The sequence below is a fragment of the Paenibacillus sp. MAH-35 genome (genome assembly GCF_058135425.1).
In genome coordinates this window covers 271,148-328,818 of record NZ_JBYUPU010000005.1, presented here as the reverse complement: position 1 = coordinate 328,818, position 57,671 = coordinate 271,148, and the positions used below count along the sequence as shown (strand labels likewise).

General features: G+C 52.2%; 53 protein-coding genes and 1 other annotated feature (1 of these 54 cut by a window edge). Of the genes, 36 read left to right on the top strand and 17 right to left on the bottom strand.

The window, feature by feature from the left end; genetic code table 11:
* From AC3Y2E_RS07965 to AC3Y2E_RS07950, 4 genes are all read left to right on the top strand, one after another.
* Positions 1-748, top strand: the 3' portion of a protein-coding gene (locus tag AC3Y2E_RS07965) for a formyltransferase family protein (protein ID WP_379208899.1). Its footprint begins 35 nt before the window's first position; the window shows 748 of its 783 coding nt (coding positions 36-783); its start codon lies beyond the left edge, outside the window; its stop codon occupies positions 746-748.
* 1 nt (position 749) lies between these two features.
* The gene (locus AC3Y2E_RS07960; RefSeq protein ID WP_379208897.1) at positions 750-1,466 is read left to right on the top strand and encodes a phosphocholine cytidylyltransferase family protein; all 717 of its coding nucleotides are present in this window, start codon (positions 750-752) and stop codon (positions 1,464-1,466) included.
* Between the two features lie 48 nt (positions 1,467-1,514).
* Positions 1,515-2,828 carry an O-antigen ligase family protein gene (locus AC3Y2E_RS07955; RefSeq protein WP_379208895.1) on the top strand — a complete coding sequence of 438 codons (1,314 nt, stop codon included), beginning with the start codon at positions 1,515-1,517 and terminating at the stop codon, positions 2,826-2,828.
* Positions 2,829-3,044: 216 nt separating this feature from the next.
* Positions 3,045-4,085, top strand: a complete 1,041-nt coding sequence (locus AC3Y2E_RS07950) for a glycosyltransferase family 2 protein (protein ID WP_379208892.1) — start codon at positions 3,045-3,047, stop codon at positions 4,083-4,085.
* A 111-nt stretch (positions 4,086-4,196) separates the two neighbouring features.
* Here AC3Y2E_RS07950 and mtnA read toward each other — a convergent pair whose 3' ends face one another.
* Positions 4,197-5,258, bottom strand: coding sequence for an S-methyl-5-thioribose-1-phosphate isomerase (gene mtnA / locus AC3Y2E_RS07945; protein WP_190931803.1), 1,062 nt, complete (start codon positions 5,256-5,258; stop codon positions 4,197-4,199).
* Positions 5,259-5,314: 56 nt separating this feature from the next.
* Complete coding sequence (gene mtnK / locus AC3Y2E_RS07940; protein ID WP_379208890.1) at positions 5,315-6,523, bottom strand: S-methyl-5-thioribose kinase; 1,209 nt, start codon at positions 6,521-6,523, stop codon at positions 5,315-5,317.
* 238 nt (positions 6,524-6,761) lie between these two features.
* Between mtnK and AC3Y2E_RS07935 the strand changes: the two genes are divergently transcribed.
* A complete protein-coding gene (locus AC3Y2E_RS07935; RefSeq protein ID WP_190931805.1) occupies positions 6,762-7,220 on the top strand; it encodes a Dps family protein in 459 nt (152 codons plus the stop codon).
* 169 nt (positions 7,221-7,389) lie between these two features.
* Here AC3Y2E_RS07935 and AC3Y2E_RS07930 read toward each other — a convergent pair whose 3' ends face one another.
* The gene (locus AC3Y2E_RS07930) at positions 7,390-7,548 is read right to left on the bottom strand and encodes an asparagine synthase (protein WP_190931806.1); all 159 of its coding nucleotides are present in this window, start codon (positions 7,546-7,548) and stop codon (positions 7,390-7,392) included.
* A gap of 151 nt (positions 7,549-7,699) precedes the next feature.
* Here AC3Y2E_RS07930 and AC3Y2E_RS07925 point away from each other — a divergent pair, with 151 nt between their 5' ends.
* From AC3Y2E_RS07925 to sufB, 5 genes are all read left to right on the top strand, one after another.
* The gene (locus AC3Y2E_RS07925) at positions 7,700-8,275 is read left to right on the top strand and encodes a DUF1802 family protein (protein WP_379208887.1); all 576 of its coding nucleotides are present in this window, start codon (positions 7,700-7,702) and stop codon (positions 8,273-8,275) included.
* A 297-nt stretch (positions 8,276-8,572) separates the two neighbouring features.
* Positions 8,573-9,358 (top strand): Fe-S cluster assembly ATPase SufC, encoded by a 786-nt coding sequence (gene sufC, locus AC3Y2E_RS07920; RefSeq protein ID WP_190931808.1) that lies wholly within the window; start codon positions 8,573-8,575, stop codon positions 9,356-9,358.
* A 20-nt stretch (positions 9,359-9,378) separates the two neighbouring features.
* A complete protein-coding gene (sufD, locus tag AC3Y2E_RS07915) occupies positions 9,379-10,683 on the top strand; it encodes a Fe-S cluster assembly protein SufD (protein ID WP_190931809.1) in 1,305 nt (434 codons plus the stop codon).
* Positions 10,680-11,909, top strand: coding sequence for a cysteine desulfurase (locus AC3Y2E_RS07910; protein ID WP_379208884.1), 1,230 nt, complete (start codon positions 10,680-10,682; stop codon positions 11,907-11,909). Before sufD ends, AC3Y2E_RS07910 begins: the two co-directional genes overlap by 4 nt.
* A 35-nt stretch (positions 11,910-11,944) precedes the next feature.
* Entirely contained in the window at positions 11,945-13,342 is a 1,398-nt protein-coding gene (gene sufB, locus AC3Y2E_RS07905; RefSeq protein ID WP_332071814.1) for a Fe-S cluster assembly protein SufB, read from the top strand.
* A 124-nt stretch (positions 13,343-13,466) separates the two neighbouring features.
* Here sufB and AC3Y2E_RS07900 read toward each other — a convergent pair whose 3' ends face one another.
* Together AC3Y2E_RS07900 and AC3Y2E_RS07895 are read right to left on the bottom strand one after the other, a co-directional pair.
* The gene (locus AC3Y2E_RS07900; protein ID WP_379208881.1) at positions 13,467-14,441 is read right to left on the bottom strand and encodes a transposase; all 975 of its coding nucleotides are present in this window, start codon (positions 14,439-14,441) and stop codon (positions 13,467-13,469) included.
* Between the two features lie 92 nt (positions 14,442-14,533).
* Positions 14,534-14,974 (bottom strand): hypothetical protein, encoded by a 441-nt coding sequence (locus tag AC3Y2E_RS07895; protein WP_379208879.1) that lies wholly within the window; start codon positions 14,972-14,974, stop codon positions 14,534-14,536.
* Between the two features lie 365 nt (positions 14,975-15,339).
* Here AC3Y2E_RS07895 and AC3Y2E_RS07890 point away from each other — a divergent pair, with 365 nt between their 5' ends.
* From AC3Y2E_RS07890 to AC3Y2E_RS07880, 3 genes are all read left to right on the top strand, one after another.
* Positions 15,340-16,977: a glycosyl hydrolase family 28-related protein gene (locus AC3Y2E_RS07890; protein ID WP_379208877.1), complete on the top strand. Its 1,638-nt coding sequence runs from the start codon at positions 15,340-15,342 to the stop codon at positions 16,975-16,977.
* 70 nt (positions 16,978-17,047) lie between these two features.
* Complete coding sequence (locus AC3Y2E_RS07885; RefSeq protein ID WP_379208874.1) at positions 17,048-17,617, top strand: acyltransferase; 570 nt, start codon at positions 17,048-17,050, stop codon at positions 17,615-17,617.
* Between the two features lie 217 nt (positions 17,618-17,834).
* Positions 17,835-18,950, top strand: a complete 1,116-nt coding sequence (locus AC3Y2E_RS07880) for a C40 family peptidase (protein WP_379208872.1) — start codon at positions 17,835-17,837, stop codon at positions 18,948-18,950.
* A 254-nt stretch (positions 18,951-19,204) separates the two neighbouring features.
* On the opposite strand, the gene AC3Y2E_RS07875 is transcribed toward AC3Y2E_RS07880, so the two are convergent.
* The gene (locus AC3Y2E_RS07875) at positions 19,205-19,936 is read right to left on the bottom strand and encodes a molybdenum cofactor biosynthesis protein (protein WP_379208870.1); all 732 of its coding nucleotides are present in this window, start codon (positions 19,934-19,936) and stop codon (positions 19,205-19,207) included.
* 179 nt (positions 19,937-20,115) lie between these two features.
* On the opposite strand from AC3Y2E_RS07875, the gene AC3Y2E_RS07870 reads away from it, so the two are divergent.
* The 8 genes from AC3Y2E_RS07870 to AC3Y2E_RS07835 all read left to right on the top strand — a co-directional run bounded on the left by AC3Y2E_RS07870 (position 20,116) and on the right by AC3Y2E_RS07835 (position 29,509).
* A complete protein-coding gene (locus AC3Y2E_RS07870; RefSeq protein ID WP_379208868.1) occupies positions 20,116-21,552 on the top strand; it encodes a bifunctional metallophosphatase/5'-nucleotidase in 1,437 nt (478 codons plus the stop codon).
* 17 nt (positions 21,553-21,569) lie between these two features.
* On the top strand, positions 21,570-22,403 hold the full coding sequence (locus AC3Y2E_RS07865; protein ID WP_379208866.1) for an undecaprenyl-diphosphate phosphatase: 834 nt from the start codon (positions 21,570-21,572) through the stop codon (positions 22,401-22,403).
* Positions 22,404-22,548: 145 nt separating this feature from the next.
* Positions 22,549-23,676 (top strand): HD-GYP domain-containing protein, encoded by a 1,128-nt coding sequence (locus tag AC3Y2E_RS07860; protein WP_379208864.1) that lies wholly within the window; start codon positions 22,549-22,551, stop codon positions 23,674-23,676.
* A gap of 112 nt (positions 23,677-23,788) precedes the next feature.
* Positions 23,789-24,916 carry a radical SAM/CxCxxxxC motif protein YfkAB gene (gene yfkAB / locus AC3Y2E_RS07855; RefSeq protein WP_379208862.1) on the top strand — a complete coding sequence of 376 codons (1,128 nt, stop codon included), beginning with the start codon at positions 23,789-23,791 and terminating at the stop codon, positions 24,914-24,916.
* A gap of 128 nt (positions 24,917-25,044) precedes the next feature.
* Positions 25,045-26,388, top strand: coding sequence for a hemolysin family protein (locus AC3Y2E_RS07850; RefSeq protein WP_379208860.1), 1,344 nt, complete (start codon positions 25,045-25,047; stop codon positions 26,386-26,388).
* Positions 26,389-26,403: 15 nt separating this feature from the next.
* Positions 26,404-27,450 carry a sporulation integral membrane protein YtvI gene (ytvI, locus tag AC3Y2E_RS07845; RefSeq protein ID WP_379208858.1) on the top strand — a complete coding sequence of 349 codons (1,047 nt, stop codon included), beginning with the start codon at positions 26,404-26,406 and terminating at the stop codon, positions 27,448-27,450.
* An 84-nt stretch (positions 27,451-27,534) separates the two neighbouring features.
* On the top strand, positions 27,535-28,365 hold the full coding sequence (locus tag AC3Y2E_RS07840) for an undecaprenyl-diphosphate phosphatase (protein ID WP_379208941.1): 831 nt from the start codon (positions 27,535-27,537) through the stop codon (positions 28,363-28,365).
* A gap of 220 nt (positions 28,366-28,585) precedes the next feature.
* Positions 28,586-29,509, top strand: a complete 924-nt coding sequence (locus AC3Y2E_RS07835; RefSeq protein WP_379208856.1) for an acetamidase/formamidase family protein — start codon at positions 28,586-28,588, stop codon at positions 29,507-29,509.
* Positions 29,510-29,630: 121 nt separating this feature from the next.
* Here the strand turns inward: AC3Y2E_RS07835 and AC3Y2E_RS07830 are convergent, their stop codons facing one another.
* Positions 29,631-31,256, bottom strand: a complete 1,626-nt coding sequence (locus tag AC3Y2E_RS07830; RefSeq protein WP_379208854.1) for a response regulator — start codon at positions 31,254-31,256, stop codon at positions 29,631-29,633.
* On the bottom strand, positions 31,234-33,063 hold the full coding sequence (locus tag AC3Y2E_RS07825) for a cache domain-containing sensor histidine kinase (RefSeq protein ID WP_379208852.1): 1,830 nt from the start codon (positions 33,061-33,063) through the stop codon (positions 31,234-31,236). Before AC3Y2E_RS07825 ends, AC3Y2E_RS07830 begins: the two co-directional genes overlap by 23 nt.
* Before the next feature lie 149 nt (positions 33,064-33,212).
* On the opposite strand from AC3Y2E_RS07825, the gene AC3Y2E_RS07820 reads away from it, so the two are divergent.
* From AC3Y2E_RS07820 to AC3Y2E_RS07795, 6 genes are all read left to right on the top strand, one after another.
* Positions 33,213-34,097: a carbohydrate ABC transporter permease gene (locus AC3Y2E_RS07820; RefSeq protein ID WP_379208850.1), complete on the top strand. Its 885-nt coding sequence runs from the start codon at positions 33,213-33,215 to the stop codon at positions 34,095-34,097.
* On the top strand, positions 34,097-34,930 hold the full coding sequence (locus AC3Y2E_RS07815; protein WP_379208847.1) for a carbohydrate ABC transporter permease: 834 nt from the start codon (positions 34,097-34,099) through the stop codon (positions 34,928-34,930). Before AC3Y2E_RS07820 ends, AC3Y2E_RS07815 begins: the two co-directional genes overlap by 1 nt.
* A gap of 148 nt (positions 34,931-35,078) precedes the next feature.
* Entirely contained in the window at positions 35,079-36,377 is a 1,299-nt protein-coding gene (locus AC3Y2E_RS07810; protein ID WP_379208845.1) for an ABC transporter substrate-binding protein, read from the top strand.
* A gap of 800 nt (positions 36,378-37,177) precedes the next feature.
* The gene (locus AC3Y2E_RS07805) at positions 37,178-37,414 is read left to right on the top strand and encodes a spore coat associated protein CotJA (protein WP_379208939.1); all 237 of its coding nucleotides are present in this window, start codon (positions 37,178-37,180) and stop codon (positions 37,412-37,414) included.
* 3 nt (positions 37,415-37,417) lie between these two features.
* Complete coding sequence (locus AC3Y2E_RS07800) at positions 37,418-37,681, top strand: spore coat protein CotJB (RefSeq protein WP_190931826.1); 264 nt, start codon at positions 37,418-37,420, stop codon at positions 37,679-37,681.
* 159 nt (positions 37,682-37,840) lie between these two features.
* Positions 37,841-38,410 carry a manganese catalase family protein gene (locus AC3Y2E_RS07795; RefSeq protein WP_190931827.1) on the top strand — a complete coding sequence of 190 codons (570 nt, stop codon included), beginning with the start codon at positions 37,841-37,843 and terminating at the stop codon, positions 38,408-38,410.
* A gap of 248 nt (positions 38,411-38,658) precedes the next feature.
* Here the strand turns inward: AC3Y2E_RS07795 and AC3Y2E_RS07790 are convergent, their stop codons facing one another.
* Entirely contained in the window at positions 38,659-39,483 is an 825-nt protein-coding gene (locus AC3Y2E_RS07790; RefSeq protein WP_379208842.1) for a phytanoyl-CoA dioxygenase family protein, read from the bottom strand.
* Between the two features lie 84 nt (positions 39,484-39,567).
* On the opposite strand from AC3Y2E_RS07790, the gene AC3Y2E_RS07785 reads away from it, so the two are divergent.
* Positions 39,568-40,413 (top strand): helix-turn-helix domain-containing protein, encoded by an 846-nt coding sequence (locus AC3Y2E_RS07785; RefSeq protein WP_379208840.1) that lies wholly within the window; start codon positions 39,568-39,570, stop codon positions 40,411-40,413.
* Between the two features lie 110 nt (positions 40,414-40,523).
* On the opposite strand, the gene AC3Y2E_RS07780 is transcribed toward AC3Y2E_RS07785, so the two are convergent.
* The 5 genes from AC3Y2E_RS07780 to AC3Y2E_RS07760 all read right to left on the bottom strand — a co-directional run bounded on the left by AC3Y2E_RS07780 (position 40,524) and on the right by AC3Y2E_RS07760 (position 46,573).
* Complete coding sequence (locus AC3Y2E_RS07780; protein ID WP_190931830.1) at positions 40,524-41,291, bottom strand: sugar phosphate isomerase/epimerase family protein; 768 nt, start codon at positions 41,289-41,291, stop codon at positions 40,524-40,526.
* Between the two features lie 150 nt (positions 41,292-41,441).
* Positions 41,442-42,752, bottom strand: coding sequence for an aspartate--tRNA(Asn) ligase (aspS, locus tag AC3Y2E_RS07775; RefSeq protein ID WP_379208837.1), 1,311 nt, complete (start codon positions 42,750-42,752; stop codon positions 41,442-41,444).
* A gap of 444 nt (positions 42,753-43,196) precedes the next feature.
* Positions 43,197-43,429, bottom strand: a binding site (T-box leader).
* A 272-nt stretch (positions 43,430-43,701) separates the two neighbouring features.
* Positions 43,702-44,607, bottom strand: coding sequence for a helix-turn-helix domain-containing protein (locus tag AC3Y2E_RS07770; protein WP_379208835.1), 906 nt, complete (start codon positions 44,605-44,607; stop codon positions 43,702-43,704).
* Between the two features lie 43 nt (positions 44,608-44,650).
* Complete coding sequence (locus AC3Y2E_RS07765; RefSeq protein WP_379208833.1) at positions 44,651-45,493, bottom strand: Gfo/Idh/MocA family oxidoreductase; 843 nt, start codon at positions 45,491-45,493, stop codon at positions 44,651-44,653.
* 18 nt (positions 45,494-45,511) lie between these two features.
* On the bottom strand, positions 45,512-46,573 hold the full coding sequence (locus AC3Y2E_RS07760) for a Gfo/Idh/MocA family protein (protein WP_190931834.1): 1,062 nt from the start codon (positions 46,571-46,573) through the stop codon (positions 45,512-45,514).
* 273 nt (positions 46,574-46,846) lie between these two features.
* On the opposite strand from AC3Y2E_RS07760, the gene AC3Y2E_RS07755 reads away from it, so the two are divergent.
* From AC3Y2E_RS07755 to AC3Y2E_RS07725, 7 genes are all read left to right on the top strand, one after another.
* Positions 46,847-47,035 carry a hypothetical protein gene (locus AC3Y2E_RS07755; RefSeq protein ID WP_223837126.1) on the top strand — a complete coding sequence of 63 codons (189 nt, stop codon included), beginning with the start codon at positions 46,847-46,849 and terminating at the stop codon, positions 47,033-47,035.
* 240 nt (positions 47,036-47,275) lie between these two features.
* Entirely contained in the window at positions 47,276-48,199 is a 924-nt protein-coding gene (locus tag AC3Y2E_RS07750; protein ID WP_379208830.1) for a helix-turn-helix transcriptional regulator, read from the top strand.
* Positions 48,200-48,221: 22 nt separating this feature from the next.
* Positions 48,222-49,223 carry a cysteine peptidase family C39 domain-containing protein gene (locus AC3Y2E_RS07745; RefSeq protein ID WP_379208828.1) on the top strand — a complete coding sequence of 334 codons (1,002 nt, stop codon included), beginning with the start codon at positions 48,222-48,224 and terminating at the stop codon, positions 49,221-49,223.
* A 39-nt stretch (positions 49,224-49,262) separates the two neighbouring features.
* A complete protein-coding gene (locus AC3Y2E_RS07740; protein WP_379208826.1) occupies positions 49,263-50,243 on the top strand; it encodes a hypothetical protein in 981 nt (326 codons plus the stop codon).
* Positions 50,244-50,261: 18 nt separating this feature from the next.
* Positions 50,262-50,600: a hypothetical protein gene (locus AC3Y2E_RS07735; RefSeq protein WP_379208823.1), complete on the top strand. Its 339-nt coding sequence runs from the start codon at positions 50,262-50,264 to the stop codon at positions 50,598-50,600.
* 218 nt (positions 50,601-50,818) lie between these two features.
* Positions 50,819-52,477, top strand: coding sequence for a DUF4091 domain-containing protein (locus AC3Y2E_RS07730; RefSeq protein ID WP_379208820.1), 1,659 nt, complete (start codon positions 50,819-50,821; stop codon positions 52,475-52,477).
* 104 nt (positions 52,478-52,581) lie between these two features.
* A complete protein-coding gene (locus AC3Y2E_RS07725) occupies positions 52,582-53,349 on the top strand; it encodes a sugar phosphate isomerase/epimerase family protein (protein ID WP_379208818.1) in 768 nt (255 codons plus the stop codon).
* A 473-nt stretch (positions 53,350-53,822) separates the two neighbouring features.
* Here AC3Y2E_RS07725 and AC3Y2E_RS07720 read toward each other — a convergent pair whose 3' ends face one another.
* Positions 53,823-54,716 (bottom strand): helix-turn-helix domain-containing protein, encoded by an 894-nt coding sequence (locus tag AC3Y2E_RS07720; RefSeq protein ID WP_379208816.1) that lies wholly within the window; start codon positions 54,714-54,716, stop codon positions 53,823-53,825.
* A gap of 543 nt (positions 54,717-55,259) precedes the next feature.
* Here AC3Y2E_RS07720 and AC3Y2E_RS07715 point away from each other — a divergent pair.
* Positions 55,260-56,024, top strand: a complete 765-nt coding sequence (locus AC3Y2E_RS07715) for a sulfite exporter TauE/SafE family protein (protein WP_379208937.1) — start codon at positions 55,260-55,262, stop codon at positions 56,022-56,024.
* Between the two features lie 153 nt (positions 56,025-56,177).
* Here the strand turns inward: AC3Y2E_RS07715 and AC3Y2E_RS07710 are convergent, their stop codons facing one another.
* Together AC3Y2E_RS07710 and AC3Y2E_RS07705 are read right to left on the bottom strand one after the other, a co-directional pair.
* Positions 56,178-56,729, bottom strand: coding sequence for a 50S ribosomal protein L25 (locus tag AC3Y2E_RS07710; RefSeq protein WP_332070508.1), 552 nt, complete (start codon positions 56,727-56,729; stop codon positions 56,178-56,180).
* A gap of 36 nt (positions 56,730-56,765) precedes the next feature.
* Entirely contained in the window at positions 56,766-56,975 is a 210-nt protein-coding gene (locus AC3Y2E_RS07705) for a sporulation protein Cse60 (RefSeq protein ID WP_190931842.1), read from the bottom strand.
* Positions 56,976-57,671 lie beyond the last annotated feature (696 nt).

Below are 57,671 nucleotides of genomic sequence, written 5' to 3'. Positions count from 1 at the left end.
TAGGTTAGTTGATGTCATGAGACTATTGATGGAGAAGACAAACTTGGTATATGTGATTTTCAAAGATGAGAATGTGGAAGGAGATCTTGTTTCCTTTTGTTTGAATCATAAGATTAATTATTTTAGTCATGCAAGTTTTGTTGATATGTTAAGCAGAAATAAACTGGAGAGTCTGGACATCATACTCTCTTACTACTATCAAAAAAAACTTGAGCAAAGTATATTGGATTATCCCAAAAATAAATGTATTAATTTTCACCCTGCACCATTGCCTAAATACAGAGGTGTGGGAAACTATAGCAAGTGTATCATGGACGAAACAAATTATTGGGGCGTTTCTGCCCATTTCATGGATGAGACTTATGATAATGGAGAATTAATTAAGGTGTTAACATTCGAAGTGTTTTCCAGAAATGAGACCTATATTAGTTTGGAACAAAAAACACAAAAGTATATGTTTGAGCTATTGCGACACGTTTTAAATGAAATTGTAGAAAACTCGATTTTTTCACAAAAGCAGGAATATTATTCCATTGGGGTGGAGTACTTATCTAAGAAAATGATCGAAGAAATGAAAGTGATAAGTGAAGAGGATAATTCAGAGAGTATTGACAAAAAAATTCGTGCTTTTTGGTGTCCTCCTTTTCATGGGGCTGGAATTACTCTTCATGGTAAGCGGTACACGCTAATTAATGATAGTATTCTGAACGAGCTAAAAGAACTATACGAACTAAAGGGGAGGTCTTGAAATGAAAGCGGTTCTATTAGCAGCGGGACGAGGAACTAGGATTAGTAGATACATCGGTGAGAAACCTAAATGTACACTCGACATTGGAGGTGTTTCTCTGATCAGACATACAGTTGAGCTGTTGCATAAAAACAATATAGAGGTAGTTGTTGTCACAGGATACAATAAGGAAATGATTATTAATTCATTAGAAGGTCTGAACGTTAAATACTACTATAATCCTTTTTATGATGCGACCAATAGTATAGCCTCGTTATGGTTTGCGAAAAAAGAACTAAATGGGGACGATATTTTGATTGCAAATGCGGATGTTTTCTGGGAGCAGGAAATACTTGATGAAACAATCCGAAACGAAGAAGAGCAAGTTCTTCTAATGGACAGTAGTAGAAACTCGGACTACCTATTTTATTGCGATGGAAACAGACTATTGGATCACGGAAAGGAATTAACCGAAGTTACAGGTGAATATATAGGAATCGCCAATTTGAAAAAATCATTCTTAAACCGATTTGTAGGAAGACTGGAGGCGTTAATAGAAAAACAACAACATGGACTATGGTGGGAGAATGTCCTGTATTCATTCATTAACGAGTTGAACGTTAATGTAAGAGATGTAAGTGGGATATTTTGGTCGGAAATTGACTTTATTGAAGATTACAACAAAATTGTTCAGTACAGAAAAGAAAAAGAGACGATGCTAGTGCAGGTCTCCAAGTGAAAATTACGTAAGATGATTATATTTGTTTGTTTTGGTAAGAGGTGAACTATGGAGTCTCCAATTAAAAGCAAAACAACCTTGATCGTTGGCTTGCTTTGCTTTTTTGTATTTATATACCCCTTCCTTATTAATCCACTTGGAGAAGTTTATTATTATGCTAATGTGAAAGCCTACTATTTGATCGGATATGCTGTCCTGTTGGGAGGAATATCAGCTTTTAACATACAAGTAGGCCGTAATCTTAATGAGACTGGTAGGGCCAATTGGTTCTTATTACTTTACATCTTGTTAATAGGTTTGTCGACTATTGTATCGCTTCAAGTTTCAGTGGTGGGGTATTTAACAGAACATTACGGAATATTGGTTATCCTTTCTTATGCTGTATTATTCTTGATTACTTCGTACTTCATACATCCTGACTTTCAAAAACGAATCATTTTTTTTATGGTGCTTAGTGCATCTCTTTGCGCCATTTACGGTATTGCACAGCATTATGGAGCACAATTGCTGCCCCAAGACTTTATTTTAAGCTATAAATTTTCGAACAGAAGTTTTTCTTTTTTCGATAATCCGGATTACTTTGGGGCTTTTTTAGTTTTAGCAGTAATTATGGTGTTTACTTTGTATTTGACGGCAGATAAACGAGTAAAAGAACTGTTATACCTGTTCATTTTATGTCTACTTGGTGTTGCCTTATTGGGATCGGAAACACGTAGCGCATGGTTGGGAAGTTTGATCGGCCTAATTATGTTATCAGTGCTAGTAGCATGGAAGAGAAAAGATTTGTGGAAAAAGTGGATTGCCGTTTTCGTCATTATTGTTTTGACTTTTGTAGTTATGAATTTTTTTTCTCAACAAGACTACTTAACACGATTGAAAAGTATATTTGAGGATGTTCAAAAAATAGCAACTAATGTCGATAGCAACACAGCAGGGGCGACTCGTTGGTACATATGGAAGATTACAATTCCTCTAATAAAAGAGTATTTCTGGTTTGGTTCTGGGCCGAATACGTTTCAATTGGTTTTTCATTCAGGCATTGATCCTGATTTCTGGAAGTACTTAAGGAGTGGGCCTATATATGATGTAAACAACGATTATTTACATATGGCTCTTACACTAGGTGTGCCAACTCTAATTGTTTATTTATCCTTTTTAACAGTGATCCTTTATTACGGATTTAAGAGTTCAAGAGTCTTGAACGGAGAACGTCAAATAATAGCTTATGGTTGTTTAGCTGCAATCACTGGATACTTGGTTCAGGCATTTTTTAACATAAGTGTTGTTTCTGTGGCTCCGTATTTTTGGATTCTTTTAGGTTTTTCTTATAGCTATACAGTAGTTAAGAATAAATTTAATTAGGAAGGTGAATGTTCTGCTTAAAGAATTTACTGAAGAATTACAAAAGTTTATTTCTAAGCATGAACAGAGTGATGACATAGATAAACATGACCTGTCAATAAGGTCTTGCATTGAAGAATTAAAGATGTTAGTACAAAACTTTTTACCTCTCAAATAACGCTCCAGAATGGTTCTTATAATTGGTTTCATACTAAACTTAGCTAAAGTGGTGTTGTGATGAACCAGTCGAAAATTACTGTTTCCGTAGTTATGCCGATCCGAAATGAAGAGAAATACATTGTGAATTGCATTGAGTCTTTAATGAAACAAGATTACCCGAAAAATGATTTAGAAATTATTCTTGTTGATGGCTGCTCGACAGATAAAACCAAAGAAATTTTAATCGGATATCAAATTAAGCATCCAAAGCTCATCAAAGTTATCGACAATCCGAATAAAACGGTTCAGTATGCATTGAATATCGGTATTCATGCAGCAAAAGGCACATATATTGTAAGATTGGACGCTCACTCCGAATATGCAAATGATTATATTTCAAAATGCGTGCATTATTTGAAAACAACCGACGCAACAAATGTTGGCGGGCCGACGATAGTAAAAGGAAAGACTACTCTACAAAAAGTTATTGCTGCCAGTTACCATTCTTCGTATGGCATGGGTGGGGGAAATCATCATAATGAGCAATACGAGGGCTACTCCGAAACGGTATTCCTTGGCTCTTACCGAAAGGAAAGTATTGTTCGTCTTGGACTATATGATGAGAATTTTCCGAGAAATGAGGATGACGAACTTAACTTTCGAATCATAAAGAATGGTGGCAAAGTATTTGTTACTCCACAAATCAAGTCGGTTTATTTCCCAAGAAATTCTTTAAAAGCACTTTTTAAGCAGCATTTTGAATACGGATACTGGAAGGTTGCGGTTATAAAAAAACATAACAAGCCGGCTAGAATTACACATCTGGTGCCTGGAGCATTTGTAGTGTTTAATATGATTGGTTTACCGCTATCCTTTTTATTTAAACCAATAGCGGCACTTTATTGTGCGGTTATGATTCTTTATTTTACGTTGAATGCATATTTTTCGGTTACGAATAAGTATACTAGTGGGTTTTACAATAAAATTACGTTATTCCTCATCCATATTATTTTGCATGTATCATACGGTACAGGTTTCATATACGGATTATTGAATATGAGGCGGTTTAAATTCAACTACGGTGTAATCAAAGATCATTCCGTATCTGTAAAGCAGTGAATGGTTTTAGACGGGCTAAATGACTAAATGCAGTAAACTTTATGAATGTTAAAAAGAACGGAGCTGCCTCCAGCTTTTAGCAGCATCCGTTCTTCTGCCGAACGCTCAACCTCACCCAAACAACTTCCTCAAATTCTCCCCATAAGGCGCCTGAACGACACCTTTCTCCGTAATAATAGCGGTCACGTATTCGTTAGGCGTTACGTCGAAGGCCGGGTTAAATACTTTGACGCCGCGCGGAGCCGTGCGTTTGCCGAAGCCTTCGGTGACTTCCTCTTCATTGCGTTCTTCGATCGGAATTTCCGCGCCGGTAGGCGTGTTCAGGTCGATCGTCGACATCGGGCACGCCACATAAAACGGGATGCCGTGGGCTTTGGCCAGAACGGCGACTCCATAAGTGCCGATTTTGTTGGCTACGTCGCCGTTGGCGGCGACCCGGTCGGTGCCGACGATGACGGCTTGCACCCAGCCTTTGGACATGACCATGGCGGCCATGTTGTCGCAGATGAGGGTGACATCGATGCCGGCCTGCTGCAGCTCAAATGCGGTCAAGCGCGAGCCCTGCAGGACCGGACGGGTTTCGTCGGCGAATACTTTGACGTTCCAGCCGCGTTCCTGGGCGAGATACAAAGGCGCCAGCGCCGTTCCGTACTTCGCCGTTGCCAGTCCGCCCGCGTTGCAGTGCGTGAGCACCCCGATACCGTCGTGCAGCAGGGTGAGCGCGTGTTCGCCGATCAGACGGCACGTTTCCTCGTCCTCGGCCTGGATCTGGATCGCTTCGGACAGCATCGCTTCCTTCAGTACTTCTCCGTCGCGCAACCCTTCGCCCGTCAGCAAAGCATCCGCTTTGGCTTTCATCCGGTCCAGCGCCCAGAACAAGTTGACGGCGGTCGGCCGCGAGGTGGCCAAGTAATCCGCCTGCCGGTTGATTTCCGCCTGGACCTGCTCGGCGTCGCCGGAAACCTCTCTGACTCCCAAGTATACGCCGAAAGCCGCAGCGATTCCGATCGCCGGAGCTCCGCGCACTTTCAGATGACGAATGGCTTCCCAGACGTCTTCGGCTGTCGTTAAAGCCAAATAGACGATTTCTTCAGGCAGCAGCCGCTGGTCGAGGAGATCCAGATGATCTCCCGCCCATACGACAGACTGCAGCGGTTGTTGTGCAGTTTCCATTCCTAATCTCCTTATCGCTTACCTCGGGCGTGATCGCCTTCGGAAACTCTTCCTTATTATTGAGCGGCTGCTTTGACAGCGATGTCGAGCACTTCGTCGATAGAAGCGCTGCTCCGGTGGTGTTTGATCAGCGTCTTCCCGATGGCAAGTGCCAGACGTTGAGCGCGTTCTTTGGCGGCTGCGTCTTCGATTTTATCGATATCTGCGACATGGGCCAGTCCGACGATTCTGCGCACCATTTTACAGCCGGCATATCCGATTGTATCACGAAGCAGTTGTTCGACATAGATGTCTTGGAAACCCGGTGTGTTCGAAATCCGATCCACACTGCGGTCGTTCCACAGACTGCGAAACTCCCGCTCGAACGTCGTCCAGGTGTCCTTGACGGTAGTCAGCAGGTACTCCCGGTACTCCGCACGGCTGGCCGCATCCGGACTCCAGCCCTCCTGGCCGGCGAAATTCAGAAGCAGATTGGCGATAACCGCTCCGATATCGAAGCCCATCGGGCCGTAATAGGCAAATTCAGGATCAATTACCTTCGTCGATTGTTCGGTAATGAAAATACTTCCGGTATGAAGATCGCCATGGAGCAGCGCTTGGGCATTTGTCAGAAAGCCGTGACGCAGACGGGCAACTTCGAGCTTCAGCTCGGTATCGTTCCAGAGCGCCTCCGCTTCATCGCGGATCGCTTCGTCGAAGCTGTTCGTCTCGGCGTCACGGTAAGGGTCGTCGAAGATCAAGTCCTCGGTTATTTTGCACAGATCGGGATTGATAAATTGCTTGACGCGTTCTTTTTTGTCCTGCTGATTCATGCCGAGATCCGACGAATAGAACAAAGTATGCGCCAGAAAGCGGCCAATATCGCCGGCAAATTTGGGGTACTTGTTGCGCTCGATCAAGCCTCTTCTCATGATGACGTGATCGCTCAAATCTTCCATAACGGTGAGCGCCAGCTCCCGAACGTATTGGTACACACGCGGAACGAGGTCCGGGCAAAGCGCTCCCTCATACTGTAGAGCTTCGCTCTCGATCCTGGCGCGGTCGAGGGTAAGCGGCCATGATTCGCCTACTACTTTAGCGTAAGGCAGCGCCTGCTTCAAAATAATGCTTTTTCCCGTTGCCGGTTCGGTAATGTGGAATACCAGGTTCAAGTTCCCGTCGCCGATTTCACGGGATGCCAATTGGGCGTCCGCTGCGAACAAATCCGGGATGGATTTGGCAAATTGTATGGCTTCCCCTTCCGAAAGCGGGTGATACTGCGTCATAGCGCACCTCCGATAAATGGTCAAACTCTTATCTTAGTATAAGCGAAATTGAAACACGGGGAAATACCAAGTTTACCACCGAGAATAGTATATAATTGAATCTTACATAATAAACGTCTCCGGCAGCCACAATAGGGAAGATTGTGCAAGGCAAAGCGCACTCCGATGCCTGTTTCAAAACCGGCAAACCCGTTTACATTATGAGTACAGCTTTCAATAAGAGGAGGCACTGGTAACTATGGCTACAGCAACCGAGGCAACCATTAAAACCGTCGTGGAGACGCTCAACAAGCAAATTGCGAACTGGGGCGTCCTGTATGTGAAAATTCACAATTACCACTGGTTTGTAAAAGGAAAGAACTTTTTCACGTTGCATGAAAAGTTTCAGGAATTGTATGAGGAAGCGTCTGTCCATTTGGACGAGCTGGCGGAGCGGGTGTTGTCGATCAAGGGCAAACCGATCGCTACGATGAAAGAGATGCTTTCGGAAGCGACAGTGAAGGAAGCGGCCGGCAACGAAAGCGCCGATCAGATGATCAAGGAAATCGTCAAAGATTTTCAGACGATGATCGCCGAAATGCGCAAAGGTATCGATCAGGCCGATGAAGCCGGAGATCATACAACCGCTGACATGCTCACAGGGATTCAGAATTCGCTGGAAAAGCATGTTTGGATGCTGGAGGCTACACTCGGGTAACAGAGGACCGGCAACCAACGTTCATAAGGCGGCGTATTTTCGGATATTCAGCACCGTCGATAAATACTTCATTTCCTCTCGGACCGTCGCAGCATCGTATCCGCCAACTTTGCTTATTATAGAAAAAACGTCAGGGAGCTTGGAGGGCTCTACCTGACGTTTTTTGCTGTTACCTCCGATGCTCCACCAGATCGATAGCTCCTAATACGATGTGAGCGAGTCCGAAGCCGAGAATGCCCCAGCCCGCTGCCGGGAATTTACTGCGTAGCGCAGCGCCGGAAGCCGCCACCGCCGTTCCGAGAACAGCAGGTACCAATCCTTCTCTCATGCGGTCACCTTCTTTCGTGTTCGGATAGGGGATATGGGGTGCAGCGAATGCTTTTATAAGGTTCGGTTAAATGGAGGTTATTATGCGGCGCAAGGGGTTGCTTTGTTTTGCCTGCAAGGTATAATGGGGTTCATTGGAGGTGTGAGGTTTCATGGAAAGGATGCAACCGGTCGCCCTTAAGGAATGGGCGGTAGCGATACGCGCGCTTGTGGAAGGAAAGCAGATCGTTCTGATGCGCAAAGGCGGTATTGCGGAGGAAACCCGGGATTTTCATTTGAAAAGCCCGTCTTTTTGGCTGTACCCGACTTACGAGCACCAAAAACGGGAATTACTGAAGGAAGAAGCCGGCGCCGGATTGGACGAAACGCTGGCAGGCTGGAGCCCGCAGCAAACCTATGCGGACATCGAATGTTTCGCAACCGTTGAAGCGGATATCGAGGTGACAAGCCAGGAACAGCTGGACCGGATCCGCAGCACTCACATATGGACAGACCGCTTCGCGGAGGAACGGCTGAAATGGAAGCGGCAAAAGCCTTTGCACGTATTGGTGCTTCGGGTACATAGGCTGGACCTTCCGGTCCGCATTCCGATACTGGATGCGTATTCCGGCTGCACGTCCTGGATCAGACTGGAGGGAGATTTCACTCCGGGAGCGATGAAGCCGGTACTGGACAATGAGGCTTTTAAAGCGAAGGCGGAACAAATAAAGAAGCTTCTTAGCGTTTAAAGAACGGCAGCCAGGTGAAAGCTGCTAAAATGCTGAGATAAGGCGGTTTTGACTCGTTAAATGCGGCCTCTTTGCTTGTTTGCATGGTTTGGTTCCCGCACATAAGAAGGTTTTGTTACTTTTTAAACAAAACAGTCTGGAAATATATCGAAATGCCCTTTATTGATTTGGTGGGGTAGGTTATAATAAAATTATTGCTGAGAATCAATGAGAATCATTTCATATGAATTTCAATCACATATTGAAACTCATCTTGTAACGATTCCAATATAAGATCGCAGTCGGAGGGAAGCACATATGTCAAACGCACCAAAATTTGTCATAGACGGTCTGAAAGCATCGATCGAAGACAAGGAAATTTTGAAAGGCATTCAGCTGGAAATCAACGGCGGGGAAGTACATGCCATCATGGGACCTAACGGTACAGGCAAAAGTACGCTCGCATCCGCTCTTATGGGGCATCCCAAATACGAAGTGACCGAAGGTACCGCTACGCTTGACGGTGAAGACGTGCTGGAAATGGACGTCGACGAGCGTGCACGCGCAGGCCTGTTCCTCGCTATGCAGTATCCTAGCGAAATTCCCGGCGTAACGAACGCAGACTTTCTGCGAAGCGCGATCAATGCCCGCCGCGACGAAGGTAACGAAATCTCGCTTATCAAGTTCATCCGCCAAATGGAAGGCAAGATGAAAGAGCTCGAGATGAATCCGGAATTCGCTCACCGTTATTTGAACGAAGGTTTTTCCGGCGGGGAGAAAAAACGGAACGAGATTTTGCAGATGATGCTGCTTGATCCGAAAATCGTCATTCTCGACGAAATCGATTCGGGTCTCGATATCGACGCCCTCAAAATCGTCGCCGCAGGCGTCAACGCCATGCGCAGCCCGGAAAGAGGCTTCCTGATCATTACTCACTATCAGCGCCTGCTGAACTACGTCAAGCCGGATTTCGTACACGTTATGATGCAAGGCCGCATCGTGAAATCGGGCGGACCGGAACTCGCTGAGAAACTCGAAGCGGAAGGCTACGATTGGATCAAGGAAGAGCTTGGGATCGTAGACGAGACGGTCGGACAAAACTAATATTAATTGGAGGAATCGATATGAGCTCTCAAACCGTTCTTCCAATCGACCGGAATTCCGTAGCGGACTTGTCCGCAAGCCGCAGCGAGCCTTCATGGATGACCGAACTTCGCTTGAAAGCTTTGGAATTGGCCGGTTCGTTGGAACTGCCGAAACTGGAAAAAACGAGAATCGACCGTTGGAACCTCACTTCCTACGGAACCTATAAAGCGCCTGCGAGACTTCAAGGTGCGGGAGCGCTGCCGGAGGCGGCCAAACTGCTGCTCGGAGATTCCGGGGAAACGACAAATTTGCTCGTACAGCGTAACTCCGGTATCGTCTGGAGCGAGCTGTCGGGCGAGTTGGCCGAGCAAGGCGTTATTTTCACCGACCTGGAAACGGCTCTTAAAGAGCACGGCGACTTGGTGCAAAAGCATTTCATGACGGTCGTCAAAGCGGACGAGAACCGGCTGACGGCGCTTCACGCTGCTCTTTGGAACGGAGGGGTTTTCCTCTATGTTCCCAAAAACGTAGAAGTGAAAGTTCCGCTCCAAGCGATCTTCATCGCTGACGACGCGGAAGCGACTTTCGCTCCTCACGTGCTGATCATAGCCGAGTCGAACAGCTCTGTCGTATACGTAGATAATTATATCTCCGAAGACGGCAAAGAATTCGTTCATAACGGGATCGTCGAAGTAGTCGCCAAAGCTGGCGCCAACGTACAGTTCGCTTCCGTACACGATTTGGGCAAAGGCTCCACAGGTATTACGTACCGTCGTGCCGTCACGGATAACGATGCCCGCATCGAGTGGATTATCGGCGAGCTGAACAGCGGCAACGCCATGGCCGACACGAGCACGCTGCTAAAAGGCAACGGCTCGAGCTCCGACGCTAAAGTGATTTCCGTCGGTAAATCCGACCAGAAGCTCAACTTGACGACCCGCGCCGTTCATTTCGGCAAGAGCACGCCGAGCGATATGATTACGAGAGCGGTTATGCAGGATGAGGCGACTGCGATCATCAACGGTATTACGAAGATCGAGAAGGGTGCGACAGGAGCGAACGGCGAGCAGACGGAACGCGTGCTTATGCTGAGCCCTAGAGCCCGCGGCGATGCGAACCCGATGCTGCTGATCGACGAGGATGACGTAAAAGCGGGCCATGCGGCCAGCGTAGGCCAAGTGAACCCGGAGCATATGCACTATCTGATGTCCCGCGGTATTACCCGGACCGAAGCGCATAAGCTGGTCGTATACGGATTCCTTGCCCCCGTCATCAGCGAAATTCCGCTTGAGAACGTTCAGAAGCAGCTTCAGGCGCTCGTTGAGAGGAAGCTCGGACAATGAGCAGCCTCGGAGCCGAAATTCGCGAACAGTTTCCGATCCTCCACCAGGAAGTAAACGGTCATCCGCTCGTTTACCTGGATAACGGGGCAAGCTCGCAAAGACCGCGTTCCGTTATCGAAGCTATAAAACGCTACTATGAGCTGGATCATTCGAACGTTCACCGCGGCGTTCATACGCTAGGTTCCCGCGCCACCGACGCATACGAAGGCGCACGCGATAAAGTCGCCGCGTTTTTGAATGCGAAGTTTCGCGAGGAAATCATCTTCACGCGGGGAACGACGACGGCGCTTAATCTGGTCGCCTTCAGCTACGCCCGCTCCGTATGCCGGGAAGGGGACGAGATCGTCCTGACTCCGATGGAGCACCATAGCAATCTCATTCCGTGGCAGCAGGTCGCCAAAGCGACCGGCGCCACGCTCAAATATATTCCGCTTCAGCCCGACGGCTCGATTACGCTGGAAGATGCAGAGAAGACGATTACGGAACGGACCAAAATCGTATCTGTCGTGTATGTGTCCAACGTCCTTGGCGTCACGAACCCGGTTAAGGAGCTTGCGGCCATCGCTCATCGCAACGGTGCGGTTATGGTTGTGGACGGCGCGCAAAGTACGCCTCACCTGAAAGTAGACGTGCAGGACTTGGATTGCGACTTTTATGCCTTCTCCGGGCATAAGATGTGCGGACCGACCGGAATCGGGGCTCTGTATGGGAAAAAAACGCTGCTGGACAACATGGAGCCGATCGAGTTTGGCGGCGAAATGATCGACCGCGTCGACCTGTACGAATCTACGTTTAAGGAGCTGCCTTACAAGTTCGAGGGCGGCACGCCCATTATCGCCGGTGCGGTAGGTCTCGGAGCCGCGATCGATTTTTTGACGGAAGTCGGGATGGACCGGATTCATGCGCACGATACGCATTTGGCCAAGATTGCTTATGAGCAGCTGTTGCAAATTGAAGGGTTGACCATCTACGGACCGCGGGATAATCGAACCGGCCTCGTTACGTTCAACCTGAAGGAAATCCATGCGCACGATGTAGCCACGGTCATCGATCAGGAGGGCATCGCCATCCGCGCCGGACATCATTGCTGCCAGCCGCTGATGAGATGGCTGAATGTGAATGCCACAGCAAGAGCAAGCTTTTATTTGTACAATACCGAGCAGGAAGTGGAACTGCTGGTTCGCGCTTTGCGGAATACGGAGCAGTTTTTTGAGAGCATCGGCTAAGCAGTTCGACGAAAACAACAAGGAGGGATTCGAAGATGGCTAAGCAAATGCCGGAAATGGAAGATTATAAATATGGCTTTCGCGACGAGCATCAGAACGTTTTTCGTTCGGAAAAAGGGCTGACGAAAGAAATCGTCACCGAGATTTCGAAGATGAAAAACGAACCGCAATGGATGCTCGATTTTCGTCTGAAATCGCTGGAGCAGTTCAACAAGATGGCGATGCCGCGTTGGGGCGGCGATCTGGACGATCTCGATTTCAATGACATCACCTACTATGTCAAGCCTTCGGAAAAACAAGGCAAGACGTGGGAGGAAGTGCCGCAGGAAATTAAAAATACGTTCGACAAGCTGGGCATTCCCGAAGCGGAGCAGAAGTTCCTTGCCGGGGTATCGGCTCAGTACGAGTCCGAGGTCGTTTACCACAGCATGCAGGAAGATCTCGAGAAGCAGGGTGTCTTGTTTACCGACATGGATACTGCCCTTCGCGAGCATCCGGAGATTGTCAAGGAGTACTTCTCGACGATCGTTCCGATTACAGATAACAAATTCGCTGCATTGAACAGCGCCGTCTGGTCGGGCGGAAGCTTCATCTACGTTCCGAAGGGCGTCAAATGTGAAATTCCGCTGCAGGCGTATTTCCGGATCAACTCCGAAAATATGGGCCAATTCGAACGGACATTGATTATCGCTGACGAGGACAGCTTCGTCCATTACGTTGAAGGCTGTACGGCGCCGATCTACAGCACGAATTCGCTGCACAGCGCTGTCGTTGAAATCATTTGTAAGAAAAATTCCCGCGTCCGTTACACCACTATTCAGAACTGGGCGCCGAATATTTACAACCTTGTTACGAAACGTGCGGTGGCCGAAGAAAACGCGACAATGGAATGGGTCGACGGCAACATCGGCTCCAAGCTGACGATGAAATACCCGGCGGTTATTCTGAAAGGCCGCGGTGCCAAAGGTATGGTACTCTCGATCGCTGTAGCCGGCAAAGGACAGCACCAGGATGCGGGGGCCAAGATGATTCACCTCGCACCGGAAACGACGTCCACGATCGTATCCAAATCGATCAGCAAACACGGCGGAAAAGTAACGTACCGCGGTTTGGCTTCGTTCGGACGCAATTCCGAAGGGTCCAAAGCGAACATCCAATGCGATACGCTCATTCTCGACAACGAGTCCACGTCGGATACGATCCCGTACAACGAGATCATGAACGATAACATTACGCTAGAGCATGAAGCGACGGTATCCAAAGTGTCTGAGGATCAGCTCTTCTACTTGATGAGCCGCGGTCTGAGCCAGGCGGAAGCGACCCAGATGATCGTTATGGGCTTTATCGAACCGTTCACGAAAGAACTGCCGATGGAGTATGCGGTGGAGATGAACCGGTTGATTAAGTTCGAGATGGAAGGTAGTATTGGGTGAATAAAATTCCCGGAGCTTAATTCGTAGATACATGTCTGCAGTGACTTTCTCTATAAGTCGCTCAGACATGTATTTTTTTTGTAGAATTGGCAAAATAAAAACTAAACAAGTGAAATAACATGACCTATGCACTTGGAGGTAATCCCTGGTAAATTTCTGGTTTAGGCGTAACCCAAAGAAGCACCAAATAATGCTCCGGCCAAAAAAGTTCAATGAGTCTTGCAAATTGCTGCACTTGTGTGTCACAATCAATAGAGATTCGCTGAATGCCCTTGCGGTTGTTCACGCGGACCTGACAACGAGTGTGGAAGAGGCCACGAACCATTTCGCCGTGGGTGTAGCCTTCATCACTCGTTTTTTCTTTGTTCAGTTCAAAGAGTGCGACCGCTAATAAGGTTTCTGCCACAAACAATAGCTCGAAATGAGCATGGTGATGCGCCTCGGATTCGGAGTGGCATTTTTCGAAAGCCAATTCCTGTTTGGCGGCGCGAAAGAGCACTTCGATGCGCCAGCGCTTGGTATAGGTTTGCACCACGTCTTTCGGTACATCGTGGCGATTGCTGATCAACAAGTATGCGCCTTTGTAAGTGGCCGGATCTTCTCCTTGTTCCGCTTGAATCGAGTCCAATTCCTTAATGAGCTCATCTTCCTTCAATCGCATGGCAACAACAGCAGCCACCGGAACAAAGCGTTGCTTGGTCACTTGCTTTCCTTTCCGATTCACCGTGATGTATGAACGCTTCATGTAGATGCCCGGAATCGAAATTGAACTGAGGCCGGATGTTGCTTGGCGTGTTAATTCCTTAAAGACTTCACGGATCAGCATGACTGGAGTCAGCGGCACGTAACGTTCCCGACGGGTGCCAGGTTCGATGATCTTACGAAACAAAGCGGTGTTGCGCTTGGCCTTGGTGACCCAATCAAAGTGATTCTCTTCAAGGAACGTAAAGAAATGCTTGCACAGGTACCAGCGATCCATGGCTATCCACAACCGGCACGTAACCGATTCACGCAGCATGAGCAACATTTGCTTGGCTAGATCGATTTTAGTTAGACCTTCTCCTTTCGTTTCAGGTTTGTGCCAGATCCGGTAAAACAACGGATACTCCAATCCGCTTTTCAGAACGGCCTGCAGGACCACCAGATTCGTTGCCCAAACATAGGTTTTGGTGGAATGGTCGTAGAGCCAGCTCAGAAACGGAAGCCGCTTGGCAAAAGGTGTGCACTGTGGGTGTCATCGAGATTCACGACATCCCCATCGGCAAGCGCAGTCAGAGGATCTTGCTGCAAGCGCTCGACACGTTTTTGGGCAAACGTCGTCCATGCAAAGCCCTTCGTAAAAAAGCGGCTTAAGGTGTACTGCGCAAGTTTCCAAGGCTGGAACATCGCCTTCAGCAAAGCGTCTTTGTCGGCCAACTGCGCCATCTGAACGACGGAGGAGCAATTGGAAACGAGACCGACAACATAGAGGAAGCAAATTAACCATGAAGGAGTGCCATTGCGCTTCATAATGCCGGATTGAGTAAGCAGCAGAGAGAAGTCGAATCGATCCCACAGGCTCTTCAAAATGGGAGCTCCGGCACATTCGCTGTGATTCAGTTCTTTGAACCTCGGTTTTTGTAGCGCTGACATTGGAAAACCACCTATAATCTTGAAGATATACCCTATGAAAAAGTATCCTTCGCGATTATGGCGGCGATTTTGAAAAGTCAAGAGGTTTTTGCAATATTTATCGAAATGTTTTCGTGAATTTTGGCACATGACCATGATTACCAGTTACTGACTTGAACTGCATAGGTCATGTGAAATAATTAAAATGGTTTTCAATATATGTAACCTCTTAGATGATTGGCGCATATATAACAATACAGTAAAGTCAATTTTGAACCAATACTAATTATAATATTCAATTGGAATCGTTATACCGACTAAAGTATTCGTGTGCAATCTCCATGTACTCAACAATGACTTTAATGTCAAAGGAGGACTGTGGCAGAATGACCGATATGATTGCAAGGGCTGCAGCAGAATCAGCGCAAGCGGGACGTGTAAATGTGAAAGATTTTGGAGCGAAAGGTGATGGCGTGTCTGATGACACACTAGCATTACAACGTGCAATTGATTCTTTAGCTGCTTTTGAAGGTGGGGACATTATTGTGCCACCTGGAACTTATAATACGACAAATACGATTACCGTTAAACCCAAAACACATCTTATGCTAAGTAAAGGAAGTATTATACGGCCCAAACTGGACTTTCATGTTATTCGATTAAATAGAAATGGGAAGATTAGTGGCGGAATGATAAACACATACAATGTCGAACCAACATTTACAAATAGTTGCATTTATTTGGATGGAGTAGATAAGTTCAGCACATCATCACATAATACCTCAATATCATCTCTAATACTGTACGGACGCGAGTCACGTATTACTGGTACTGGTATACTTATGTATTCCACAGGTGCTGGTAGTAACATTTGCTGGGTTCATGTATTTGATGTTAATATAAGTTTCTTCGATAAGGGTATTCACCTGCACTCTGAATACGCAGGAAAAAATACAGAGCAATGGGTGAATGGGAATCAATTTAACCAAATCGGATTTTCGTGGAATCGGTATGATATCTACCTACAAGGGGGAAAGGGCCCTCCTTACGAAACATCGGGAAATATTTTTAGTGATATTCAAAGTCAGCCCATGAAGGACACAACGCATTTTTATTTATGTGGAGTAAGGAACTATATATCCGGAATCTTTTGGGACAGACATTTAATTGATTCTAAAATTGCTGGTGTGTTTACAGATCAATCGCTACTCAATACAGTTGTATCTGACTTAACTTCACTCGATGTCAAAGATTATGGTACAGATAATTTTATATCCACAACTTCTCCAATACGTGTAATGTCAGGAGTCAGTCCCCCTCAAGTTGTAGATAATGGATTTCTTTTTTCTGGTAACCAAGATGATTATTTGGCATTCGCAGACAAGAGGTTTAAAGTAACACAAATTAGTGGCCCTCCATTAATTAGTGGTTTATTATCAAATATGTTTGACTTAAAAGCTAACTCTCCTGCGATATGGGATGGAAATCAAACCTCCCAGGAAAATCCAATTGTCGTAGAAATCGCGTTCCCCACAACTATCACATATTTTAGTAATTTTGGGATAGCATTTGGGCCATGGCAAGAAAGTCCAAAAGCAATAAAACTGGAAAGACAATATCAGGGGAATTGGTTTTCGCCGTTATTTGATTACAAAGGATTATCTATTCAAAAATATATAGTTAAACACTCAATGCCAACTTATATAGATAAATTTAGGCTAACCTTCTACGGTTCTAATGCTTCTGACGGACGAATTAGAATTCTACGCATATTTGGTAAATCAGATAGTGAGTATGGTGCTGCTTATTTACCGACAATAGGTGGTAATTTATATGGCAACCTTCATATGAATAACAACTATTTATTTGTAGGAAATGTAAAATCGTTGCCTCCAGCATCTTCTTCATATAGAGGCAGTATGGTCATGGTGCAAGGCGGTGATGGAGAAGCAGACCTTATATATATGTGTATTAAAAAAGGTGATGGTTCATATGTTTGGATGAAAAAAAGTTTGCAAGAATAGTTTACGTGATGACATACATTCAAGAACATGGTATGATACATCGTGTATCGATGTTCGGGGGTGTATCATAATGAACTTGAAAAACCTACAATTGTTGAGTTTTAACAACATTGTAAAACTATTAAGAATGAGAATAAAGGGATTAATTTATAAAGGTCTTCATAGAAATATTTCTATAGGAAGGAATTTTAAATTATCCCCAGGTAAAATTAGAATTTCTCAAATGAACAAAAATTCAAGGCTTATTATTGGTGATTATGTTCAAATATATGGTCAAACTGGATTTTTTCTTGACTCCCCCGAAGCAGTAATTGAGATAGGTAATGAAACATACATCAATCGTCGTTCTGAAATCGCCTGTAAGAAATTAGTTAGAATTGGTGCTAGATGTGCAATATCATGGGACGTAACCATTATGGATAGTGATTTTCATACCATAAATAATTTTTCCGATTCCCTTCCTGTAATTATTGGTAATCATGTACTTATTGGATGTAAATCTACGATTTTAAAAGGGGTCACTATCGGAGATGGAGCAATTATAGCTGCAGGTTCATTGGTAACGTCAGATGTACCAGAAAAATCTATGGTTGCAGGTGTCCCAGCAAAAGTAATTAAGCAAAATGTAGAATGGAGTTAAAGATAAATTTTTGAGAAGCTAAAGCACCTACAATATTGGTGCTTTTTTATTTTTCAAGCATAAGTAGATTCGGTAGAGAAGGATGGCCTACTCTCAATGAAACTTAGCCCCTCCCAACAATTACAACCCACCCCCCTCCGATTCGCCGCATAATTCATTCCACACTTCCTAAAGCTATCCTCATCAACGAAATTTTATCGTGAGGAGAGCATAGAAGATGATGAAAAGGCAGCGGAAGGTAGCCCTCACTCTGATCGCGGTTACGCTGATGACCACGACCGCATGCGGGATGAATAGTGGAGGAATGAAACGCCAGGCGGGGGAAGCGAGACTGTCGCCGGAGGTGGCGGCGCCATCCGTTCCGCAGACGCCTCAGGCGTTGTCCGGTTCCGGTGTAAATATGCTGAATGCCGGTGAAGCCAAAATACCGATCACGATGGTGGAAGGGAAACGGGTCATTTCGGGGCAAACGTTCGCCGATACGCTGGAGTTTCAGTGGGATTGGGACCCGGCGACCGGCACGCTGCGGATCGGCGATAATGACGCCGTGTATGAGCTCAAAGGCGGCAGCACGCAGGCTGTTGTGGAGGGAAATGCTTTAACGATGGCCGAGGCGCCTTTCGTATCTGGCGATACGTTGCAGATCCCTTTGTCCGTGGTTGAAGATTTGTTCCGCGATGTCGTTTCCTACGAGGTGCGCGATAACGAACTGGCCATAAAGCCAAATCCGAACGCGGTTGACAAAGCGATTTTGAACTTGCCGCCGGAACCGGAAGGTCAAGAGGATGAGTGGAGCTTCGCCGACGATCCGAACGATCCGAAAAAGAAAAAACCGGCATCTGCCGGTAACATTTCTTCATTCACGAGAGAGGCGCTAGAAGCGGCTGCATCTGTTCGCGGGCGAGGGGACGCGATTCCGGTACAGGTCGATATCGATACGGACAACCTGATTTCCACCGGTAAAAGATACTTGGGCGTCAAATACAAATTCGGCACGGGCCCGTATCCGCAGACGGGCAAGTTCGACTGCTCGACGTTTACCCAATATCTTTACGGTAAGGAAGACGTCGAGCTGCCGCGTACCGCAAGAGCGCAAGCCCGGAAAGGACAAAGCGTCAGCCGTAAAATGCTGCGTGAGGGCGATCTGATGTTCTTTTATGTACCCGGCCGCTTCAAAACGGATAAGATCGTCGGGCATGTGGGCATCTATATGGGTAACAACCAGATGATTCACGCTTCGCCGAAACCGAAAGACGGCGTGCAAATTACGAACATCAATCAGCCTTACTGGAAAAAAACGTTTTTAAGCGCCAAACGTCTGGATATGGAATAAACATGCGGTAAAGACCCAACAAAACCCAACAAGACCATCCAGCCAGTCGCTAAACACAGAATCTGATGAACTGAATCGCGCCATCCAAGCTGGAAGCGATGTTGAACAGCATTGAAAAACACCGAAAAGACCGTTTAAAGCCGTCCCAGGCTAAACGGTCTTTTTGCGCCTTAGGTAAAGCCGAATAGCTGAATGAATGATGCCAAAGAGACGGCTGCGAGCAAGATTTTCGCTTCGGAGCTTGGCCTGAACGCTCATGTCGTACGCATCGGATTCCAAGCGCCGGACTGTGGCCCTTTCCATTGCGAGCCGTCTTCCCACACTTCCTTTTTCCAGATAGGCACGATTTCTTTAAGCCTTTCAATCGCATAACGGCTCGCTTCATAACAGTCCGCACGGTGCGGCGTCGACACGGCAATGACGACACTGGTCTCGCCGACCGGAACCGTCCCGATCCGATGCGAGATGGCCGTGAGGGAGCCGGGCCATCGGGAGCGGATCTCGTCCGATATTTGCTGAAGCGTCTTGAGCGCCATCGGGACGTACGCTTCGTATTCCAGCAGAACGGTACGCTGCCCCAGCGTCGTCCGGCGTGTCGTACCTATGAAAACTAAAGACGCACCGTGTTCGTCGTCCGCTACCTGGACAGATACTTCGTCCGCGGTAAGCGGGCTTGTCGTAATACGATGCAGGCCCAGCGTTTCATCGACGGAGGATGAGGGGACTACCGGCTCCTGCTGCCCCCCGGATACGGGAGGAATAACGGCAATTTCATCGGTTACGGATAACAGGTCGTTGTCTGAGGCGTAAGCTTGATTTTTGGCAATGAACGCCGTCCGGATCAAACCGCTCGCTGCGGGATAGGCGCGGCTCAGAAGCTCCTTCAGCTCGGCTCCGGTCAAAGTCTCCCCTTGTATGTCTATAGGAACGGTGGAAGCGCCGAGGGCATCCGATAACCCGGCGAATACGCGAACAACAAGCTGCATAAGCTGGAAACGCACCTCCATAAGCTAGTCTATATTTGTACCCAGTGTATCATTTCCGTTGCATGTCCGGCAAAAAAAAGCATAAAATTAGGAAAAGCCGACGGCAGGAACTTTTTTGATCGGAATCGAAATGGATAGAGTCTGGACAATCTGTATACGAATGAAGCGGAGGGCGGAGCATGGACGACAAAAAGCTGGTCCTTCTGCATACGAACGATATCCACAGTCACTTCGAGCGGATGCCCCGAGTCGGGTCCGCTTTGGAACAGCTTCGAAGCCGTCATCCGTCCTCGGAGTTGATCGTCATCGACTGCGGGGACCATATGGACCGGATGCGGCCCGAAACCGAGGGCAGCTCCGGCCTTGCCAATATTGCGGTATTGAATGCAACCGGCTACGATCTCGTCGTTCCCGGCAACAACGAGGGATTGACCTTTACTCCGGAGCAGCTCGGCGTTGCCTATAACCAGAGAAACGGGTTCTCAGTCGTATGTGGCAATTTATCCGATAAAGACACGGGCGAAGCGCCGCCTTGGATGGAGCCGTACCGGATACTGGACAAAAACGGGCTGCGCGTAGGCATCATCGGACTGACCGCCTATTATCCCGACTTTTACACGCTGCTGGGCTGGAATATCTCCAATCCCTACGAGACCGCCGCCCGGCTGACGGATCTGCTGCGTCCCGACGTCGACGTACTGGTCGTCGTCTCCCATCTCGGTCTGATGCACGATAAAGCGATGGCCGAGCAAATCAACGGGATCGATGTCATCCTTGGCAGCCATACTCATCATTTGCTGGAGGAGCCGCTGTTTCTAAACGGTACATACATCGCCGCCGCAGGCTGCTTCGGTAAACACTTGGGCGAGCTGGAGTTCTCCTACAGTATGGCGGATAAGCAACTGCGTTTAGTCAAAGGGTTGATCTGGGAGACGGAGCGGTTTCCGCCTTCGGCCCGGCTCGAGACGATTATCGCCGAGGAGGAGCAGAGAAGCCGCGACAGGCTTACTCTGTCCGTCGCTCGTCTGGAACAGCCGCTATACATACGATGGGAATCGGAGTCGCCTCTGGGCAATTTGCTCGCGTCGGGTTTGCGCAACTGGACGGGGGCCGAGATCGGCCTTGTGAATGCGGGCCAGATTTTGCAAAGCTTGGAGGAGGGGACGGTCACGCAATACCGGTTGCTGGAAATATGCCCACCGCCGATTAATCCGTGCCTGATCCGTCTGCCCGGACACGAGCTGCGCCTTGCGCTGGAAGAAGCTTTGCTGGACGAGTTCACCCTGAAACCGATCAAAGGGTTCGGCTTCCGCGGCAAGCTGCTCGGAACGCTGTGCGTCTCCGGTTTGCGCATCGAATATGCCGCGGAAGCGGAGCCTTACCGGAAAATCCGCAGCGTAACGGTAAACGGCGAACCTCTCGATGAACAGCGAATGTATAACGTTGGCACGATCGATATGTTTACGTTCGGGATCGGCTATATGTCGCTTAGCCGCGGACAAATCGTTCAGTATTATTTGCCGGAGTTTATTCGGGACGTGCTGGGCGACCAGCTTCAAAACGAAGAGGAGTTGCAGCTCTGCTCCGATCGCAGCTGGTTTCCGGTAAGCGATTAACGCTTAGGGGGGATGGCATGTTCAGTTTGTGGGTGGCGTTTATTATCGGGGTAGTGGAAGGGCTGACCGAGTTTTTGCCGGTATCTTCGACGGGGCATATGATTCTGGTTGGCAATATGCTGGAGTTTACCGGGGATAAAGCGGAGACGTTCGAGGTCGTCATCCAGCTCGGCGCGATTCTCGCTGTGGCGATCATTTACTGGAGGCGGGTGCTTCGGCTGTTCGGCTGGCGCGATCCGCAAGCTCCGGCTCCGGCTGCAGGTTCGGGTTCAGCGAGACGGCTCAACCTGCTGCATATAGGGCTGGCGATCGTGCCCGCGCTCGGGCTCGCTTTCGTATTCCGCGACTACATCAAGCTGTTGTTCATGCCGGAGACGGTGGTGATCGGTCTAATCGCCGGTGGGATTTTTATGATGATTGGGGAAAAGCAGCAGCCCGCCATAACCGCGGGGGATATGGACCAGTTGACGTACCGTCAGTCGTTTTTTATCGGGATGGCCCAATGTTTATCGTTATGGCCCGGATTTTCCCGTTCGGGAGCGACGATTGCGGGAGGGATGCTGGCAGGGGCGAGCAGGGCGGCGGCCGCGGACTTTACGTTTCTGATCGCCATCCCTGTCATGTGCGCGGCAACCGGATACGAGCTGTTGAAAAATGCCGGTACGATGACCGCGGGGGATATCGGCTTTTTGGCGGTCGGCTTCGTCATAGCGTTTGTCGTTGCGCTTCTGGCCGTCGTTACGTTCATTAAGCTTGTAGGCAAGCTGAAGCTGACTTATTTCTCTTATTACCGGTTTGCGCTCGCTGCAATTGTACTGATATATATGTATACGATCGGCTTTCCCGGTTGAAAAAAGGAAAGAATCGTTAAAAATGATGCCAATTTCCTAGTTCTAAAGTCCTTGAAATTTTGTCGAACTGTGAGGTTTCTTGTTGCTCTTTTTACAACAATTCGATACATTAATAAAGGATACAACGAGAAAACGATGAAGAGACGTGGGGAAACAAATGAGGCTTGTACCGATCGAGTGGTGCCGTCCGGGCATGCGGCTTGCAAAAAAAGTGTTCAACGAGGAAGGTCTCGTGCTTCTGGCCGAACATGTGGAGCTGACTCAAAGGATGGTCGAACGTCTCGCCTTGTACGGAATCCCCCATCTGTATATTGAAGACGAACGGACAGACGATGTTGTCATCAGAGACGCGATTACGGTGGAAACGAGACGGATGGCGATGGGTGTCATCCGCACGAATTTTAAGCGTGTGATGTTGGATTCACTGCCGCGCCGTGCCGCGTACCAGCCTTATATGGGCAAATCGTTTATGGAAGCCTTGAGGATGATCATCGACGATCTCAGTCAAAATCCGGGCGCGATGATTATGCTGACCGACATTAGCATCACGGACATGTATTTGTACCAGCATTCGCTGAACGTATGCATTTACGCGACGATGCTTGGTCTGGCGGACGGATATTCCAAAAACGATCTGACGATGCTCGGTCTGGGAGCGCTGCTGCACGATATCGGGAAGACCAAGCTTCCGACGGATATTTTGAAGAAACCCGGGAAGCTGCTGGACTCCGAGTTCGAAACGATGAAGCGTCATACGGAATACGGGTACCGGCTGCTGAAGGACGAACCGAACATTCCGCTGTTATCGGCACATTGCGCCTTGCAGCATCATGAGCGGCTGGACGGCAGCGGATATCCAAGAGGAATCAGAGGGGAAGAAATCCACGATTTCGCCAAGTGGATCGGGCTGGTGGACTCCTATGACGCCATGACGACGAACCGGGTGTACAGAGCGGCGATGCTGCCGCATCAGGCGATGGAAGTGCTGTATACGGGCGCCGATTCGCTCTACGAGAAAAGCAAGGTGGAGCATTTCCGCGATCGGGTGGCGATTTACCCGCTTGGGGCTACCGTTACTTTAAATACGGGCGAGACGGGGGTCGTGGTGGACGTCAACAGCCAATTCGCTCAGCGTCCGATTGTCCGCATCCTGGAAGACCAAGAAGGTCAAACGTTGAAAGAGCCTTATGAAATCGATCTTTCCACCCATTTGTCCGTTATTGTGACAGGCATCGGCAACGTCCAGGTGGCGGAGCCTATCAAATTTACATAAGATCCCGTTACGAATTGCTGCCCATGGGCCGATCGTAGCCCGGGGTTTTCTTTTTTTCACGCTTTCGGGTAAAATGGGAAGGATAAGGAACAGTCAGGTGGGGAAAGGCAAGATGAACGATTACGAACAGGCGGCGCTCTTGAAGCCGATTACGCCGGAGTACGATCCTTGGGATCCGATCCGGTCGCTGCGGCAGCATGGACGTCATGTGCTGACAAGTGTTGAATTTACAGTTACCAATTTATGTAATATGCGCTGCGAGCATTGTGCAGTCGGGGATGCTTTGACGATGACCGAAGGAGCCCGTATTCCGATTGCCGATCTGATCCGCAGACTTGATGAAGTGGAGCATCTCGAGACGATCAGCATTACCGGAGGCGAGCCTTCTTACTTGGAGAAGACGGTCAAGGATTATATCGTTCCGCTGCTGAAATACGCAAGAGAACGCGGCGTGCGGACGCAGATCAACTCGAATGTAACGCTCGACCTGTCCAGATATGAGAGGATGGCGCCTTATCTCGACGTCATGCACATTTCCTTCAACTACACCGATGCGGACGATTTTCATCGCGTCGGCTTCGTGCATGCCGGTCATCCGGTCGGCCGTGACACCGCCGTCAAAATGTATGAGCGGATGATCGACAACGCCAGGGCGCTTAGCAGAGGCGGTATGTTCGTATCCGCGGAGTCGATGATTAACTTCCGGACGCATGAGAAGATAGCAGACATTCACCGGCTGATCGGGGAGATGGGCTGTGTGCGTCATGAAGTGCATCCGATGTATCCGAGCGCGTTCGCGGCGAACTTGCCGAAGCTGTCGCTGGAGCAGATCCGCGCTTCGATTCACCAGCTGCTGGACAGGCGCGATCCGGACATGTGGATGCTGTTCGGGACGCTGCCGTTTTTCGCATGCGGCGGCGAAGAAGCCGATCTCGAGCTTGTCCGCAGAATGCGCAGCGAGCCAAAAGTAACCGTGCGCAACGACCCGGACGGACGCAACCGGCTGAACGTGAACATGTTTACCGGGGACGTTTTCGTAACCGACTTCGCGGATCTGTCTTCGCTCGGCAACGTAGCGACCGATTCGCTCGACGGTATTTTCGATAAATGGCTGGAGCATCCGCTTAGCCGGATGGTCAACTGCCACTGCGATGCGGCTGCCTGCTGCGGTCCGAATTTGCTCGTGGCGGACGCTTATTACCGCGATGTCGACTTTATGAAGCGCCGGGCGATCGTTTGAGGCAGGATTGATTCGGTTAAGTAGTTAAAAAGCTGTAACCTGAAAGCGTCCATTAACGTCTAACTATACGGACAGACAGCTGAGCCGCAAAAGGGAGGAATCTCCGGAGCAACCTCGGAGAGTATACAATGGAAACGGAATTTCATTGGAACGAACTGCTTTTGTACATGGTGCTCGTCCTGGTTCTCGTCTTTTTAAACGGTTTTTTCGTAGCGGCCGAGTTTGCCCTGGTTAAAGTTCGGCAGTCCCGGCTCACGCAGCTTGTGAACGAAGGAAACGGCAAAGCCAAATATGCGCTGGCGGTAACCAAAAAGCTGGACGCCTATTTATCGGCCACACAGCTCGGCATTACACTGGCGTCGCTTGGACTCGGCTGGGTCGGCGAACCGGCGGTATCCCGGCTGCTCGTCGAGCCGCTGCTGGCCGCCTTGGGTGCGGGCAACGCGGTGTGGAGCCATACGGTATCGTTTGCCATCGCCTTTTCGGTCATTACGTTTTTGCATATCGTGCTGGGGGAGCTGGCTCCCAAATCGCTGGCCATTCAGAAGTCGGAAGGCACCTCGATGTGGCTATCCGCTCCGCTTATGCTGTTTTACAAGCTGTTCATGCCTGCAATCTGGGTGCTGAACGGAGCGGCCAACAAGCTGCTGAAGCTGTTCGGCGTTCAGCCCGCTTCGGAGCGGGAGGCGGCGCATACGGAGGAAGAAATCCGGATTCTGATGAATCAAAGCGCGAAAAGCGGACATATCGACCAAGACGAGATGGCGCTGTTTGACAATATATTCGAATTTTCCGAGCGGCTGGCGCGCGAAGTGATGGTTCCCCGGACCGATATGGACTGTTTGTATCTCGAACAGCCGTTTAACGAAAGCGTGAAGACCGCTTACGCCTCCAAGCATACCCGTTATCCGGTCGCCAGCGGCGACAAAGACCGGATCGTCGGATTCGTCCATATTACCGATCTGCTGACAGCCGATCCCGATGAGGACCATGATCTGAGGACGCTTCTGCGTCCGATCCTGACCGTCCCGGAGTCGATGGAAGTCAGCCACGTGCTTCGTCTGATGCAGAAGCAGCGTTCACAGATTGCAGTGGTGATCGACGAGTACGGGGGAACGGCCGGGCTTGTGACGATCGGGGATATTCTGGAGGAGATCGTCGGCGAGTTGATGGACGAATTCGACGAAGGCCGGTCGAGCGTGGAAGTGAACGGCCAAATAACGTCGGTCGACGGGCGGATGCTGCTCGAGGATATTAACGCCATGCTGAATACCGCGATCGAGGATGCCGAGGTCGATTCCGTCGGAGGCTGGCTGTTCAAGCAGCTCGAAGGAGTTCCCGTTAAAGGCAATAGCGTGGAACACGACGGCTATACGTTTGAGGTGGCGGAAGTAGACCGACTGCGAGTGGTCCGGGTACATATTACGCGAGATCCAACCGCCGAACCTACTGCAAATCTATACGTCGATTAAGGGGAGCGGTGCCTAGTGTCCATCAAAGCGGTCGTCGCCATACTTGCCGGCGCCGTAATGTTATACGGATTGTTTACGATCGGCATGCCGTTTCTTGCGGCCATCGTTATCGCGATGTTTCTGGATGCGCCGATCCGCGCGATGATGAGAGTATTCCGGATGAACCGGGTAACGTCGGCTACGATCGTCTGTACGTTGTTTACGCTGCTGCTGTTCGGTCTCGCTTATCTGATCGGAGCGGGCGTCGTCTCTCAGCTCGTCGAGCTGTGGACCAAAGTTCCGGTATTTTTGGACGAGTTCAACAAAGTGTTCAAGGATGCGACCGAGAGGACCGAGCTGTTCTACAACTCGCTGCCGGCCGATGTCGCCGTACAGGTGCAGACCACACTGGCTAATAGCGTAGCGACGATTACTTCGACGATCGCGGGTATGATCAAAAGCATATCCTCGTATTTTCTCGGGGCGGCCAAAGCGGTTCCGAACCTGTTCGTCGCGTTTATCGTGTTTATGGTCGCTTTGTATTTGGTCAACTATAGCTTGCCAATATTAAAGACGCAGTTTCTCGGGCTGTTCGAGTTAAAGTCCCGCGGCAAGGTAGAAGAAGTGATGGGCAATTTGCGCAGCTCCATATTCGGCTTCCTGAAGGCGCAAATAATTTTGAGCGCACTGACGTATCTCGTCTCGCTGCTCGGGCTACTCATTCTCCGGGTGGAGTATCCGCTTGCGATTGCGCTTCTGATCATTATCGTCGACGTGCTGCCGATTCTCGGAACGGGCTCGGTCCTCGTGCCATGGGCGGTTTATGTGCTCATTAAGGGCAATATGCCGCTGGCGATCGGTTTGGTTGCGTTGTTCCTCGTCATCACGATTTTCCGGCGCATCGCGGAACCGAAAATACTCGGCGATTCGATCGGCATCGGCGCGCTGCCTACGCTTGTCGGCTTGTACATCGGCTTCAAGCTGGTTGGGGTTGTCGGGCTGTTCCTGGGACCGATCGTCATTATGATTTATAAAGAAATGCGCAAGGTCGGCTTGATCAAGTTTAATATCAAGCTGGAGTGAACGGGGAAGCATGACGGGCCGCCACAGGCGGCTCTTTTCGCGAAATAGCGCGCGCTGGAAACTTTAGGAGAGGTGAGAGTCAGTTTGAGCTTCTGGGACTTTTTTGTAGCGTTAGTATTAGGGATTGTGGAAGGGTTGACCGAGTTTGCGCCCGTATCGTCAACGGGACATATGATTCTGGTGGACGACCTGCTTCTGCATTCGAAGGAGCTGTTCCCGGCTTCGGTGGCCAACTCGTTTAAGGTCGTCATCCAGCTTGGCTCGATTCTCGCCGTGGTGATCGTGTTCAAGGATCGCTTTCTCGACATGTTCGGCTTGCGCAGGAAGAGCGGCGGCGCGGCGAAAGGCGGACCGAGACTGAAGCTGGCGCAAGTCATCGTCGGCCTGATCCCGGCCGGAGTCATCGGCGTGTTGTTCGAAGATTATATCGACGAATACTTGTTCTCCATCGAAACGGTACTGATCGGCCTCGTCGTCGGCGGGGTGCTGATGATCGTCGCCGACCGCTTCCGCCCGCGCGTGCCCAAAGCGGACACGGTCGATAAAGTAACGTACAAGCAGGCGTTCGGCATCGGCCTGTTCCAGTGTCTCGGCATGTGGCCCGGGTTTTCCCGTTCCGGCTCGACGATATCCGGGGGCGTTCTGCTCGGTCTCAGTCACCGCGCCGCTTCCGACTTCACGTTTATTATGGCGGTACCGATCATGATGGGGGCGAGCGTCATCTCGCTGTACAAGCATTGGGATTCGTTTACTGCAGAAGCTTTGCCGTTTTTTGCAGTCGGTTTTGTGAGCGCGTTTATTTTTGCCCTGATCTCCATCCGGTTTTTCCTGAAATTGATCCAGCGGATCAAGCTGGTTCCTTTTGCAATCTACCGTTTCGTACTGGCTGCTCTAATTGCACTCGTCTATTTTTAATGAATAAGCCGGCCCGGTGACGCTGATGTTTGAACCAATCGCCACAATCCTGATGAGCCGCTGAGCGCTCCGGGATCGTGGTTTTTTGTATGCAGCTAAAGTAGGGAAGACGGCCGGTAATCATGATATAGTGTAAGGGAAGCGCATGTACCCGATAACGAAGTGAATAAGCTGATTAGTAGCGGAAAGTCCATGAAACGTGAAAAGGACGGGATGCACGTTGACCAATCACCGATTTGTGCCGGAAGTATACTGGACTACGATCGGCTCTCACGCACCCTCGTTGTACGTGAACAGCGGAGATACGGTGGAGACGACAACGGTCGACTGCCGGGGATGGGACAAGGACGGCCAAGAAGTAACGGCTGGCGGCAATCCGATGACCGGTCCGATTCATATTGCGGGTGCCGAGCCGGGGGATACGCTCGCGGTACGGTTCGACAGCATCGTGCCGGACCGGGGATGGGCTTGGGCGTCCGACGTACTGTCGCCAAACGTGGTGGAGGCCGACTTCGCGGCGAGTCTGCCGAAGGCCGGAATTCGACGCTGGAACGTGAATGCTGCAGAAGGATTTGCGGAGCTGGAGGACGCGGCTGCGGGATATTGGGCCGGCCGGCGGCTGCCGCTGCGTCCGTTTCTCGGCTGCTTCGGCGTCGCGCCTGCGCGGGGGCAAGCGATCTCCACCTCTACGTCCGGAGAGCACGGGGGCAATATGGATTACAGAGGGTTCGTTGCCGGCGTAACCGCCTACTTTCCTGTATTCGCTGAAGGGGCGCTGCTTCATCTCGGTGACGGGCATGCGCTGCAGGGGGACGGGGAGATTGCGGGGACGGGTCTGGAAATCTCGATGGCGGTGAAGTTCCAGGTCCGGGTTCTAAAAGGCGGGAGGACGCGCTGGCCGCGGGGCGAGACGCCCGACTGCATCTTCACGGTCGGCAACGCTAGGCCGCTTGACCAGGCGCTGCAGCATGCTACGACGGAGATGCTCCGCTGGCTGACGGACGGATACGGGATGACGATGCAGGAAGCGAGTCAACTGCTCGGCCAAGCGGTGAAATACGACGTGGCCAACGTTTATAATCCCGCCTATTCGATGGTGTGCAAGATAAGCAAGCGGTTGCTGCCGGACGTTACGGCCATATAAAGGAATGCCGGGAGGAACTGGTCGCGTTGGCAGGGCGGCTGTCTTCCCGGCTATTTGTTCGTTCCGCTTTTTTGGCGCGGGAAAGCGTCAAGCCCCGTTCGGAACCTATTTCCCTCGTCTTCTAGGCTTCCCCGCTTTGCTTTTTCCGGTATTCCACCGGCGTCACTCCAAACGCCTTTTTGAACACTTTGCTGAAATATTTCTCGTCCTCGTAACCGGTCATCCGGGCGATTTGCACGATCTTCAGATCCGGATGCAGAAGCAGCGTCTTCGCTTGCTCCATCCGATGGCGCAAAATGTAGTCGCTGATCGTTTCTCCGAACTCCTGCTTAAATCGGCGCGACACATATTCGCGGCTTAAATAAAAGTGCGAGGCGATGTCCTGTACGCTGATGTCCCGATCGATCCGCTGCTGCACATAACGGGCGATCTCGTACACCAGATTGTTTTCCTGGTGCGCCGCATGACGGAGAAATTCCGACAAGCGGATCAGGCTCGCGGCAAGTTCACCGCCCCACTTCTCCAGCGACAACAGCCCTTGTTCGTTCAAAGGGACAGGCAGTTCGGCTGATTCGACCGGGAAGCGGGTGTCCGTATCGTCGGCGGGGAACAGCTCCTTGACCCAGCGTGACTTCAGGACATGGAATTCGTGACGCCACAGCTCCAGATGGTCCAAGGTGACGACGCTTCGGCTGGAGACTTCCGTAATCCACGCTTGAACCGCTTCCCTGATCTTCTCCTGACTTGCGCTGCGTATGGCGACTCTCATCAGGTCCTCGAAGTCGCTGAAATGAATCTCGGCTGGACGAGGCTTCTCCTTCGGGTCATACGCATGAATCCACCCTGTACGATTCAACAAATTGCGATGCCGCAGCGCCGATTCCGCCTGTGCGAACGATTCCTTGAGAGCGGAAGGGAAAGGCAGGCTGCCGCCGAGTCCGAATTCGACGCGTGCGCCGAAGGCCCGGTAAATCCCGTCGTTAATCGACTCCAGCAAGCGGGGCGTGCGTTCCGGAGATCCCCAGTGAACGAGAACGACCGGATGACGGCTGCTCCAGTAACGGAAGGCGAAGCCTTGCCTCGGCTGTTCGTTCATCAGCTCGTTGCCGATGTTGGCCAGGCTGAACTGCAGCAGCTCGGTTTGCGCCGCGAACTTGTCCCGCAGCTTGCCGTGCAGCGTATCGAACGCGATCGCAGCCACTCGGCAAGGTGTGCCTTCGCGAAGCTCGGGATATTCCTGCTCGAACCAGGCTTTCTCCGCGTAATAGGAGGTAGTCTCCCCGATCAGGCTGGAAAATAGTTTGTCGGCATACACCGGCAGGAGCGAGTTCATCCGGATCGAGCTGAGCTGCAAATTGAGCCGCGCTCTTTCCGCTTCGTTCCAGCTGCGAACCGCCTTCTCGGTAATTTCCAGCAGCTGCTCCGCGTCAATCGGCTTCAGCAAGTAGTCCATGCCGCCGTATTTGACCGCTCCCCGCATAAACTCAAAATCGTCGTGGCCGCTGATCACGATCGTCCGGCAATCCGGAGCGTTGTCCTGAATCCAGCGGAGCAGCGAGATCCCGTCCATATTCGGCATCATCATGTCCGTATAGACGATCTGCGGCTTCTCGGCTTCGATGATCGCTGCGGCGGCTACGCCGTCGGACGCCTCCAGCACGGTGTCGATCCCGTAATCGTTCCAGTCGACGAGCAGCTTGATGGCGTCCCGCACATGTTTCTCGTCATCCACGATCAGCACTTTCATCGTTTGCCTCCTTTCCGTCGTACGGGATCGACAGAGTCACTTTGAAGCCGTGCGGCTTCACATTTTCTATATCCATCGCCGCTTCTTCGCCGTGCAGCAGCTTGAGCCGGGACAAGACGTTCAGCAGCCCGATGCCGCCGCCGTTCTCCTGCTCCGAATCGGCGTCGCTGCCGATTCCGGCTCTGCGCAGCAGTAGCCTTATTCCGTTCAGCCGGTCCGTCTCAGCCCCTTTGCCGTTGTCTTCGACCGAGACGATCAGCCGGCCGTCGTCCGAGGTGCGGCTTCGAACGGTAATGATCCCTTCTGTTACGGACGTCGGCTCGAAGCCGTGCTTGAAATAATTTTCCACGACGGGCTGGATGAGCATCTTGGGTACTTGGATATCCATCGTCTTGTCATCAAGCTCCAGCTTAAGCGAAACCTGTCCGTCGAACCGATGGCTCTGCAGCTCCACATACGACCGGATATGGTCGATTTCTTTGGCGAGCGGCACGGAGGTTTCGGTCGTATTCATACTGTACCGCATCATTTTGCCGAGCGAGGAGATCAGCTTGTAGATGTTCGGCGCATTCATCTGCAGGGCGAGCGTTCCGATCGATTGCAGCGAATTGTACAGGAAATGCGGATGGATTTGCGCTTGCAGCGCCTTGAGCTGATTGGTCCGGTTGGCCAGCTCCAGCCGGTACTCCTTGACGATCAGATTGTTGATATGCTGCATCATCGAGCCCAACCGGGCGGCCAAGATCCCGAACTCGTCCTTCCGTTTCATATCGATATCGACGTTCATATTTCCCTTCTGGATGACGCTGATATAACCGAGCAGACGTTTGATCGGAGCGGTGAACATAAAGGCGGCTCCTACCGTAACGAGTACCGACAAAACCGAGAAAGCGGCGAGAACGAACGTATTGATCCGGGTCAGGTCGCGCGCCTGCTTATAGAGCACGTCCTCGGGTATTCGTTTGACGATCGTCCAATCCATATAGCTTGTAGTCATTTTGTCATACACCTGGATGCCCTTGAAGTCGCCCTCGTTCCAAGCGAGACTGCCCGAGTCATCCGGCTGTGCCAGCAGATGCGCGATCCAGCCGTCGCCGGGACGCTGCCCCCATGCCCCTTCGTCGGGCCCGTACAGGATGGAGCCTGCCGAATCAAGGATGTATAGCTGCTCGCGAGTCCGGTCGTACATGCTTTCGAGCATCGTGCGCAGGCCTCTCATATTGATGTCGACCGATAAAGTGGCCAGTTCCTCCTCCGTTCCCGGTACGCGGCGGATGCTTCGGTGCATCGACAGGACGACGGCCGGCTCGACGTAGGTAGGGACGGCGAAGCCGTACTGATGGCTGGGATGCGGCGGTTCGATGACGACTTCGGACTTGGAGAAGTCGGGACGGACCGGGCTCGGCTCGACGGGGACGCGCTGAAACAGCGAATTGATTAACAGATAAGGCTGCTTCGCCTTGTTCAGATACAAGTACACCTGATACATGTCGCTGGCCGCATTGGTCATGTGCATCAGCGCCCGGTACGTTTCCTTGTCGCTCAAATAGTCCGTCGCTCCGGACAAGATGATGCTGTTCAGCTTCTCGTCGTTGTATACCGTCAGGGTAGCCTGGTGCACGGTGTCCATATAGTGTTTGATATTTTCTTTGCCTTGCACGAGCAGGGCCGAGGTGACGCCGATTCGCTCCTGGGTTACCGTCTGTTTCGTATAGCCGTACGTAATCAGAATCGAAGTGGAGAGCGGGACGACGACGGCCGCGAGCAGGATGGCGATTAATTTATTGCGGATGCTTGTCCGAAACAAGGCGACACCTCGCTTTTTGTCTCCCGAATGAGCAACACGTCATGAAGTTCCACCAAATGCGTCACGAACTTCCATTTTGCACGGGGCGGTTCGGGTTTAAGATACAAGTATGGGAACAATGAAGTAGAACCACAAGGAGGTCGACCAAGATGAGACGGAACAAAATGCTGCGCGATATGTCGCTGCAAGCCTTCTTTGTCGGTCCGGCGACGCTGGCGTTTGCGGTCATCGTCCTGCTGCCGTTTCTGATGAGCATCTATTATTCCTTTACGGAATGGAACGGCGTCAGCTCAGACATGAAATGGGTCGGGATCGCGAATTATACAACCATCTTAACCGAAGACGACTCGTTTCTCCACTCTTTCGGCTTTACCGTCAGATTCACGGTGGCCAGCGTCGTATTGACGAACGTTTTGGGATTTTTGCTGGCGCTGCTGCTCACTCAGGCATTAAAGATGCGGAACGTGCTGCGGACGATCTTTTTCATGCCGAACGTGATCGGCGGACTGCTGCTCGGATTCATCTGGCAGTTCATTTTTGTTAAAGGGTTCGCTACGATCGGCGAGATGACCGGCATCGGATTTTTTCAACTGCCATGGCTCGGCGATGCGGCTACCGGCTTCTGGGGGCTGATTATCGTCAGCGTCTGGCAAAGCGCCGGGTACCTGATGATCATCTACATTGCCGCCCTGAGCAACGTGCCGAAGGATGTCACCGAAGCGGCGCGGATCGACGGCGCCACCCGGCTGCAGATGCTGCGTCATATTACCGTTCCGCTTATTATGCCTGCCGTAACGGTCTGTTTATTTCTCGCAATCTCGTGGGCGTTTAAAATGTTCGATCTGAACATGTCGCTGACCAAGGGCGGGCCGTTCGGATCGACGGAATCGATCGCGATGAACATTTACCAGGATGCGTTCCGCAACAACCAGCTCGGGCTCGGGTCGGCCAAATCGGTTATTTTCTTCGCTGCGGTAGCGCTTGTCACATTGCTGCAAGTCAGCTTTACGAAAAAACGGGAGGTGGAGGCGTAATGCAAACGAGAGCGTATTCGGGCCGGACGCTGCTGCTGGAGCTGCTGGCGCTTGTACTGGCGCTGCTGTTTCTGGCTCCCTTCTACTTCGTTATCGTCAACTCGTTCAAAAGCTTCGGCGACTTGCTCGTCAATTCGGCCAACTTGCCGAAGTCGCTCCACTTCGAGAATTACACCCGCGTATGGGAGATTACGCAGTTTCCGAAAGTATTAACGAATTCGCTGATCATCACGGTGGCGAGCAATATCGGTCTGGTATTGATCAGCTCGATGGCTGCTTACCGGATGGTGCGCGTACCAAGCAGGCTGAACAAGCTGCTGCTGCTCGGCTTCGTATCGGCGATGGTCATTCCGTTCCAGTCGGTGATGATCCCGCTTGTACGCGTGGCGGATTGGCTGAACCTGATGGATAATCGTCTCGGTCTCGTCATTTGTTATTTCGGGTTTGGGGTATCGCTTAACCTATTTTTGTACCACGGCTTTATCAAGTCGATTCCGCTGGAGGTCGAAGAATCGGCCGTGGTGGACGGCTGCTCGCCGTTCGGCGTGTTTTGGCGGATCGTATTCCCGCTGCTGAAGCCGATGACCGTTACGATCGTGCTGCTCAACAGCCTGTGGATCTGGAACGATTTCCTGCTGCCGCTGCTTATTCTGTCCAGTCCGGATCTGCGCACGATTCCGCTTGCCACGTATTCGTTCTTCGGGCAGTATACGAAGCAGTGGGACTTGGCGCTCGCCGGTCTCGTCCTCAGCGTCACGCCGATCGTGATCTTTTTCCTTGCTATGCAGCGTCACATTATTGAGGGCATCACGGCCGGTTCCGTAAAAGGGTAAGACGCAAGCGGCGACCGGCGGCGGACAGGGGAGGGCAAATCACATTTTTCCCCCTTTTCGTTCATTCGCGTCGGTGTCGGTCTTCGCCATACAGTTTTACAATGAAGGTAAGTCAACAAACATATACAGAAAAGGGAGGAAATGAACGATGAACAAACGTTTTGCTACATTCGGACTGATTGGCACTTTGCTCCTTTCTGTGGTCGTTGCCGGATGCGGCCAAAAGGAACAGCCTTCTGCAGGAGGCGAAGCGGGGGGCGACGGCAAAAAAAATGTAACGATAAAAATGTTCCAGTTTAAAGTGGAGATTGCCGAGCAGCTCGCCAAGCTCGCTAAAGAGTATGAAAGCGCAAACCCCGGGGTCAAAATCCAGATCGATACCGTCGGAGGCGGCGCGGACTATGGGGCGGCGCTTAAAGCGAAGTTCAGCTCCGGCGACAAACCGGATATTTTCAATAACGGCGGCTTTACCGACCTCGATCTGTGGCTGGAGCATCTGGAGGACTTGTCCGACCAGCCTTGGGTGAAGGACGTCGTCGAAGTGGCGAAAGAACCGATGACCAAAGACGGCAAGCTGTATGGTCAACCGCTTAACCTGGAAGGTTACGGCTTCCTGTACAACAAAGAGCTGTTCGCCCAGGCGGGCATTACCGAGCTGCCGAAGACGCTCACCCAGCTGGAGGAGGCGGCCAAAAAGCTGCAAGCCAAAAACATTACGCCGTTCGTTAACGGCTACGGGGAATGGTGGGTGCTCGGCAATCATTTCGTCAACCTGCCGTTCGCTTATCAGTCGAACCCGAACAGCTTTATCGACAGCTTGAACAAAGGCACCGGGAAGATGACCGGCAACGAAACGTTTAACAACTGGGTGAAGCTGTTCGATCTCCAGTTGAAATACGGCAACGCCAATCCGCTGCAAACGGACTACAACACGCAGGTGACCACCTTCGCAACGGGTAAAGCCGCAATGACGCAGCAGGGCAACTGGACGCAAGTGCAACTGACGAAGACGAACCCGAACCTGAAGGTCGGCTTCCTGCCGATGCCGATCAGCGACGATGCGGCGGCTAACGACAAGCTGCCGGTCGGCGTGCCGAACAACTGGGTCATTAACAAAAACTCGGCTGTGAAGGACGAAGCGAAAAAGTTTTTGAACTGGATGGTTACGTCGGATGTCGGCAAAAAGTATATTACTCAAGAGTTCAAGTTTATCCCGGCATTCAAAACGATTACAGCCGACGAAGCAACCCTCGGACCTTTGGCCGCCGACATTATGAAGTACGTCAAAGACGAAAAAACGCTTAGCTGGAACTGGTTCAAATTCCCGAGCGGCGAAGCTTCGAGCAAGAAGTTCGCGGATGCGATGCAGGCGTATGTCGCCAAGCGGATGACGAAGGAACAAATGTTCGATGAGTTCCAGAAGACGTGGGACAGCTTGAAGAAATAAGGTGTTTTAGAAATAGGGATGCGCCCCCGGGAGACCTCATTTGGTCTCTCGGGGGTTTTTGTGTTTGTAGATGTAATGCTTCGGCGGGCATCGGAAGTTTCGGGAAGTCTCAGAAAGCCTCAGAAAGCCTCAGAAAGCCTCAGAAAGCCTCAGTCCCACGAAAACCCTGGCCCCTCGGTCCCCTTTAGTACCCTCGGGCCACCTTCGGCAATCTCAGCACCCTCGGTACCCCGCCATCCTCAGCACCCTCGCCACCCTCAGCGCCCCCGGCCCCCGCCATCCCCGGCCCCCTCGTTCCCCTTGGCTCACCTTAGCCCCCTCAGTCCGCCTTGGTCCGCTGATCTTACCTGGGCCTCCCCGGCCCACCTTGGTAACCCCCGCCCCCTCGGCTAACGAATCATGCTGAGCTTATTTGCGGGAAATGCTGGCATTATAGATCTAACGAACCTCAGTAGTCTTATGGAGCGAATCATAGCCGAAATAGAGAAGTATACAGGGAATAACGACTCTGGGGTTCCTAACAACTTCAGATCGCCGTTTTTTGATCCAATAGGAGTTACGGAGTTCGTTAAAGCAACGTCTTAGGGGGCACAGTCCGGGTGTTTCTCCGTTTTTTTAATGGGACTAACAAGTTTTCTGGGCTTTGCTCATAAGGTATATAAGTTTAACACCCCGTTACTCCTTGAAGGAGGCAGATTCCTTTGGAACAGATGCAACCCATGCAACCCATGCAACCCATGCAACCCATGCAACCCATGCAACCCATGCAACCCATGCAACCCATGCAACCCATGCAACCCATGCATTCCCCGGCGCAGCATTCCCCGGCGCAGCATTCCCAGTGGCGAGTCTATTACCCGTTCGTGGGGCCGTGCGATCCGTGCCCGCCGATCTTAAAGAAATGGTTTGTCATCCCGCCTAACGTCACGATGCCGGTACAGCCGCCCGGTCTTCCGCAGTTTACTCCGCAGGAAGCGCTCAGGGCCGGTACGTTATGGCCCGCTTATTACAGTCCGTATAACGGCAGGAGAGGGTAAGCGATGGAAAAGAAACTGGACGATCGTTATTATGAGCTGCTTCGCACCTTGCAGGAGGCCGACTTCGTGCTTATTGAATTGACGCTGTACCTGGATACGCATCCGAACGACTTGCAGGCGATTCAGCAATTCAACCAGATGGCGGTGCATCGCAGGCAAATTGCCTGTGAATACGAGAGCGAGTACGGTCCGCTGCTTCAATACGGCCTAAGCTTCAGCCGGTATCCGTGGGATTGGATAAACACGCCTTGGCCTTGGCAGGTTTAGTGGGGCGAGGGGAAGACGGATGCTGATGCCCGGTTCATGTATCATGAGCCGTAATCGTGCCGCGACGGGAGCAGGTATGACGGTGAAACATAGGGCCGAACAGGCACTTTGCCGGTATCCGAACGGTTCGGTGCCATTTGTAGAGGAGGATGGCGAGGCATGTGGATTTATGAGAAAAAGCTGCAGTATCCCGTCCGGGTAAGCAAGTGTGACCCGCAAATGGCGAAATTCCTGCTGGAGCAGTATGGCGGGGCGGATGGCGAGCTGGCTGCGGCGCTCCGGTATTTGAATCAGCGGTACAGTATTCCTGATAAAGTGATCGGATTACTTACTGATATTGGAACGGAGGAGTTTGCCCATCTCGAAATGATCGCCACCATGGTCTACAAGCTGACGAAGGACGCTACGCCGGAAATGATGAGGGCGGCCGGACTCGGCGATCATTATGTCGCCCACGACAACGCGCTGTTTTATCAGAATGCGTCGGGCGTTCCGTGGACGGCGGCCTACATACAGGCCAAGGGTGATCCGATCGCTGATCTCTACGAAGATATTGCGGCGGAAGAGAAGGCGCGGGCGACGTACCAATGGCTGATCGATATAACGGATGATGTAGATTTGCAGGACGGCTTGAAGTTTTTGCGCGAACGGGAAATCATTCATTCGCTCCGCTTCCGCGAGGCGGTGGAGATTTTGAAGGAGGAGCGGGACGCTCAGAAGGTGTTTTGAGGAGGAGCGGACGCGATTCCCGAAAAAGGTCAGGGGCTGCCTCAACATGTTCACATGCATGGGGAGGTCCCCCCTCTTCAAAGGAAAGGACCTCAAAAAGACCTCAAGTTCCACTGTTAAGTGGAGGCTGAGGTCTTTTTCGTGAGGAAAAACAGTACTAAGCGGGGCACAATTCATCGCAAATTGACTGTGGAGACAGCCCCTTTGCCGCAAGGCGATAATCCGGCAGAGCGTTTTTTATAGAAAGATCAATGAGGTCCTTGAGCCTCCGGGAATTCCGATCCGCAAGGGCCGCTTTCTTCGTTCCAGGTCATATCCAGCGCTTCTCCGTCCCGGGTATACAGCGGATTGTAGTATCTGCCGATTTTCGTCGTGGAGATGCCGGTGTAGTGGCATATAAACGAACGTCTGAACCGGTCCTTCGACGTGTTCGGATAAGAGCCGTGGATCAGGCTGCCGTTAAAAAACAACACGTCCCCGGCTTGCAGCCGGGCCGGTATGGCTTGCAGCCCTTCAGGCACGGTAACCTCTTCTTTGGAAAACGATACGGCGGAATCGGCTTCGTGCGGGCATTCGATTCCGAGCGCGTTCGTTTTCGGGACGAGCTGGATGCCCCCGTTCTCCTCGTCGGAAGGGTCGACGGCCGTCCAGGCGGCGATGCAGGTGCCCGGTTCGACCTTCAAATAAAAATTATCCTGATGAAGCGCCTGCCCGCGGGCGCCCGGCGGCTTGAAATAAAACATGCTCTGGGCGGCGTAAGCCTCCTCCCCGAACAATTCGGCGAGAACATCCATCACGCGGGGATCGAGCATGTAGCTTTTGGCGACTTCGTTGATCCGGTGCGGGTGCATCATCCGCGGATACACTTTCAGCATATCCCCTCCGGCTTCCTCGGGCGGAACGGCACGGAAGCAATTCGGGATCGTACCTTTGGCATGGAGTTCGCTGAAGGTTGCTTTCATTTCCTCGACTTCAGTTGCGCTGAACAATCCCCGGACGATTAAATACCCCTCTTGACCAAACTGCTGTTTTTGCTGTTCGGTAATCGTCATTGCTTGCTGTTGTTTTGACATCGTCATCCCTCCGCGGTTATGATCGGATTAACGTTCCTGTGCTTCTATTGTAGCGGCATGGACCCCCTGGAAGGAATGGTGGAAATGTTCGATTACCTGGACGATCCTGCTATCCGCGATCAGCACGAGCACAAATCCGGCCGGCTCCTGGCCGATCACTTCCGCGTACCGTTCGGTTACAGCACAAGGCGTTCCAAAGGCTCGCAGGACTGGCTGCTCACCTATACGATATCCGGCTCCGGCGTATTCAAAATCGGCGACGACATTCGCCCGTGCGATGCCGGTGCTGCGGTGCTGCTTCCGCCGGGAACGCCCCATTTGTATGCGACGCAGGAGGGCTCCGTCTGGGAGTTCGTATGGGTGCATGTCGTGCCTCCGCCTCATTGGAGCGGACTTTTGCAGCTGCCCCGGTCTTATGGAGGACTGGTCTATATTCCGATTGGGGAAGAGGCGGTGAGGCGGCGGCTCGTGGACGCCTTCCATAGAACGATTCGCGACAGCAAGGATCTCCATCCCTATTCCGCCGAGCTTGCGATGACGGGGGTGGAGGAGCTATTGCTGCTGCTGAACCGGGAGCAGCGCCGTACGTCCGCTCCTGCAATCGATCCGCGGGTATCGGAGGTGCTGCATATCCTGATGCACCGGATGAACGAACCGCATTCCGTCGCAACTCTTGCGCGCGGCGTTAATCTGTCGCCCTCCCGGCTTGCGCATATGTTCAAGGAGCAGGTAGGCGAGTCGATCATCGATACGCTCAATAAGATTCGTTTGCGCCAGGCGTCCCGGCTGCTGCGGTTTACAACGCTTCAAGTGAATGAAATTGCGAGGGAAGTCGGGTTTCAGGACCCGTTTTATTTCACGAAGCAGTTTAAAGCTTTCTGCGGGATCAGTCCAAGCGAATATCGGCGGCAGAGCTCTGATCCCGGCTAGTCGTATCCGCATCGCCGCGCCAAATAGGAAAGGGACGTTACCCCCATAGAGGAACGTCCCTTCCTGGCTTATTGATACATCTGCTGCCGATGAAGCCCGGCAGAACCGGATTAAAATTCCGCGCCAAGCGCCTTCAAGTTCCTTGCGCTTACCGCGAGGCAGTCGAACGGATCGCGGCCGTAGCAGTTATCCTGCTCGACGGCGCCCCACTCGACTCCGGTAGCGGTGCAAGCGTCGAGGATGCCGCGGAAGTTCATGTTGCCTTCGCCGACTTCGGCGAAGAGCCGTTCGCTGCTGGCGTTGACGATAAAATCTTTCAGATGGATGACCTGCATCCGTCCGTCCACCTTGCGAATCCATTCGATCGGATCGGCTCCGCCGGCTTGTACCCAGTGAACGTCCAGCTCGAAGCCGAACGCGTTGCTGTCCGACTCGTCGAACAAAATGTCCATGCCGGATTTTCCATCGAATTTGCAAAACTCAAACGCATGGTTATGATAAACGAAGGTGAGTCCGGCTTCTTTCAGACGGCGGGCGATATCCGATGCTTTTTTAGCGAATTCGACATAACCTTCGGCACTTGTCCGGTATTCCCCGGGTAAGCCGCCGATTCCGACATAGCGGCAGTCCCACAGCTTGTGCTGCGCGATAACGGCATCCAGATCGTTCTCCATATTCGCGAACGGAATATGAGTTGCGCAAATATTCAGACCGACCCGGTCGCAAATGTCTTTCAACGCTTGATCCCCGATCGGGCCGAGACCCGACACTTGCACGGCGTTGTAGCCGATATCCTTCACTTTTTGCAAGGTGACGGCGATATCTTCTTCGGTTTTCAAAAAGTCGCGAAGCGTGTAAAGTTGTGCCGCGATTCTCATGAGCGCGTACCTCCCGGTAATTCCGGTGCGTGTGATCGGCAGATCTGCATCCGGTAAATAGTTCAGTGGCTCTCTGGATGACTGGTGTGCTCGTCAATGCCTTATTATAACGGCTCCTGTCCGATACGTAAACGATAGGTTTTCCGGCGATTACGGGGTCAGCCGGGTCCGGTCCCGCGGAAATGCCGCCGCTTCGCGCACGTTCGGCAACCCGAGAAGACGAGAGGTGAGCCGTTCGAGTCCGATCGCAAACCCGCCGTGCGGCGGCATCCCGTAACGGAACACGTCGAGGTATCCGGCAAAATGGTTCGGCTCCAGTCCGCGGCTCCGGATCGATTCGCTCAGCTGCTCGTAGTCGTGAATGCGCTGGCCGCCTGTCGTTATTTCCAGACCGTTAAAAAGAAGGTCAAACGAAGCGGTTAACGCTGCGTTATCCGGAGCGGGCATCGCGTACATCGGCCGGATCTCTCTCGGATACCGGGTTACGAACACGAACGCCGGCTTGTTTGGCTCCGAGGCGTATTGGCAAATCAGCCGCTCTCCTTCCGGGTCGAGGTCGCCTTTGGGCGACGTTTTGCCGTACTTGCGCTGCAGAATCTGCTGCGCTTCGGCGACCGGAATTCTCGGGATCTCGCCCGGAACCGGAACCTCTACGCCCAATAGGGCAAATTCGGCTTCACACTCCGCAGCGGCCCGCTCGAACATATAGGCGAGCAGATGCTGCTCCAAATCCATCAGTTCTTCTTCGGAACGGATAAACCCCATCTCCGCGTCGAGCGAGACGTATTCGTTCAGGTGGCGGGACGTATTATGCTCCTCGGCGCGATACACCGGAGCGATTTCGTACACGCGCTCATACCCGGCGCCGACCATCATCTGTTTGTAAAATTGAGGGGACTGCGCCAAATAAGCTTTCTGCTCAAAATAATCGACCGGGAACAGGTTGGAGCCGCCCTCGGTGCCGGACGCGACGATTTTCGGCGTAAAGATTTGCGTGAACTGCCTGCTCGACAAGTAGTCGCGAAACGCACCCGCTAACGCCGATTGAATCCGGAACGTAGCGTGAACCTTCGGATGACGCAGCGACAATACGCGATGATCCAATACGGTGTCGAGCCGCGCGCTAATGTTTTTCTTGTTGATTTCAAAAGGCAGGGGAGCCTCGACTTTGCTGATGCAGGTGACGCCGCTGGCGTGCACCTCGATGCCGCGTGGAGCTTTGGACGAAGCGGCGGCTGTTCCCGTCACCGTTACGACCGACTCCAGACTAAGCGGCGATTCGGCCAGCTGGCCCTCCAGCACACATTGTACGATTCCGCTGCGGTCGCGGACATCTACGAACGCCAGGCCCCCCATTCCGCGAATGGCGTGGACCCAGCCTTGTACCGTAATCGCTTGCCCCGTATGCTCGGAGACCCGGGAGCAAAGCACACGGATAGAAGAAGACGAATGAGTTGTCATAGCAAACACTCCTATTCAATTGTGTAGTTTTAAACCTGGACATGAAGTTGAAGTTGTTGTTATCGTCGTTATCATCGTCGCCGTCATCCATGTGATCACCCCCCTAATGGGCCCCCAAAAGTGAAGCAGGCCTTCGTAGCGTAGTCCGGGTACTTTCGGGGGAGCCCCCGAAAACAGCCCCCAAAAGTGAAGCAGGCCTTCGCAGCGTATTCCGGGTACTTTCGGGGGAGCCCCCGAAAACAGCCCCCAAAAGTGAAGCAGGCCTTCGCAGCGTATTCCGGGTACTTTCGGGGGAGCCCCCGAAAACAGCCCCCAAAAGTGAAGCAGGCCTTCGCAGCGTATTCCGGGTACTTTCGGGGGAGCCCCCGAAAACAGCCCCAAAAGTGAAGCAAGCCTTCGCAGCGTATGTCGCCAGCTCCGCAGAAAACACAAAAACCCCGTCCCAACAGGGACGAGGTTATCACTCGCGGTACCACCCAAATTATCGCGCAGCCGCGCGATCGCTCGAATCCCCGTAACGCGGGGAGGCGTCCGCTCCTACTGCGCCGCTTGGGGCGGCCGTTCAGGCGGAACTCTCCGGTGTCGTTCACTCGGACGTCAGCCGCCGTCCTCCCAGCCAAGGGACGGCTCTCTGTGCGCTGCGCGTTCCGGCTACTGCTCCGGATCATCGTTTTGGTCGTTTCACATATAGTATTCACTTTGGACGGTTTTGTCAAACAGAAAAAAACGGGATCATTCCGATCCCGTAGTTTTACAAGTCCAAAAGAGAAAGTGAAAAGCAAAAAAGGGTGGGGGAGATGCGCGTAAAGCGAAGCGTCTGACTTTAAAATCGTATTGTAACCATAAAACGGAATAAAAAACAAGACGATTTTAACGGAAGTGAAGCGTATTCCCCCACGCTTTGCCTTCGTAAGCTTCCTCTCTTTGCAGACTTTTGCAACAGCCCGGATCAGTCCGATCCCGATTCTTCCTTCTGCATCGCCACGTAAACAGAGGGGGGATACCCCATAATGCGCGAGAACGCCTTGCTGAACGACTGAATCGTCTCGTAATGCAGCCTCGCCGCCACCTGCTTGATCGACAAATTGCCGTATTTGAGCATCTCCAGCGCCTTCTCGACCTTTTTATGATTGATATACCGCTGCAGGGTCATGCCGGTTTTGTCCTTGAACGTGTGCGACAAGTACGTATAGCTGTATCCCAGATCCTCGGCCAGCGTTTTGATGCTTTTGAGCTCGAAAATGTGGTGCTCGATGTAGCGGATAACCGAATACACCGTGTACCCGACCGAATGGGACGAACGCTCAGGCGCGTATCTCGCCACTTTGCCGCTTTTCTCGATAAAGGAGCGGTACGCCAGAACGATGACTTCTTCCAGATAGTTTTTGATCATCGTGCGCGAATACGGCTTCTGCGAATAAAACTCGTCGATATTGCGAAGGAACGGGATCATCACGTTGTACGTATCCTTCGAATGGTAATAAGGGGCGGATTGCAGGAAAGCGCGGATATCCGCAAATTCCCCGTCCGCCTCCTCATTAAACATAAATCCCATGTAGACGAAGCGCAGCATGCTGGACTCGTCCGTCTGGATGGAATGAACGTGGCCTACGGAGTTGAAAATAATGTCTCCCGCGCTGACCTTCACGCAGTCGTCCCCGACGTGGAAAAAACCGCTGCCGGACACGATGCAGCTCAGCTCCAGACAGTGCTGCATATGCGGCAAAATCTCGTAGCCGCACTCGCAGCATATTTCCCCGATCTGGTACAGATCGATGCCTCCGTACGCCGACTTCCCTTTGGGAAATACGTTGTCGAAGTGAAACAAACAGCCCGCTTGCCCACGTTCCTTCATATCGTCTCACGCTCCTGTGAACCGGTCCAACCTGATATTCACATTATACGCTTTTTGGGAGCTCGATCCACTGGTAAGGCGTCTGTGCCGCCTTAAAGCCGTACTCGATAATTGTAATAATCGCGATCGTCTCGGCGGAATCGACGGTCGGCTTGCCGCTTTCAAAAAACGCGGTCAAGTCTTTAACAAACTCGCCGAAGAAATTCGACTCCGCCTTCAGGATGGACGACTTGCCGGATTCGTAATTGATCGCAAGCGTAAACGGAACGTTGCCGAAATGATGAATCTCCGCCTGGCGACCTCCCGAGAAGCCGATCAGCAGGGAAGGCGACTTCTCCGTGCCGGTGAACATCACGCGTTCCGCTTCGCTGCCCATCAGCGAGACGATCGGCTCGATCTGATGAATCGAGTAGTTGTCGTATTTGCCCGGTCCGAAGCAAACGATCGTATCGATGCCGCTTCTGTCCACTGCGCTGTATTCGGTAGCGAATCGCAGGGCGGAGGACGAATAAAGCGGCGTGCCGTGCTTGTGCGCCGTCTCGAACAGAAGCAGCGCGGTTTTGCGGTCCGGAGCGAACGTTTTATCGACATAGGTCGGCTTGCCCGACTGAAGCGGAATCATCGCCAGCTCTTCGTGGAATTCCGGATAATCCGGGGAGAGCACGATCAAATAATCGCTTTTCTCCACGACCTCCTCAATCGATCCGAGCAGCTCGATTCCTTTGTTGCGGCACCAGGTTGCGTTGTCGAGCCCGGTGTCGGAATCTTTTTTGCCGTAGGCGTACGCCACTTTCATCGCCCCGCCGGTTGCCGTCTCGATCCACTCCGGATATTTGTTCGCATGCCATTCGTCGAGAAAATAATCGATAAACCCGATCTTTTTCATACGGCGTCCACCTCCGTCTTAAGTAAACGAAATTTCCGAGCGTTTGTCGGACGAATCGTAGATCCCCTGAATGATTTTGGAAGACAGGATGACGGTATCGATATGGGCAGGCGACTTCTCGCCGGTACGGACGCAGTTGATGAAGGCGTCGATTTCGTTCTGGAACATGTCGCGGGACGTGTACTTCGGCGTCGTTTCCAGCAATGCGCCGTTTTTCGCGCTGTACAGGACGAACTCTTTGCCGTATTGCAGACGGATTCCCGCTTTGTCGCCGAGGAAGTCGATGTACATTTCGCCGACGCCGATATTTTGCGCCCATGCGCCGTTCAGCGTAATCGTAGGTCCTTCCGTACGGATCATCGCGGTAACGGAATCGTCAACGTCGTAAGTGCCTTCGTAGTTTGGAGGTCCGGCCCACATGCTGGTGTACGCGTAGTTTTCCATATCTTTGCCCAGCTTGCAGAACGCTTGGCCGGATACGGTCAGCGGCTTCGGATCGCCCGAGCAGTACATGACGATATCGAGGAAATGGACGCCCCAGTCGATCAGCGCGCCGCCGCCGGCAATCGCCTTCGTCGTAAACGCTCCGCCGAGCCCCGGAATCGAACGGTGTGCGCGGAAGCTGACATACACGTGATACAGCTCGCCCAGCTCGCCGCTTTGGATCATGTCTTTAATGATATTGACGCCTGTGTTGAAACGGTTCACGACGCCGATATTGAGCACTTTGCCGGTTTCATGCTGAACTTTCTGCATCTCGAGCGCTTCTTCGTACGTTCTTGCGGCCGGCTTCTCGCACAATACGTTTTTGCCTGCGCGGAGGCAGTCGATCGAGATCGTGGAGTGGCCGTTGTTCGGCGTGCAGACGGAAACCGCTTCGACTTCCGGATCTTCCAGAATGACGCGATAGTCTTCAATCGCGATGCCGCAGCCGTAATCCGCAACGGCCTTCTCGGCTTTTTCCTTAATAATGTCGCAGAAATATTTGATTTCCGCATCCGGATTGGCCAGGTAGGCTTTGATGTGGGAGCTGTTCGCAATCGTACCGCATCCGATAATGGCTACTTTCGTTTTGCTCATGGGTTATCCCTCCAATGGTTGGTGCGTTTCCACATTAATTGTAGCCTCTTGTCCCAAATAAACAATCTTTTTTTTCAACTATGCGCTTATCCCAATTTGTCTTTTTGAATGTCGATCCTGATACGACATTTTATGTCGCATCGGCTGGTTTACAATGAAATAGCCAGCGGAGCCGGACGGTTCGGAGAATGAATCGTTCCCGTCAGGCGTACGCCCGCGTCCTCACGGCCCGGGCGGCGGCATAACCCATATGGAAAAGAGGCATGAACGGCAATGGCCAAAACAAAAAGAGGACGAGTATTATGGAATCTTCCTTCCCGGGGACGGGGCACGTGCACCCTGTGCGGCAGTACAAGAATCAAGCTGCTGTATCCGCGGACGAGATCCGACGGTTCTACGGTGAAAGTATGCAAACGGTGCGCCAAGGCCCCTCAAATGAAGGTAGATCTATCGACCGGCTAGCTCAGCAGTTAACCGGATAGGAGGGGGAGACGACCGGAGTATCGGCGAATAGCCGGACATTCCGGCATCAAGGAGCCGCTCCGATATTGTATCTGCGATCCGGCAACAACAACCGGTCCCGGACCCGGGTCCCCGTCTGGTGGCAGGCGGATACCCGGGTTTGCCTCTTGCGGACGGTCCGTCCGGGTGGTGTAATAGCAATAGGCCAGCTCGACAGATCAGGAGCAGGGGGTGCAGATCATGAGCAGCATTCACCGGATTCAATGGTTCGATCAGCAGATCAGGGAAGAACGGTACCCGAACAGCGGGCAGCTGGCGAGCCGATTCGAGATCTCGAGGCGGCAAGCCCAGCGGGACATCGAATATATGGAATCAACTTTGCGCGCGCCGTTGTATTACGATGCGAAGCGGCGGGGATACCGGTACGAGGATAAAACGTACGCCCTGCCGCTTCTTTATATGACGGAAGAAGAGAAGTCGGTGTTGAAGTTTCTTGCGCACCGTTACCGGCAATACAATTACGAAAATGCGGATGCCGTCAAAAGGGTCGCTCATTTGCTGGACCGGTTTACGGATGAGCGGGAGCCCGCTATGCCGGGGCGCGGACTGCCGGTTTTCGAAGCGAACCCGAAGCTGATTCAGACGGTAGAACGGCTCGGCGCAGCGATCCGGGAACGGGCGATCGTCCTTATTCAATATAGAGACATAGAAAAAGAAACCCCGTCGCAGCACCGAATAGCTCCGCTGAAGCTCGAATCGTTTTATAATGCGGACTACGTGGTAGCCTATTGCCAGCGGGAGGGTGTCCGGAAAAGCTTCCGGCTGGACCGGATCACGCAGCTTTCCGTTACCGGGGAGAAGTTCCGGCTTGCGGAAGCGGAGGAGATGGAGAAGCTGGACAGCAGGCTTCCCGTGCGGAAGCCTTTTACCGCCGAGGTATGGCTGGATCGGCCGCTGGAGGGGACGGCGTGGAACGGGTACACCGCGCGTCCGGGCGCTGATCCGCTGTTGTATACGATCGAGTTTTACGATCAGGATGCGTTTATGCAGCATCTGCTTGTTGAGCAGTGGCGGGAGCTGGCGTCTCCCAAATGGCTGAAGGCGAAGCTCCGGGAGAAGTGCCGGGATCTGCTCGGACGCCTGGAGCCTCCGCCGAATCGATAGTTTAATCGAGAGGAGGGGGAGGATGTCCTCCGTTTGTTTGAACATCCCGATGAAACGGGAGTCGAAGTCGTTTACCGACAGTCTGCATGCGATATTAACGGCGTCGGGACGGTTTGACGGCTCCAAATCGATGCTGTCCGGCCTTTCCGGCATGGCCTTCAAATTATCGGTTCACGAGAAGCTGCTGCCGATGTCGGTGACCGCTTACGGGCAGTGGGGCGTGGAGCACAAACCCGCCGTCGACAATTTGGGGGTGCTCACGGAATCGGACGGAGGGAGAACGAGACACCCGACGTTCCGGCACTACCGGCAGGAGGCGGTAAGGTGGATCAAGGGCAGTCTGGACCGGGGAGTGGGCGTCATCTATTGGATCCCCGAGTTCGGGGTGATACACGGATACGACGACGAGGACCGGATCTTTTATATTCAGGACGGCCGTACGACGGAAGATCAGGTCGTGCTGTACGATAACCTCGGACTGAACGTGACCGATTTCTGGTACTGCCGGCTGTTCGGCGACAAGGTGGACGTTCCGCTGGAAGCGATGGTTCTCGAATCGATGCGGCTTGCCCTGCAGGACTGGGATACACCGCACAAAACGTTGCCGGACACGAAGATCGCCTCCGGCAAGCTTGCTTATTCGTTTCTCTGGCGGGGACTCGAGCAGGGGGAGTTCGACGAGGGAGGGGCGGCGTATATCTTACACTCGTATTCCGTTTCCCGCCGCGAGATCGCCGACTATTTGCGCGAAGTCCGGGGGTTGTGGCCGGAGCTGGATGAAGCGTATGCCTGTTACGCCGGTCTGATCGAGGCGATATCGGTTATTCCGGATCGATTGAAGGAGCAGGAACGCGGAGGCGGGAAAAGGGTGAACCGGACGGACATTCCGCTGCTCGCGGATCGGCTTCGCAAGGCCGAAAGGCTGGAAGACGAGGCGATGGAGCTGTTTCGCGCTGTATCGCGGAACTATCCGGACCTGAAGCGTTCCACGATCCCGAGGTGGGGGAGGCATTCGCCGCGATAGCCGGTATCCGGGATAAAGAGAAGGAGGCGAATGCATGGGATGGGAGCTGTAATTGTGCCGGGGGTGCAATTGGCGAACGAATCGGAGTCGTATATCGATGCGATGCACGCTGTCCTTTCCCATAAAGGGTGGATGGCGCATCCGAAGCCGATGTTGTCCGGAATGACGGTGGCAGGGTTCCGCTTCACGGTCAACCGGCGGTTAACGGCGGAATCGGTTACGGCCTACAACTGGATCGCCGAAAACTTTTTGGCGGCCGACTTCATCGGCGTTAGCTCGTCGCAGAACGCCGGTTTTACGTTTGACGCGACGTTCCCGCTATATCAGCGGCAGGCCGTATCCGATATCAAGGCGTCGATCGGCCGGGGGACGGCCGCGATTATATGGAAAGATCAATTCGTAGTTGCCGCCGGTTATGACGATTGCGACGAGGTGCTGTATATTGCGGATGGCAAGAGCAGCGAATATGTCACGGTCCCTTACGGACAGTTTGGCCGAAACGATTCACCGTATTGGTACTACCAGCTGTTGGAAGACCGGATCGAGATCGAGGAATCGGCGATTTTCCAGGAATCGTTCGTGCAGGCCGTTTACAAATGGGAGTCTCACGATCTGATGCTTCCCGAAGCGGAGTACGCATGTGGCAGGCGGGCCTATGACGCGATCGTCGAGGCGCTGCGGAGCGGCGATTACGACAGCGGGGAATCGCGCCACGTATTCCGCTGTTATGCCGCCGCGAAGCGGGATATCGGGGAATACGCGCGGAGGCTGGAGCTTGTCTGGCCGGAGATCGGAACGGCAGCGGCGCATTATTCGCGGGTATCCGGCCTATTCCGGCGTATAGCCGAGCGGGCTTGCGCTCCGGATACCGGCAGCGGGCCGTACGAGCCGGAGACGGTGCGGGAGCTTATCGGGCTGTTTCGCGAAGCGCAGTATGAGGAGGAACTGGCGACCGGGGAGATCCGGGCGCTTTTGAACGAAACGATTCACAACCGGTTCCACGATATCGGGCTGAGGTAAGCTTGCCGGGATTTTACCTTGGTCAATTTGCAGATGGAGATGAACGGAGAACGGTACAAGAAAACGATGCTAATCGCGGCGGGGCTGTCCCCAAGTGTCCGCATGACTGGAAACGTCCCGGCTCCCAACGGAAAAGGAAAGGACCTCAAATTCCACTGGAAAGTGGTGGCTGAGGTCTTTTTTCTCAAGGAAAACCGGTTTGAAGTGAGGTTCGTAAAATCGCAAAAGCTTTTTGGGACAACTCCGTTGCCGTCCGGCAAAGGCGGCAAGAATGGAGCTGATCCAAGGGCAGAGACTGAAGTGCAAGTGCGGCGGATACATCGTTTGCGGCTGAATTATTATTACAAGGACTGCTAGAAAAAGCGGGAGAAGATATGGTATGATGAATGATAGATTTTGATCTTTTTTGCTCGTTTTGTTTCATTTTAATTTTCAAGATTTGTGTGAAACATGTTAAGCCGCTTCGAAAGCTGAGGCTCGTTAGCGCTCTCGCCGTCTGTGATCGTTTGGGATCGTTTTCAAACTGCTATCTGGAGCATGGAACCACATACCTGTATCTGAAGGAGGATTCCCGCATGTCTACCGCCGATTTTACATTTGCTACCCGGCTGCTCAGCTCGCTGGAGAAAGTATTCGCCGACGAGGAATTGCAAGCCGCTCCTCTCAGCCGCGCCACGGCACTTCAAGATGAGACGTTCTCGTATCAAGTCGCGTACCGCGCGTCCAAGCTGATCAAGCACATCCAAGCCCGCGTCGAGTCGCCGCTCGGAAGGTCCGTAACGTTTCGTACGGTGGGACTGGTACCTGCCGAGATGCCGGCGTACGCCGACCATGACGCACATCTGCTGCGCTCTACTCCGGGCTTGTACCCCGATCCGCTTTTTCCGGTGAAGGAATCGGAAGGGCTGACGGGTTTGCCGAACCAATGGCGCTCGATCTGGGTTACCGTCGATTTGAAATCGGGAGTTACGCCCGGCACGTATCCGATTACCGTTATTTTCGAGGCGAAGGACGGGCAGGAGCTGGCGCGGGAGACGTTCGAGCTGGACGTGCTGGCGGCGGCTCTTCCGGAGCAAAAGCTCATTCATACGGAATGGTTTCACACCGATTGTCTGGCTACTTATTACGGCTTGGACATATTCAGCGAGCGTCACTGGGAGATCGTCGAACAGTTTGTGAAGACGGCTGTCGCTCATGGCATCAATATGCTGCTGACCCCGCTGTTCACCCCGCCGCTCGATACGGAAGTGGGTGGAGAACGGCCGACCGTTCAGCTTGTCGACGTAGAGAAGACGGAGGCCGGATACAAGTTCGGCTTCGGGAAGTTGAAGCGCTGGGTGGACATGTGCGACCGCTGTGGAGTCCGTTATTTCGAGCTGTCCCATCTGTTCACGCAGTGGGGGGCGAAGCATGCGCCGAAGATTGTCGCGGACGTGAACGGGGAGACGAAACGAATATTCGGCTGGGATACCGATTCAACAGGCGAGGAATACAAGACGTTTCTGGCGCAGTTTTTGCCCGAGCTGGTCGGTTTCATTAAGGAACACGGGCTGGAGAAACGGGTGTATTTCCACGTCTCCGACGAGCCGCGGCTTGATCATATCCCTTGGTACGAAAGCGCAAGTAACTGGCTGCGCAAATTTACAGCCGAATTCCCGACGATCGACGCGCTGTCGAACTACGAGTTCTACGAGAAAGGCATCGTGCCTACGCCGATTCCGGCGAGCAATCATATGCAGCCTTTCCTGGACAACGAGGTAGGGAACTTGTGGACCTATTACTGCTGCTCGCAGTATATCGATGTCGCCAACCGGTTCATCAGTATGCCGTCCGCCCGCAACCGCATACTTGGTTTGCAGTTGTACAAGTTTAAAATTGCCGGCTTTCTGCATTGGGGCTATAACTTCTGGTACGCCCAGTATTCGAGATTCCCGATCGACCCGTACCGCTGTACGGATGCAAACAATGCTTTCCCGGCCGGGGACCCGTTCGTTGTATATCCGGGCGAAGACGGCACGCCGGTCGAGTCGCTCCGGTTCGAGGTGTTCCGCGAGGCGCTGCAGGATCTGCGCGCGCTTGAGCTGCTGGAGTCGCTTGTCGGACGCGAGCGGACGATGGAGCTGATGGAGGAAGGGGCCGGTGCGCCGATTACGTTCGAGGAATATCCGAGAGATGCCGCATGGCTGCTCGCTTGCCGGGAACGGATTAACGAAGAGATCCGGAAACATTCATAATAGCCAGATTCGCCAACTTTTTGGCTTATCCTGCATGGACTTCGGACCGCCGCTTATGATTAGATGGAGTCGAATGACATTAATGGATAATGAGGTGTCCGGATATGAGTGCCTTGAAAGTCGGGGTTCAAATGTATACGCTTCGCGAGGAAACGGCGAAGGATTTTGTCGGCGCGCTCCGTAAGGTAGCGGCTGAAGGGTTTGCGGGAGTCGAGTTCGCCGGATACGGCGGCATGCAGGCGGACGAACTGAAGGCGCTGCTGGACGAGCTCGGTCTCGTCTCGATCGCTAGCCACGTCGGCATCGGTCGTTTACGCGACGCGCTCGACGAAGAGATCGCCTTTAACAAATCGATCGGCAGCCAATATATCATCTGTCCGGGACTCGGCAAGGAATACCGGGACAGCGAGCAAGCCTGGAAAAATACGTTCGCGCTGCTGGAAGAGATCGGCCGCAAGTGCGTGGAGCAAGGGATCGGCTTCGGCTACCACAACCATTCCTTCGAATTCGACGAGAAGGTAAACGGCGCGACGGCGTTCGACGGGTTGTTCGGTACAGCTAGCGCGGATGCGGTCAAGGTCGAGCTGGACGCTTGCTGGGCGTATGTCGCCGGCTACGATCCGGTGGCGTATCTGGACAAGTACAACGGCCGGGTTCCGCTTGTTCACTTCAAGGACGTCCGCCGTACGGAAGAAGACAAGTGGCTGACGGTCGAGCTGGGCACAGGCGACGTGGACCTGAATGCAATTGCCGAAGCGTCGGCCGCTGCCGGGGTGGAGTGGCTCATCTACGAGCAGGACAATACGCAAAATCCGCCGTTCGTCGCGCTGGCGAACAGCATGCGCTGGATCAAGGAAAACGGGTTGGCTTAACCGGAGGCTGATGGCGGTTGTACGGCCGTCATCGGGTATCGAATACGAAAGACCGTTCCAGCCTGCGAAGGGGCTGTAACGGTCTTTTCTTTGAAGGTAAAGAAAGGGAGAGCGTTCAATGGTGAAGCTGGATACTTCCTGCTCGGAGGGCGGGCTATCGCTTACGCATACAAGGGGACATTCGACGCGGGAAAGGCTTCCGCTTGTATATGAATATTCATATAAATTTTACCTTGCAGCAAGTAGAATGGATGAATAAGCATGAAAAATCGTGCATAATTGATCATTCGGTATTCATTTCGACAATTCTATATGAAAAATCGAACAGATCAAACGGTGAAAGCTTACAATTACGTAGCGTCCCTTATGATTCCGCAAGGCGATCAAGGATGGGCAAGCAGATCCATGTTGTAGGACTGACTCTGCTGGGCCCGAAGTTGTGATGAGCTGTCTGGAAGTCGCCGGTCAACTTTTCATATACTCGTCGAGCGTCCGGACTCCTTACGGCTGCCGGAGGGGAGCGCTGCCGCTGCAAAGCTTCGTTCGTCCGGTTGTTCGGGTTTGGTCAGCTGCTCGAGTTGATACTTTTTAGGCGATACGCCGTAATGGGCCCGGAACATCCGGTGGAAATACGAATAGCTGCTGAATCCGGACGACTCGGCGATCTGTTCGAGCGACATCGGGCTGTACAGCATGCGTTCCCTGGCGATCGCCAGCCTGATCTGAAGCGCGTATTTCATAATGCTGCTTCCGTAGCAAGCCTTGAACAGATGGACGGCCCGGGACAAGCTAAGACCGGCGCTTCTGGCGACGTCCTCCAGCTTGAACGACTCGAGCGCATGCTCCTCTACATAATTCCGCATTCTCTGCGCCAGAAACGACTGGCCGGTTTCCGTTCCTACTCCGTGCTCCTTCATCTCCCGGTCGATCGTCAAGCAGAAAATACGCAAATAATAGTCGGTAATTTCCTTGTATTGGCGTTTGCCCCGATAATGCTCAATGACAATTTGCCGGCATAAGGCGAGCAGGCTGTCCTGCAGCGGGAGGCTTAGCTTCTGCGGGCGTTTCCGTTCGTTCCACCAGGCGTCGATCCATTCTCCTCGGCATATGAAATAATAGTCGCCGCTGGCGACGGGTGTATCGCCGGATGCTTCCGGCTCCGCTTCGATCCGCAGCTCGTAGGGCTCTCCGGGCTTGTACAGCAGCAAATCGCCTGGACCTACAGGGACAAGATTGCCGCCCACCAACGCCTTGGCGCTTCCTTCCGATTGGAAACGGAACAAATAATAGCCGACACCCGGGTACGCTTCCGTACGGAACGGCTTCGTATGATAAGAATAACCTGCCGCGAGCACTTCGCAGAACAAACGTATTCACTTCCTCTAGGCTTTCCGAATATGATTTTATTGTAAGCGGTGAGGGGAAGAAGGGCAAATAGGAAAAGCTCCGATAATGAGGCCGTCCGGGTGAAGTGCCATTCAGGGTGGAAGGCAGTTTGCTCTCGGCTGGGGAGTGGGGAAGGGAATGGAAAAGGAAAAGGGACTTTCGGCAGTATTCCTTTAGTGCTTTATCGCAGTAATCGAGGTTGAGCCGGACTTCCGTAGGTTTGTAGCGATGAGGATGAAGGATACGGAGTTTGGCGAAGTCTGATTCAGGGATTATTCCGTTTCTTCGCGCAAGCGATACTTAAAATTAGGATCAAGCGTTGAAGGACTAAAGCGATACGGTTTCGTCTCATTGAATTATAAGCTTTCCTTATCAAAGAACCCCGCCAAACGCATAAAGAGGGACGGGAGTTCGAATTTAGCCATTTTTCGGAAATAAAATCTCTTTACAGCGGAAAAATAAAACCATATAATCCTAGTATAATAATCGGAATTACTGGACGGACGGTGGAAATCAGCGTGGAGATGGACTGGGGAATTTCGCTTTTGGGTTTGATGGTCGGTTTTCTCGTCGGGCTGACCGGAGTAGGCGGGGCGTCGCTGCTTACGCCGATTCTGGTGCTGGTCGGCGTTAATCCGACACTGGCGGTAGGGACCGACTTGTTTTACAATTCAATCACGAAGCTGTTTGGCACGATCCAGCATATGCGGCAAAAAACAGTGGAATATCGCATCGTATTTTTGTTTGCGGCCGGCAGCATTCCGGGAGCTGTCGTATCGATCGTGCTGCTGCATTGGTTCGGGGCGTTTTTCGATAACCAGGAGCATATCGTGAAAATGGCGCTGGGCATTATGCTCATTGTGGTGGCGGTGCTGACGATCGCAAAACAGCTGTTTGACCGGAAGACGAAAGAAAACCGGTGGCAGGAAAAGCCGCTGGAGCAGAAACGGGTGCTGACGATAACGATCGGCTTTGTGTTGGGTTTTATCGTCGGTCTGACCTCGATCGGCTCGGGATCGTTATTTGCCATTGCGCTGCTTTATTTGTTTCGGATCTCCGCCTCCAAGTTGGTTGGCACCGACATCGCTCATGCGCTGCTGCTGGTTACGGCCGCCGGGCTGCTTCATGCCGGTTACGGCAACGTCGATTTCGGGCTGGCGTTTCAATTGCTGATCGGGTCCGTTCCCGGGGTGTGGATCGGGAGCTCCTTGAGCTCCAAAGTACCGGCAAAGCCGCTGCGCGCGCTGGTGGCATCGCTGATCCTGATCAGCGGGATTAAGCTCATATGAGGGCAACGAGCAAAGAAAATAAAATTCAAAATCCCCTGTGCCGCTGTGTGCGAACACAAGGGATTTTTGTTGTTTCAGTCCACATAAATGCGTATATAGAATGAGGACGATGCTGCATAACCGTCCCCTCAAGCATTCCGGGATGGTCCTGGTTTACTTGCGGGGTAAAACGATGGAAGCCACGATCTCGTCGGCAAGAGGTACTAGAACGGCTTTGTCCGGTTTCGGCAGCTGATCGAACAGCAGAGACTCGCCGACTTCCATCTGGCTGACGTCTACTGCAATCGTGGCGGGAATGTCGCCGGGCAACCCTTCCACTTCGATGTGCGTCTCCTGGACGGACAGTACGCCGCCCCTAGTAACTCCGGCCGGAGTGCCGACGAATTCCAGCGGCACTTTCATCCGGATGATCTCGTCCATCCGGACGCGAAGGAAATCGGCATGCACCCAGTCCCGTGTAACCGGGTCCCGCTGCGCGTGCTTTAGCATAACCGGCACCTTCTGGTTGCCGTCGATATTCAGATCGACGATCTCGGAACGTCCGGTTCTGATCCATTTTCCAAACTGTTTGGAAGAGATTTGAATCATATCGGAAGCGGCCTCCAGGCCGAATACGACGCACGGAAGATTGCCGGCTTGACGCAGCTGCTTCAAGCGGGAACGGTTCATGGATACTCTCGATTGTGCTTCAAAACATAGTCTCATGGTTGTACAACTCCTCGATTAATAGGTTATAGGCGGCTAGGGCTCGTGTATGCCCACATTGCCGGAATCGGTCTTGTAAACGACTAAAATATAACTTCTTTGTTCGGCCGTATCATGGTACTGCTGCAAACCGGTGCAGTATTTGATATCCACCACTTGTTCCTCCCGCAGCTTCGCCAAAAACTCATTGGCCCGCTTCTCCGCGGAGATGTGGTTGCTATCCAGAAATTCCTTCACTTGAATCATACGCATTCCTCCCTTATGTTCCGCCGGCCGCCCGGGCTAACGGACATTCGCCAACTATCGGCAATTCCATTCGGAAAGCCGTCCGGCCGTGCTTCCACGGCGCCGTAAACTAACCATTAAATGTCAACTGCCTCGTATATGCACGAAGGCACCTCGCCCTGATGAGCGAAATGCCTTTGTTAGATGAATTGTACCATAACAGGTACAGCATATCAACTTTGCCTGATATTAACATTAAATGTTAAGCCGTTCAATAAAAGGGTTCGCGGGCGGGAGGGATTCCTGAAATGTGCGTATGCAAACGGCAGGTTTGATGGGATCTTTGGTACTAGTATGAAATGGCATGTACGAATAGGTGGCCGGATGATCCGTAAAGAATAACGACTTTTGAAGCGGTTCAGTGTAATCTCCCAAAAATTGTAGATTAAGGGGGAGGGACGGAAAAGTGAGAAGTGCGTGCTGAGGGTGATTGTCGGCTGGTAGTTACTTCTGTTGTCTATATAAGTTGAACTAAATATCATCGATGGCAAAAACCAATGTAGTGGAGAAAAGAAATTAGCTTGAAAGCTAAGAGCTTTCGTCAGAAAGCTGCTTCGGAAGGATAGGCTAAGAGCTTTCGTCAGAAAGCTGCTTCGGAAGGATAGGCTAAGAGCTTTCGTCAGAAAGCTGCTTCGGAAGGATAGGCTAAGAGCTTTC

Coding starts and splice junctions, on each gene's coding strand:
- AC3Y2E_RS07960 (WP_379208897.1), top strand. CDS start 750: ATGAAAGCGGTTCTATTAGCAGCGGGACGAGGAACTAGGATTAGTAGA.
- AC3Y2E_RS07955 (WP_379208895.1), top strand. CDS start 1,515: ATGGAGTCTCCAATTAAAAGCAAAACAACCTTGATCGTTGGCTTGCTT.
- AC3Y2E_RS07950 (WP_379208892.1), top strand. CDS start 3,045: ATGAACCAGTCGAAAATTACTGTTTCCGTAGTTATGCCGATCCGAAAT.
- mtnA (WP_190931803.1), bottom strand. CDS start 5,258: ATGGAAACTGCACAACAACCGCTGCAGTCTGTCGTATGGGCGGGAGAT.
- mtnK (WP_379208890.1), bottom strand. CDS start 6,523: ATGACGCAGTATCACCCGCTTTCGGAAGGGGAAGCCATACAATTTGCC.
- AC3Y2E_RS07935 (WP_190931805.1), top strand. CDS start 6,762: ATGGCTACAGCAACCGAGGCAACCATTAAAACCGTCGTGGAGACGCTC.
- AC3Y2E_RS07930 (WP_190931806.1), bottom strand. CDS start 7,548: ATGAGAGAAGGATTGGTACCTGCTGTTCTCGGAACGGCGGTGGCGGCT.
- AC3Y2E_RS07925 (WP_379208887.1), top strand. CDS start 7,700: ATGGAAAGGATGCAACCGGTCGCCCTTAAGGAATGGGCGGTAGCGATA.
- sufC (WP_190931808.1), top strand. CDS start 8,573: ATGTCAAACGCACCAAAATTTGTCATAGACGGTCTGAAAGCATCGATC.
- sufD (WP_190931809.1), top strand. CDS start 9,379: ATGAGCTCTCAAACCGTTCTTCCAATCGACCGGAATTCCGTAGCGGAC.
- AC3Y2E_RS07910 (WP_379208884.1), top strand. CDS start 10,680: ATGAGCAGCCTCGGAGCCGAAATTCGCGAACAGTTTCCGATCCTCCAC.
- sufB (WP_332071814.1), top strand. CDS start 11,945: ATGGCTAAGCAAATGCCGGAAATGGAAGATTATAAATATGGCTTTCGC.
- AC3Y2E_RS07895 (WP_379208879.1), bottom strand. CDS start 14,974: ATGTCAGCGCTACAAAAACCGAGGTTCAAAGAACTGAATCACAGCGAA.
- AC3Y2E_RS07890 (WP_379208877.1), top strand. CDS start 15,340: ATGACCGATATGATTGCAAGGGCTGCAGCAGAATCAGCGCAAGCGGGA.
- AC3Y2E_RS07885 (WP_379208874.1), top strand. CDS start 17,048: ATGAACTTGAAAAACCTACAATTGTTGAGTTTTAACAACATTGTAAAA.
- AC3Y2E_RS07880 (WP_379208872.1), top strand. CDS start 17,835: ATGATGAAAAGGCAGCGGAAGGTAGCCCTCACTCTGATCGCGGTTACG.
- AC3Y2E_RS07875 (WP_379208870.1), bottom strand. CDS start 19,936: ATGCAGCTTGTTGTTCGCGTATTCGCCGGGTTATCGGATGCCCTCGGC.
- AC3Y2E_RS07870 (WP_379208868.1), top strand. CDS start 20,116: ATGGACGACAAAAAGCTGGTCCTTCTGCATACGAACGATATCCACAGT.
- AC3Y2E_RS07865 (WP_379208866.1), top strand. CDS start 21,570: ATGTTCAGTTTGTGGGTGGCGTTTATTATCGGGGTAGTGGAAGGGCTG.
- yfkAB (WP_379208862.1), top strand. CDS start 23,789: ATGAACGATTACGAACAGGCGGCGCTCTTGAAGCCGATTACGCCGGAG.
- AC3Y2E_RS07850 (WP_379208860.1), top strand. CDS start 25,045: ATGGAAACGGAATTTCATTGGAACGAACTGCTTTTGTACATGGTGCTC.
- AC3Y2E_RS07830 (WP_379208854.1), bottom strand. CDS start 31,256: ATGAAAGTGCTGATCGTGGATGACGAGAAACATGTGCGGGACGCCATC.
- AC3Y2E_RS07820 (WP_379208850.1), top strand. CDS start 33,213: ATGAGACGGAACAAAATGCTGCGCGATATGTCGCTGCAAGCCTTCTTT.
- AC3Y2E_RS07815 (WP_379208847.1), top strand. CDS start 34,097: ATGCAAACGAGAGCGTATTCGGGCCGGACGCTGCTGCTGGAGCTGCTG.
- AC3Y2E_RS07810 (WP_379208845.1), top strand. CDS start 35,079: ATGAACAAACGTTTTGCTACATTCGGACTGATTGGCACTTTGCTCCTT.
- AC3Y2E_RS07805 (WP_379208939.1), top strand. CDS start 37,178: ATGCATTCCCCGGCGCAGCATTCCCCGGCGCAGCATTCCCAGTGGCGA.
- AC3Y2E_RS07800 (WP_190931826.1), top strand. CDS start 37,418: ATGGAAAAGAAACTGGACGATCGTTATTATGAGCTGCTTCGCACCTTG.
- AC3Y2E_RS07795 (WP_190931827.1), top strand. CDS start 37,841: ATGTGGATTTATGAGAAAAAGCTGCAGTATCCCGTCCGGGTAAGCAAG.
- AC3Y2E_RS07790 (WP_379208842.1), bottom strand. CDS start 39,483: ATGTCAAAACAACAGCAAGCAATGACGATTACCGAACAGCAAAAACAG.
- AC3Y2E_RS07785 (WP_379208840.1), top strand. CDS start 39,568: ATGTTCGATTACCTGGACGATCCTGCTATCCGCGATCAGCACGAGCAC.
- AC3Y2E_RS07780 (WP_190931830.1), bottom strand. CDS start 41,291: ATGAGAATCGCGGCACAACTTTACACGCTTCGCGACTTTTTGAAAACC.
- aspS (WP_379208837.1), bottom strand. CDS start 42,752: ATGACAACTCATTCGTCTTCTTCTATCCGTGTGCTTTGCTCCCGGGTC.
- AC3Y2E_RS07770 (WP_379208835.1), bottom strand. CDS start 44,607: ATGAAGGAACGTGGGCAAGCGGGCTGTTTGTTTCACTTCGACAACGTA.
- AC3Y2E_RS07765 (WP_379208833.1), bottom strand. CDS start 45,493: ATGAAAAAGATCGGGTTTATCGATTATTTTCTCGACGAATGGCATGCG.
- AC3Y2E_RS07760 (WP_190931834.1), bottom strand. CDS start 46,573: ATGAGCAAAACGAAAGTAGCCATTATCGGATGCGGTACGATTGCGAAC.
- AC3Y2E_RS07755 (WP_223837126.1), top strand. CDS start 46,847: ATGGCCAAAACAAAAAGAGGACGAGTATTATGGAATCTTCCTTCCCGG.
- AC3Y2E_RS07750 (WP_379208830.1), top strand. CDS start 47,276: ATGAGCAGCATTCACCGGATTCAATGGTTCGATCAGCAGATCAGGGAA.
- AC3Y2E_RS07745 (WP_379208828.1), top strand. CDS start 48,222: ATGTCCTCCGTTTGTTTGAACATCCCGATGAAACGGGAGTCGAAGTCG.
- AC3Y2E_RS07740 (WP_379208826.1), top strand. CDS start 49,263: ATGGGAGCTGTAATTGTGCCGGGGGTGCAATTGGCGAACGAATCGGAG.
- AC3Y2E_RS07730 (WP_379208820.1), top strand. CDS start 50,819: ATGTCTACCGCCGATTTTACATTTGCTACCCGGCTGCTCAGCTCGCTG.
- AC3Y2E_RS07725 (WP_379208818.1), top strand. CDS start 52,582: ATGAGTGCCTTGAAAGTCGGGGTTCAAATGTATACGCTTCGCGAGGAA.
- AC3Y2E_RS07715 (WP_379208937.1), top strand. CDS start 55,260: ATGGACTGGGGAATTTCGCTTTTGGGTTTGATGGTCGGTTTTCTCGTC.
- AC3Y2E_RS07710 (WP_332070508.1), bottom strand. CDS start 56,729: ATGAGACTATGTTTTGAAGCACAATCGAGAGTATCCATGAACCGTTCC.
- AC3Y2E_RS07705 (WP_190931842.1), bottom strand. CDS start 56,975: ATGATTCAAGTGAAGGAATTTCTGGATAGCAACCACATCTCCGCGGAG.